At 35.1% G+C, this 57,671-nt stretch carries 54 protein-coding genes, 2 tRNA genes and 2 pseudogenes (1 of these 58 running past the window's edge); 48 read left to right on the forward strand and 10 right to left on the reverse strand.

Features of this window, described 5'->3' with window-relative positions:
* Positions 1 to 238: 238 nt before the first annotated feature.
* Complete coding sequence (locus J6L95_RS07910) at positions 239 to 1,870, reverse strand: putative polysaccharide biosynthesis protein (protein WP_287458729.1); 1,632 nt, start codon at positions 1,868 to 1,870, stop codon at positions 239 to 241.
* Positions 1,871 to 2,068: 198 nt separating this feature from the next.
* Between J6L95_RS07910 and pyrF the strand changes: the two genes are divergently transcribed.
* The 11 genes from pyrF (at position 2,069) to J6L95_RS07965 (ending at position 12,697) form a co-directional block, all read left to right on the forward strand.
* Entirely contained in the window at positions 2,069 to 2,782 is a 714-nt protein-coding gene (gene pyrF / locus J6L95_RS07915) for an orotidine-5'-phosphate decarboxylase (RefSeq protein ID WP_287458731.1), read from the forward strand.
* 1 nt (position 2,783) lies between these two features.
* Positions 2,784 to 3,422, forward strand: a complete 639-nt coding sequence (pyrE, locus tag J6L95_RS07920; RefSeq protein WP_029073226.1) for an orotate phosphoribosyltransferase — start codon at positions 2,784 to 2,786, stop codon at positions 3,420 to 3,422.
* 42 nt (positions 3,423 to 3,464) lie between these two features.
* Positions 3,465 to 4,268, forward strand: coding sequence for an ABC transporter permease (locus J6L95_RS07925; protein ID WP_029070538.1), 804 nt, complete (start codon positions 3,465 to 3,467; stop codon positions 4,266 to 4,268).
* A gap of 10 nt (positions 4,269 to 4,278) precedes the next feature.
* Positions 4,279 to 5,100, forward strand: a complete 822-nt coding sequence (locus tag J6L95_RS07930) for an ABC transporter ATP-binding protein (protein ID WP_029070539.1) — start codon at positions 4,279 to 4,281, stop codon at positions 5,098 to 5,100.
* 12 nt (positions 5,101 to 5,112) lie between these two features.
* Positions 5,113 to 6,735 carry a CDP-glycerol glycerophosphotransferase family protein gene (locus J6L95_RS07935; RefSeq protein ID WP_287458732.1) on the forward strand — a complete coding sequence of 541 codons (1,623 nt, stop codon included), beginning with the start codon at positions 5,113 to 5,115 and terminating at the stop codon, positions 6,733 to 6,735.
* A gap of 49 nt (positions 6,736 to 6,784) precedes the next feature.
* A complete protein-coding gene (locus J6L95_RS07940) occupies positions 6,785 to 7,774 on the forward strand; it encodes a glycerophosphodiester phosphodiesterase (RefSeq protein ID WP_287458733.1) in 990 nt (329 codons plus the stop codon).
* 57 nt (positions 7,775 to 7,831) lie between these two features.
* Positions 7,832 to 8,542: an IspD/TarI family cytidylyltransferase gene (locus J6L95_RS07945; RefSeq protein WP_287458734.1), complete on the forward strand. Its 711-nt coding sequence runs from the start codon at positions 7,832 to 7,834 to the stop codon at positions 8,540 to 8,542.
* Positions 8,543 to 9,559 carry a zinc-binding dehydrogenase gene (locus tag J6L95_RS07950; protein ID WP_029070542.1) on the forward strand — a complete coding sequence of 339 codons (1,017 nt, stop codon included), beginning with the start codon at positions 8,543 to 8,545 and terminating at the stop codon, positions 9,557 to 9,559.
* Between the two features lie 85 nt (positions 9,560 to 9,644).
* Positions 9,645 to 10,757, forward strand: coding sequence for a CDP-glycerol glycerophosphotransferase family protein (locus J6L95_RS07955; RefSeq protein ID WP_051550763.1), 1,113 nt, complete (start codon positions 9,645 to 9,647; stop codon positions 10,755 to 10,757).
* The gene (locus J6L95_RS07960) at positions 10,754 to 11,881 is read left to right on the forward strand and encodes a CDP-glycerol glycerophosphotransferase family protein (RefSeq protein WP_287458735.1); all 1,128 of its coding nucleotides are present in this window, start codon (positions 10,754 to 10,756) and stop codon (positions 11,879 to 11,881) included. Before J6L95_RS07955 ends, J6L95_RS07960 begins: the two co-directional genes overlap by 4 nt.
* A gap of 66 nt (positions 11,882 to 11,947) precedes the next feature.
* Positions 11,948 to 12,697: a CPBP family intramembrane glutamic endopeptidase gene (locus tag J6L95_RS07965; RefSeq protein ID WP_287458736.1), complete on the forward strand. Its 750-nt coding sequence runs from the start codon at positions 11,948 to 11,950 to the stop codon at positions 12,695 to 12,697.
* Positions 12,698 to 12,766: 69 nt separating this feature from the next.
* Here the strand turns inward: J6L95_RS07965 and J6L95_RS07970 are convergent.
* Positions 12,767 to 12,844 (reverse strand) — tRNA-Asp (locus J6L95_RS07970).
* A 214-nt stretch (positions 12,845 to 13,058) separates the two neighbouring features.
* On the opposite strand from J6L95_RS07970, the gene J6L95_RS07975 reads away from it, so the two are divergent.
* The 3 genes from J6L95_RS07975 to J6L95_RS07985 all read left to right on the forward strand — a co-directional run bounded on the left by J6L95_RS07975 (position 13,059) and on the right by J6L95_RS07985 (position 15,970).
* The gene (locus tag J6L95_RS07975) at positions 13,059 to 14,024 is read left to right on the forward strand and encodes a L,D-transpeptidase (RefSeq protein ID WP_287458737.1); all 966 of its coding nucleotides are present in this window, start codon (positions 13,059 to 13,061) and stop codon (positions 14,022 to 14,024) included.
* A gap of 76 nt (positions 14,025 to 14,100) precedes the next feature.
* Positions 14,101 to 14,778 (forward strand): response regulator transcription factor, encoded by a 678-nt coding sequence (locus J6L95_RS07980; RefSeq protein WP_029070546.1) that lies wholly within the window; start codon positions 14,101 to 14,103, stop codon positions 14,776 to 14,778.
* Complete coding sequence (locus J6L95_RS07985) at positions 14,771 to 15,970, forward strand: sensor histidine kinase (protein ID WP_029073221.1); 1,200 nt, start codon at positions 14,771 to 14,773, stop codon at positions 15,968 to 15,970. Before J6L95_RS07980 ends, J6L95_RS07985 begins: the two co-directional genes overlap by 8 nt.
* An 8-nt stretch (positions 15,971 to 15,978) precedes the next feature.
* On the opposite strand, the gene J6L95_RS07990 is transcribed toward J6L95_RS07985, so the two are convergent.
* On the reverse strand, positions 15,979 to 16,911 hold the full coding sequence (locus J6L95_RS07990; RefSeq protein WP_287458738.1) for a hypothetical protein: 933 nt from the start codon (positions 16,909 to 16,911) through the stop codon (positions 15,979 to 15,981).
* Positions 16,912 to 17,048: 137 nt separating this feature from the next.
* On the opposite strand from J6L95_RS07990, the gene J6L95_RS07995 reads away from it, so the two are divergent.
* The 13 genes and pseudogenes from J6L95_RS07995 (at position 17,049) to J6L95_RS08055 (ending at position 30,355) form a co-directional block, all read left to right on the forward strand.
* A complete protein-coding gene (locus J6L95_RS07995) occupies positions 17,049 to 18,392 on the forward strand; it encodes a GH25 family lysozyme (protein WP_287458739.1) in 1,344 nt (447 codons plus the stop codon).
* A 218-nt stretch (positions 18,393 to 18,610) separates the two neighbouring features.
* A complete protein-coding gene (locus J6L95_RS08000) occupies positions 18,611 to 19,987 on the forward strand; it encodes a GH25 family lysozyme (protein WP_287458740.1) in 1,377 nt (458 codons plus the stop codon).
* Positions 19,988 to 20,402: 415 nt separating this feature from the next.
* Positions 20,403 to 21,863 (forward strand): anthranilate synthase component I family protein, encoded by a 1,461-nt coding sequence (locus tag J6L95_RS08005; RefSeq protein ID WP_029070551.1) that lies wholly within the window; start codon positions 20,403 to 20,405, stop codon positions 21,861 to 21,863.
* On the forward strand, positions 21,863 to 22,429 hold the full coding sequence (locus J6L95_RS08010; protein WP_029070552.1) for an anthranilate synthase component II: 567 nt from the start codon (positions 21,863 to 21,865) through the stop codon (positions 22,427 to 22,429). The genes J6L95_RS08005 and J6L95_RS08010 overlap by 1 nt, the downstream gene beginning before the upstream one ends.
* The gene (trpD, locus tag J6L95_RS08015) at positions 22,426 to 23,460 is read left to right on the forward strand and encodes an anthranilate phosphoribosyltransferase (protein WP_173438710.1); all 1,035 of its coding nucleotides are present in this window, start codon (positions 22,426 to 22,428) and stop codon (positions 23,458 to 23,460) included. The genes J6L95_RS08010 and trpD overlap by 4 nt, the downstream gene beginning before the upstream one ends.
* Positions 23,457 to 24,236 (forward strand): indole-3-glycerol phosphate synthase TrpC, encoded by a 780-nt coding sequence (gene trpC, locus J6L95_RS08020; RefSeq protein WP_287458743.1) that lies wholly within the window; start codon positions 23,457 to 23,459, stop codon positions 24,234 to 24,236. The genes trpD and trpC overlap by 4 nt, the downstream gene beginning before the upstream one ends.
* On the forward strand, positions 24,226 to 24,798 hold the full coding sequence (locus J6L95_RS08025) for a phosphoribosylanthranilate isomerase (protein WP_074688546.1): 573 nt from the start codon (positions 24,226 to 24,228) through the stop codon (positions 24,796 to 24,798). Before trpC ends, J6L95_RS08025 begins: the two co-directional genes overlap by 11 nt.
* On the forward strand, positions 24,789 to 25,973 hold the full coding sequence (trpB, locus tag J6L95_RS08030) for a tryptophan synthase subunit beta (RefSeq protein WP_029070556.1): 1,185 nt from the start codon (positions 24,789 to 24,791) through the stop codon (positions 25,971 to 25,973). The genes J6L95_RS08025 and trpB overlap by 10 nt, the downstream gene beginning before the upstream one ends.
* Positions 25,966 to 26,715, forward strand: coding sequence for a tryptophan synthase subunit alpha (gene trpA / locus J6L95_RS08035; protein ID WP_035885308.1), 750 nt, complete (start codon positions 25,966 to 25,968; stop codon positions 26,713 to 26,715). Before trpB ends, trpA begins: the two co-directional genes overlap by 8 nt.
* Positions 26,716 to 26,748: 33 nt before the next feature.
* A pseudogene (locus J6L95_RS08040) lies at positions 26,749 to 28,062 on the forward strand (replication-associated recombination protein A).
* Between the two features lie 71 nt (positions 28,063 to 28,133).
* Complete coding sequence (locus tag J6L95_RS08045; RefSeq protein ID WP_287458745.1) at positions 28,134 to 28,922, forward strand: Cof-type HAD-IIB family hydrolase; 789 nt, start codon at positions 28,134 to 28,136, stop codon at positions 28,920 to 28,922.
* Positions 28,912 to 29,733, forward strand: a complete 822-nt coding sequence (locus J6L95_RS08050; protein WP_029070560.1) for a Cof-type HAD-IIB family hydrolase — start codon at positions 28,912 to 28,914, stop codon at positions 29,731 to 29,733. The genes J6L95_RS08045 and J6L95_RS08050 overlap by 11 nt, the downstream gene beginning before the upstream one ends.
* A gap of 337 nt (positions 29,734 to 30,070) precedes the next feature.
* Entirely contained in the window at positions 30,071 to 30,355 is a 285-nt protein-coding gene (locus J6L95_RS08055; RefSeq protein ID WP_287458746.1) for a DUF4256 domain-containing protein, read from the forward strand.
* 320 nt (positions 30,356 to 30,675) lie between these two features.
* Here J6L95_RS08055 and J6L95_RS08060 read toward each other — a convergent pair whose 3' ends face one another.
* Positions 30,676 to 31,185 (reverse strand): TetR/AcrR family transcriptional regulator, encoded by a 510-nt coding sequence (locus J6L95_RS08060; protein WP_051551186.1) that lies wholly within the window; start codon positions 31,183 to 31,185, stop codon positions 30,676 to 30,678.
* Between the two features lie 128 nt (positions 31,186 to 31,313).
* Between J6L95_RS08060 and glgB the strand changes: the two genes are divergently transcribed.
* Positions 31,314 to 33,077: a 1,4-alpha-glucan branching protein GlgB gene (gene glgB, locus J6L95_RS08065; RefSeq protein WP_287458747.1), complete on the forward strand. Its 1,764-nt coding sequence runs from the start codon at positions 31,314 to 31,316 to the stop codon at positions 33,075 to 33,077.
* Between the two features lie 68 nt (positions 33,078 to 33,145).
* Positions 33,146 to 33,652 (forward strand): hypothetical protein, encoded by a 507-nt coding sequence (locus tag J6L95_RS08070; RefSeq protein ID WP_287458749.1) that lies wholly within the window; start codon positions 33,146 to 33,148, stop codon positions 33,650 to 33,652.
* Positions 33,653 to 33,766: 114 nt separating this feature from the next.
* Here J6L95_RS08070 and J6L95_RS08075 read toward each other — a convergent pair whose 3' ends face one another.
* The gene (locus J6L95_RS08075) at positions 33,767 to 33,982 is read right to left on the reverse strand and encodes a DUF6465 family protein (protein WP_029071220.1); all 216 of its coding nucleotides are present in this window, start codon (positions 33,980 to 33,982) and stop codon (positions 33,767 to 33,769) included.
* Positions 33,983 to 34,122: 140 nt separating this feature from the next.
* Between J6L95_RS08075 and J6L95_RS08080 the strand changes: the two genes are divergently transcribed.
* From J6L95_RS08080 to J6L95_RS08100, 5 genes are all read left to right on the forward strand, one after another.
* A complete protein-coding gene (locus tag J6L95_RS08080; protein ID WP_287458751.1) occupies positions 34,123 to 34,527 on the forward strand; it encodes a C-GCAxxG-C-C family protein in 405 nt (134 codons plus the stop codon).
* Positions 34,527 to 35,078: an NUDIX hydrolase gene (locus J6L95_RS08085; RefSeq protein WP_029071222.1), complete on the forward strand. Its 552-nt coding sequence runs from the start codon at positions 34,527 to 34,529 to the stop codon at positions 35,076 to 35,078. The genes J6L95_RS08080 and J6L95_RS08085 overlap by 1 nt, the downstream gene beginning before the upstream one ends.
* A 71-nt stretch (positions 35,079 to 35,149) precedes the next feature.
* Entirely contained in the window at positions 35,150 to 37,939 is a 2,790-nt protein-coding gene (locus J6L95_RS08090) for a heavy metal translocating P-type ATPase (protein WP_287458753.1), read from the forward strand.
* An 8-nt stretch (positions 37,940 to 37,947) separates the two neighbouring features.
* Positions 37,948 to 38,211, forward strand: coding sequence for a metal-sensing transcriptional repressor (locus tag J6L95_RS08095; RefSeq protein ID WP_029073199.1), 264 nt, complete (start codon positions 37,948 to 37,950; stop codon positions 38,209 to 38,211).
* Between the two features lie 140 nt (positions 38,212 to 38,351).
* Positions 38,352 to 38,645 carry a MurR/RpiR family transcriptional regulator gene (locus J6L95_RS08100; protein WP_287458754.1) on the forward strand — a complete coding sequence of 98 codons (294 nt, stop codon included), beginning with the start codon at positions 38,352 to 38,354 and terminating at the stop codon, positions 38,643 to 38,645.
* 445 nt (positions 38,646 to 39,090) lie between these two features.
* Here J6L95_RS08100 and J6L95_RS08105 read toward each other — a convergent pair whose 3' ends face one another.
* Positions 39,091 to 39,981, reverse strand: a complete 891-nt coding sequence (locus tag J6L95_RS08105) for a hypothetical protein (protein WP_287458756.1) — start codon at positions 39,979 to 39,981, stop codon at positions 39,091 to 39,093.
* 172 nt (positions 39,982 to 40,153) lie between these two features.
* Between J6L95_RS08105 and J6L95_RS08110 the strand changes: the two genes are divergently transcribed.
* From J6L95_RS08110 to J6L95_RS08130, 5 genes are all read left to right on the forward strand, one after another.
* Positions 40,154 to 41,041 carry a PHP domain-containing protein gene (locus tag J6L95_RS08110; RefSeq protein WP_287458757.1) on the forward strand — a complete coding sequence of 296 codons (888 nt, stop codon included), beginning with the start codon at positions 40,154 to 40,156 and terminating at the stop codon, positions 41,039 to 41,041.
* On the forward strand, positions 41,031 to 41,606 hold the full coding sequence (locus tag J6L95_RS08115) for a sugar O-acetyltransferase (RefSeq protein ID WP_029071225.1): 576 nt from the start codon (positions 41,031 to 41,033) through the stop codon (positions 41,604 to 41,606). Before J6L95_RS08110 ends, J6L95_RS08115 begins: the two co-directional genes overlap by 11 nt.
* A 75-nt stretch (positions 41,607 to 41,681) precedes the next feature.
* Positions 41,682 to 43,160 (forward strand): glycoside hydrolase family 1 protein, encoded by a 1,479-nt coding sequence (locus tag J6L95_RS08120; protein ID WP_287458759.1) that lies wholly within the window; start codon positions 41,682 to 41,684, stop codon positions 43,158 to 43,160.
* Positions 43,144 to 43,779: a YczE/YyaS/YitT family protein gene (locus J6L95_RS08125; protein WP_287458761.1), complete on the forward strand. Its 636-nt coding sequence runs from the start codon at positions 43,144 to 43,146 to the stop codon at positions 43,777 to 43,779. The genes J6L95_RS08120 and J6L95_RS08125 overlap by 17 nt, the downstream gene beginning before the upstream one ends.
* A gap of 86 nt (positions 43,780 to 43,865) precedes the next feature.
* The gene (locus tag J6L95_RS08130; RefSeq protein WP_287458777.1) at positions 43,866 to 44,051 is read left to right on the forward strand and encodes an aldo/keto reductase; all 186 of its coding nucleotides are present in this window, start codon (positions 43,866 to 43,868) and stop codon (positions 44,049 to 44,051) included.
* 24 nt (positions 44,052 to 44,075) lie between these two features.
* Here the strand turns inward: J6L95_RS08130 and asnB are convergent, their stop codons facing one another.
* Complete coding sequence (gene asnB, locus J6L95_RS08135; RefSeq protein WP_287458762.1) at positions 44,076 to 45,659, reverse strand: asparagine synthase B; 1,584 nt, start codon at positions 45,657 to 45,659, stop codon at positions 44,076 to 44,078.
* A gap of 525 nt (positions 45,660 to 46,184) precedes the next feature.
* On the opposite strand from asnB, the gene J6L95_RS08140 reads away from it, so the two are divergent.
* The 6 genes and pseudogenes from J6L95_RS08140 to crcB all read left to right on the forward strand — a co-directional run bounded on the left by J6L95_RS08140 (position 46,185) and on the right by crcB (position 50,140).
* Entirely contained in the window at positions 46,185 to 47,147 is a 963-nt protein-coding gene (locus tag J6L95_RS08140; protein ID WP_287458763.1) for an asparaginase, read from the forward strand.
* 106 nt (positions 47,148 to 47,253) lie between these two features.
* Positions 47,254 to 48,156 (forward strand): FAD:protein FMN transferase, encoded by a 903-nt coding sequence (locus tag J6L95_RS08145; protein WP_287458764.1) that lies wholly within the window; start codon positions 47,254 to 47,256, stop codon positions 48,154 to 48,156.
* Complete coding sequence (locus J6L95_RS08150; RefSeq protein WP_287458766.1) at positions 48,153 to 48,785, forward strand: 4Fe-4S binding protein; 633 nt, start codon at positions 48,153 to 48,155, stop codon at positions 48,783 to 48,785. The genes J6L95_RS08145 and J6L95_RS08150 overlap by 4 nt, the downstream gene beginning before the upstream one ends.
* Positions 48,782 to 49,363 (forward strand): FMN-binding protein, encoded by a 582-nt coding sequence (locus tag J6L95_RS08155; protein WP_287458767.1) that lies wholly within the window; start codon positions 48,782 to 48,784, stop codon positions 49,361 to 49,363. The genes J6L95_RS08150 and J6L95_RS08155 overlap by 4 nt, the downstream gene beginning before the upstream one ends.
* Positions 49,364 to 49,375: 12 nt before the next feature.
* Positions 49,376 to 49,612 (forward strand): annotated as a pseudogene (locus J6L95_RS10905) (FMN-binding protein); the annotation flags it as partial.
* Positions 49,613 to 49,774: 162 nt separating this feature from the next.
* Positions 49,775 to 50,140, forward strand: coding sequence for a fluoride efflux transporter CrcB (gene crcB / locus J6L95_RS08160; protein ID WP_287458769.1), 366 nt, complete (start codon positions 49,775 to 49,777; stop codon positions 50,138 to 50,140).
* Between the two features lie 35 nt (positions 50,141 to 50,175).
* Here crcB and J6L95_RS08165 read toward each other — a convergent pair.
* Together J6L95_RS08165 and pepV are read right to left on the reverse strand one after the other, a co-directional pair.
* Positions 50,176 to 50,261 (reverse strand) — tRNA-Leu (locus J6L95_RS08165).
* Positions 50,262 to 50,309: 48 nt separating this feature from the next.
* Positions 50,310 to 51,677: a dipeptidase PepV gene (gene pepV, locus J6L95_RS08170; RefSeq protein ID WP_287458770.1), complete on the reverse strand. Its 1,368-nt coding sequence runs from the start codon at positions 51,675 to 51,677 to the stop codon at positions 50,310 to 50,312.
* A gap of 98 nt (positions 51,678 to 51,775) precedes the next feature.
* On the opposite strand from pepV, the gene J6L95_RS08175 reads away from it, so the two are divergent.
* On the forward strand, positions 51,776 to 52,210 hold the full coding sequence (locus J6L95_RS08175) for an NUDIX hydrolase (protein WP_029071281.1): 435 nt from the start codon (positions 51,776 to 51,778) through the stop codon (positions 52,208 to 52,210).
* A 24-nt stretch (positions 52,211 to 52,234) separates the two neighbouring features.
* Here the strand turns inward: J6L95_RS08175 and J6L95_RS08180 are convergent, their stop codons facing one another.
* Entirely contained in the window at positions 52,235 to 53,485 is a 1,251-nt protein-coding gene (locus J6L95_RS08180) for a 6-phosphofructokinase (RefSeq protein WP_287458772.1), read from the reverse strand.
* Positions 53,486 to 53,713: 228 nt separating this feature from the next.
* Between J6L95_RS08180 and nifJ the strand changes: the two genes are divergently transcribed.
* Together nifJ and J6L95_RS08190 are read left to right on the forward strand one after the other, a co-directional pair.
* Positions 53,714 to 57,250, forward strand: a complete 3,537-nt coding sequence (gene nifJ / locus J6L95_RS08185) for a pyruvate:ferredoxin (flavodoxin) oxidoreductase (RefSeq protein ID WP_287458774.1) — start codon at positions 53,714 to 53,716, stop codon at positions 57,248 to 57,250.
* 136 nt (positions 57,251 to 57,386) lie between these two features.
* A protein-coding gene (locus J6L95_RS08190) for a hypothetical protein (protein ID WP_287458775.1) crosses the window boundary here: on the forward strand, positions 57,387 to 57,671 show its beginning. 900 nt of this gene lie beyond the right edge of the window; 285 of the gene's 1,185 nt are visible here — the first part of the coding sequence; its start codon is at positions 57,387 to 57,389; its stop codon lies off the right edge, out of view.

The following is a 57,671-nucleotide window of genomic DNA, read 5'->3' on the forward strand; positions in this document are numbered from 1 at the left end:
CCTAACATATAAAAATACCGTAGGACATACGGAAATTTACGCTTGTGGACATTGTGTAAGACGAGCCGACAAGGTGACTTGTTAGGAACGCAGTAGTGGTTGAAGCAAGAATCCCACGAGTTTAGTCGTGTGGAGTGTCAAATCTGTAATGTGGAATCAGACACCATTAATGTGATGGAGGAGAATGAAAAAGATATTGTTTGTTAATACATAAAAAAAGTTCCTGGAATTCCAGGAACTATTTTTTATAGAATCGACTTGCGATTTTATCCATATAAGGAATATTGTAGATTGTATCGGGATGATCTTTATAAAGATAAAGAATCACTACAAAATAAACAATTATGGCAAGTCCAATTGCTGCCACCAATGGAATAAGTACACGATGTGTAAACATAAATAGCACAGTATAGCTTCCATATGCGACTACGCCCATGATGACTGCAGCAATAAGCGGTAAGATGAAGATACGTTTCCACTTATACTTGAAATGCACAAGCTTAACAAGTGCACGCTGGTTGGTAATACACATCTGCAATGCATAAAGTGCAGAACCGATAGCTAGCGAATATAATGAGAATTCATGTAAGTTTGCGCTAGGAATCAATAAAAGCAATGCAGCAAGAATAATTAAATGTGTTACTAAGGCAACAGCAGCATTCTTCAATGGAATGTTAGGATGGCTGATAGCCTGAAGAATACCATTGGAAATAGTTGATAGCCCATAGAAGATTGTAGCACATGATCCAATTGTCAGTGTTGTAGCTGCAAGTGAAAGTGTGGCCTTCTGAGGGAAGAGCACACCCATGATTGGATAAGATAATACGGCAAGTCCCACTGCACATGGAATAATGACAAGCATGGCAACAGAGATGCTGTTTTCAATATTGGCACGTACATCTTTCAAATTATCTAAGGCGTAACTTGAAGAGATGGCAGGAATGGATGCTGTTGACATTGCAGATGCAAGGGCAACAGGGACATTCATAAGGACAGTGTATTTACCAGCATAGACCCCATATAGAGAAGTAGCGGCATCATGTCCTAAGCCTCTGAAGTTCATGATCATGTAGTAAAGTGACATATCGATAATTGTAACAAGGTTATAGACACAAGTTGCAATAATGATTGGTGTCACAATTGTCAGAATTGACTTGAAAATTTCTTTTGTAGTTGCAATTCTCTCGTTTTTATTGACATTCTTTGATTCTTCAAAATCACCGTGATCCTTGAAATACTTGTAGACAAGATAAATCAAGGCAATAAGAACGCCGGCTCCAGTACCAAGGGCACTTCCGGCAGAGCCAAGGCTTGCTTTTGCGACATGTGAGCTGTTGGCTCCTAATCCTTTAATAAAGAGGTAGGCTGCACCAACAGAAACAATGGCGTTAAGAAGCTGTTCAACAATCTGTGAGATTGAAGTGTACTTTGTTGTATTATGTGCCTGGAAGTATCCTCTCATGACACCGACTAATCCGGAGAAGAAGATAGTTGGACAAAGTACCTGCAATGTCATTGCAGCGCCTTTTGCGCTAAGGGCGAAAGGTGCAGCGATGAATGTGATGATTGCGACCACAGAACCAATGATTGAAATATAGATCAATGCACATTTAAAGATCTTGCGTGCATTACCATATTCTTCAAGAGCAATCTTTTCGCTGATCAGCTTAGAGATTGCGGTTGGAATACTGTAAGAAGAAAGCAGAAGAATCATGGCATAGACATTATAGGCTGTGGAATAGTAGCCATTTCCTAAATCGCCAATCATACGTGTCAGTGGGCTTCGATAAAGAACCCCGATAATACGGACAATGATACCTGCTAAAGCCAGGATTCCGGCTTGTTTAACGACAGTCTTTGATTTATTCATTTTTTCACTCCTATTTAATTGTCATATCATCTCGAATGTACACCAAATTGAAGATGAATGCAAATCAGAATAAGAAAATTATACAATAAAAAACAAAATATTAACTTATATAGAAGGGTTTTCTTTGTTTTGTGAAGTTGTGTACGAAAACGGTATGAAGTATGCTATAATGGTACAAATGAATATGTGGAGGAATATATGAAAAACAATAAAGTCATTATTGCTTTAGATTTTAAGGACAAAGAACATGTTTCGATGTTTTTAGGCCAATTTAAAGAAGAAACTCTCTATGTCAAAGTAGGGATGGAACTTTTTTATGGAGAAGGTCCTGATATTATTAGGATGATAAAAGAAAAGGGACATAAGATCTTCTTGGATCTTAAATTGCATGATATCCCACATACTGTTCATCAGGCGATGAAACAGTTGGCAAGATTGGATGTGGATATTGTCAATGTACATGCTTCTGGCAGCAAGAAGATGATGGAAGAAGCTATTTCTGGTTTAGAGGAAGGCAAGACTGGGGAAAAGAGACCGTTATGTATTGCGGTTACTTGCTTGACATCTTTAGATCAGGATGTTCTTGATCAGGAGTTATTGATTCATGATTCATTAGAAGATGTTGTTGTCCATTGGGCAAGCAATGCCAAAGCGGCTGGTCTTGATGGTGTAGTCTGTTCACCATTGGAATCAAAGCCAATTCATGAAAAGCTTGGTACATCATTCTTGACAGTAACACCAGGTATCCGCTTAGCTACTGATAGCGTTAATGATCAAAAGCGTGTTACGACACCAGCAATGGCTAGAGAATTAACATCAAGCTACATCGTTGTAGGACGATCAATTACTGCAGCAGCTGATCCAGTTGCAGCATATAAAGAAGTTGTAAGACAGTTTCAGGGGGAAGAGTAATATGGAAACAGCTAAGAAAATTGCAAAGGATTTATTAGATATCAAGGCGGTGTTTTTAAAGCCAGATCAGCCTTTTACTTGGGCATCAGGTATTAAGTCACCAATCTATTGTGATAATAGATTAACTTTATCTTATCCAGAAGTTAGAAAAGATGTAGAAGAAGGGTTAGCAGAACTTATCAGAACAAACTTCCCAGATGTAGAATGTCTTGAAGGGACTTCAACAGCTGGTATTGCACATGCCGCATTAACTGCTGATATTTTAGGGTTACCTATGGGGTATGTAAGAGGCTCTAACAAGACTCACGGTCGTCAGAATAAGATTGAAGGTGTAGTTAAGAAGGGTATGAAGGTTGTTGTAGTAGAAGATTTAATTTCTACTGGTGGATCTTCATTAGAAGTTGTTCAGGCTTTAAGAGATGCAGGATGTGAAGTACTTGGTTTGGTTGCAATCTTTACTTATGGTTTACCAGCTGCTACAAAGAACTTTGAAGAAATGAATTGTAAGTATGTAACACTTTCATCTTATGATGCATTATTGCCTGTAGCGATGGAAAATCATTATATTGAAGAAGCGGCTTTAGAAAAATTAAAAGCTTGGAAACAAGATCCTCAGGATGAATCTTGGATGGAAAAATAAGTCGTTCTGAGGTCCTTGTATACGATTTAAAGGAGGTACTGTATGATCGAAGCTGTTAAATATGTTCTAAAAGAGAACTTCTCAAATGTCTTTCGTATCTATTCAATAGCGAAATACCAGGTTCTTGCAGATATGAGAGATTCTAAGCTGGGACTGTTTTGGAACTTTGCAAATCCGGTTATTCAGTGTTTAACTTACTGGTTTGTATTTGGACTTGTATTTGACCGTAAGGCCGTTGATGGCATTACCTACATCTGGTGGATGCTAGGTGGAATGGTCTGCTGGTTCTTTATTTCGCCTTGTATCACTGATGGATGTAATGCGATCTTTAAGAGAATCAATATCATCACAAAAATGAAATTCCCGGTAAGTGTCTTGCCGGCAACAGTTATTTTCTCTAAGCTGTTTGATCATTTCTGTCTGATGATCATATTAACAATTCTGCTTGCATTAGGAGGCTATTATCCATCATTGCATTGGTTTGGATTAGCTTACTATTGTTTTTGTGCGATTGTTTTTACAATCTCTTTATCTATGACCACTTCAGTATTGAATATGCTTGCTAGAGACGTACGTAAGCTTATTCTTGCGTTGATGAGATTGTTATTGTATATGACACCAATCTTATGGGATATTAAGAGATTGCCTGCGATTCTTCAAAGAATCATGTTGACAAATCCTGTTTATTATATTGTAGAAGGATATCGTGATTGTTTCTTCTATCATAAAGGATTTATGTATTATAAATATTCAATGACAACGTTTTGGATTATTACCATTGTATTATTTGTTTTTGGTAGTACAATGATGTATAAATTCAAGGCAAAATTCGTAGACTTTATTTAGGAGGTATGTTATGGATTCTAATATTGCAATAGAAGCAAGACATGCTTCTAAAATCTATGAATTAAGAGGAAAACAAAAAGGGGAACAGGGTCAGAAATTCTATGCGTTAAAGGATTTGAACTTTTCTGTTCAGAAAGGGGAAGTTGTTGGTGTTCTAGGAACAAACGGTTCTGGGAAATCAACGATTTCCATTATTCTTGCAGGAATCTGTGATCCTGATGAAGGGGAAATCAAGGTCAATGGTTCTCAGGCGCTGATTGCGATTAACACTGGTTTAAATCAGCAGTTGACTGGTATGGAAAATATCGAACTTAAGGGTGCTTTGCTTGGTCTTACTAGAAGCAAGATAGAAAAGATTAAGGCAGGGGTTATTGAGTTTGCGGAAATCGGAGATTTCCTTTATCAGCCAGTTAAGACTTATTCAAGTGGTATGAAATCCCGATTAGGGTTCTCTATTAACTTATGTCTAGATCCTGAAATCATGATTGTCGATGAAGCGTTGAGTGTCGGTGATAAAGGCTTTGCTCAGAAATGTATCAATAAGATGAAAGAATTACGTGATGAAGGTAAGACAATCATCTTTATTTCACATAACTTAAAGCAAGTGCGAGACTTCTGTGATACTGCCATGTGGATTGAAGGCGGAATGCTAAGAGAATATGGTGATATCGATGAAGTGTGTGATCGCTATGCACAATATGTGGATTATTATAATAATCTATCTGGTAAAGATAAAAAGAAAGAGCGTGATCGCAAGTTTGCGAAACGTATCATCAAAAACTCTAAGCAGTCGTTCTTTGATAAGCTCTTTGCTGCCTTGAAGACAAGGTAACCTGGAGGATTTATGAGAAATACACAAAATATTATTATCAAAGATTTATCAATCAATCGTATTGTTGTAAGAATTGATGGTGAATCTTTGATTCCTTTAAAGAAGCTTGTATTAAAAGATTCTATTACTAATACGGTATTGGATCTTCATTCAGTCAAATGGGAAGGGTCAGCTTTTCATCTCTCATTTAATCTGATGTCTTTAAATCATGAGCATCCGATTGAATCTGGAGATTGGTATCTCATTGGTATTGATAAAAATAATAAGAACCATGAATGCTATCCTGTTGAAGAATTGATTAAGGGAATGAAAGAAAGAACGTTTAACATTTCCAATAAGTACAATGCTTATTTTGATAAGAGTCAAAAGAATTATTACTATGCTGAAAGCAAGATTGATGAAGATAATCAGTCTTTCTTCTTAAAGATAGAATATGCTGTTCCTAGTGAACCTTTGACTTTTATGCAAAAAAGAAAGAAAGCTTATAAAAAGCATATGCATAATCTTTCTGTGTGGGGCTTTGTTAAAGCTTTTAACTTTTTTAAGAAGTTCAATAAGCCAAATGGCAACAGATTGTTATTTACATCTTCTTCAAGAAGTGAGATTGGCGGCAATCAATTGTATGTCTACAATCGCATGAAGGAAAGAGGCGTAGATCAGCAGTTTAAGATTGATTTTTCTTATAAGGCTAATATCAAAGATCGAAGAGGATTATTGAATAAGTTCTCTTTTACAAGAAAGCTTGCTATGGCTAATATCATCATCTGTGATGATTATCAGCCTGAACTCTATCATGTAGAATATGCTGATGGGGTAGAAATCATTCAATTATGGCATGCCTGTGGTGCATTCAAGACAGTTGGTCTTGAACGTATGGGAAAACCAGGAGCACCAGCATTTGATACTAATGTTCATAAGTGCTATACCGCAATGACTGTATCTTCACCATTGGCTGCAGCACATTATGCTGAAGCATTTGGTATCGATGAATCAAAGATTGTATCTTTAGGAGTACCTCGTACTGATATCTTCTTTGATGAAGAATACAAGAAAGAGATTATTCCTAAGGTTAAAGCAGCATTCCCACAAATTGAGAATGCTGATGAGGTTATTATGTATGCACCAACATTTAGAGGAATCAATGCGCGTTATGCCTATTTCCCAATGGATATGATTGATTTTGATGGCTTTGGTGAATATTTAGAAAAACATAATAGCGTCATGCTTATTAAGATGCATCCATTTGTAAGAGAACCACTTCCTATTCCAGAAAAATACAAAGATCGCATCATTGATGCATCTTCTTATAGAGAAATCAATAACATGCTCTTTGTAACTGATTTATTGATTACTGACTATTCATCAGTTATCTATGAGTTCTCACTCTTTAATAAGCCAATGCTCTTCTATGCATTTGATCGTATGAAATACGAAGCAGATCGTGGGTTCTATGAACCATATGCTAAAATGGTGCCTGGTAAGATTGTCAGAACGTCAGAAGATCTTATCGCTTCATTAGAAGCACGTGATTTTGAATATGAAAAGGTGGCACCTTTTGTAAAGAAGAACTTCAGCTATACAGATGGAAAATCAACTGATCGTATTATCGATCAATTGATTTTAAAGAATAAGTAAAAAGAGTGGATATATTATATCCACTTTCTTTGTCAAGGAGGCAAAATATATGAAGAAAGTATTTCCTCATCCTACCTTCAAGAATATTAAGATTAAATCTTTAGGGGTAGGAGAAACTATTAATATCAAGCCCTTGATCAGGGGACCTGAAGGTGAGATGGAAGCAGACATTCATTATAAAAGTGATATGAGTGATATTCTTTCAGTTGATCAGGAAGGAAATGTAACAGGATTAAAAGAAGGATATGGTGAAATTCTCGCATTTGCCTGTGGCAAATTAGCAAGATTGCCTCTCCATGTCGCCAATGTACCTTCTGGTATAAAGCAGGTGACAGGACATCGTGGCTTAAGAGGATTAGCAGTTGAAAATACAATGCCTTCCTTTAAGCTTGCTGCAAAGCATCATGTAGACTTTATTGAAACTGATATTGCAATCACAAAAGATCATCAGCTGGTTCTTTTCCATGATGTCAAATCAATGAAAAGACTGACTGAAGAAGAAAGACCAGTCAATGATTTAACTTTAGAAGAAGTCAAGAAGGTAAAGTTTACAGCTGGTAATCATCTAGAAGATTATCCTGATGTCAGTGTTCCAACTCTAGATGAATATCTTGATTTTATGGAAACAACATCTTCTTATCCAATGATTGAGCTTAAGGATCCTCAACTTAAAGATCATGAAGAACTACTGATTCAGATTAGAGATAAAGTAGATGCACATGGCTTTAGTGATCATGTAAGAATTACTTCTGCTAGTATGGATAACCTGTTTGCTTATGAGAAGATCAATAAGAATCATGAACTATGGATCATTGTGGAAGAACCACTTGATGATATTGAACTATTAAAAGCACATCAGTGGAATTATTCAGTTAAAAAGAATGCCTGCAAAAAAGATTTTGTTAAGCAGGTACATGATGCTGGATTAAAGACTGATGTATGGATTATCAATGATAAAAAGGAAGCAAAAGACTTTCTTGATTGGCCAATTACATCTATGACAAGCGATGTTGTGATTATGGATGAAGCAGTCAAATAGGTAGATATTTAATGTTAAGTGTGATATTATACGCTTATCAAACGGAGGTTATATAAAATGATCTATGCGGAAATTTTGGCAGGCGGTAAAGGTACAAGAATGGGTAATACTGCTATGCCTAAACAATTCTTGATGTTAGGAGGAAAACCAATCTTTGTTCATACTGTAGAACAGTTCTTAATGAACACAAGAATTGATGAAATTATTATCTGTACTCCTGAAGTCTGGATTGCACATACTAGAGATACTTTAAAGAAATATATTAAAGATTTATCAAAAATTCAGATTGTAGCAGGTGGTGCTACAAGAAATGATACTATCATGAATGGTATTAAGTTTATTGAAGAAACATATGGTTTAAATGATGATGATGTCATCTTGACACATGATGCAGTAAGACCATTCTTAACTCAGAGAATCATTGATGACAATATTGAAGGTGCTATTAAATATGGTGCAACTGATACTGTTGTAGAAGCATTTGATACAATTGTACATTCAGTAGATGGAAAGATTATTACTGATATTCCAGTAAGAAGTGAAATGTTTCAGGGGCAGACACCTCAGTCTTTCAATATTAAGCTTTTAAAAGAATTCTTTGAAAACTTGACTGATGATGAAAAAGAAATTCTTACTGATGCATGTAAAGCACTTGTCATTAAGGGACATGATGTACATCTTGTAAGAGGCGAAAGCTATAATATGAAGATTACAACTCAGTACGATCTTAAGGTTGCTAATGGTCTGGTAGAAGGGCAGAAAATCTAAATGATCAATACTGTCTATAGATTAATTGCACCTAAATCAATTCGTGCTGATTTCGTTGATCTTAAGCTAGATGAAGAAAGAATTATTATCAGACCAACATATCTTTCTATCTGTGCTGCTGATCAGAGATATTATACGGGATCAAGAGGAAGAGTTGTCATGAAGCAGAAGCTTCCAATGGCACTTATTCATGAAGCAGTTGGTGAAGTTGTCTATGATCCAAAAGGTGAACTTCCTGTAGGAACTCATGTTGTTATGATTCCTAACACACCAAATGAAAAAGATGATATTATCAAAGAAAACTATTTAAGATCGTCTCAGTTTAGAGCATCAGGTTTTGATGGCTTTATGCAGAATGTTGTTTCTATGAGAAGAGATCTCGTTATTCCATTTGATTATGAACCAGAAGTAGGTGTTCTTCTTGAATTAATGAGCGTTGGTATGAATGCGGTTAGTACATTCAAGAAACATGCTCATGATCGTAAGGATGCTATTGGAATCTGGGGAAATGGAAATGTCGGTTTCGTAACAGCATTGATCTTAAGAAAAGAATTTCCAGATGCAAAGATCTATGTGTTCGGTGTTGAAGAACACAAGAACAGATATTTCTCATTTGCGGATGATACATTCATCATCAATGATATTCCAGAAGATCTTCAGTTAGATCACGCTTTTGAATGTGTAGGTGGAAGAGGTTCGGAAGCTGCTATTTCTCAGATTATTGATTATATTAAACCACAGGGAACAATCAACCTTATGGGTGTATCTGAGAATCCTGTGCCAATCAATACAAGAATGGTATTGGAAAAAGGTTTACAGCTTTTAGGAAACTCTCGCTCTAACTATGATGATTTCAAGAAATCAGTAGATATGATGGCTAATAATAAAGATGTCAGAGAATATCTTTCTACAATTGTTTCAGAGATGGTTGTTGTTAACACTATTGATGATATGATTAGAGCATTTGAAGATGATACATACAATGACTTCAAAACAGTCATGAAATGGGAAATCTAATAACCAGTCCTATAACGGACTGGTTTTATTGCGTTTTTCATATGTTTGTTATAAAATGAGATATATTTAAGAAAAGGAATAGATTATGGCCAGCTTTATAAAAATGATCTTACAGATCGCTAGACAATTGGATCTTATTGTCTATTACATCTTCTATAGATGGAAATATAATATTATCAATAATCAAGTGCTTTTTCTTTCTCAGACAAGAAATGAATTAACAGGTAACTTCGAGTTTATCTATAATGAAATAAAAGCTGATTATCTCGTAAAGACAGCCTTGGGAGATCATATAGGAGAACGTAAAGAACTCGCAAAGACATTTGCGATGTCTCATTATATTCTAGTTGATGACTTTACACCAATTATTTATCCTATTCCCCTTAGAAAGGGAACACACCTTATTCAGGTATGGCATGCCTTAGGGGCTTTCAAGACAATTGGTTTTGCAAGATCACGCAATCATGATCGTTTTTCAATGACACATAGAAACTATGATGATACGATCGTTTCAAGTGCATCCATTGTTAAAGATTATGCGAAAGCATTTCGGATGAATGAAAAAGATGTACATCCTATCGGTATTCCTAGAACTGATATTTTCTTTAATGAAAGAAAAAAAGCAAGCATTCGCTTTTCTCTTTATCGAGAATACCCTTGGCTAAAGGGGAAGAAGGTCATTCTGTTTGCTCCTACATTCAGAGGTGGCAATATTCATAATGCCTACTATGATTATTCAAAGATCAACTTTAAAAAACTGCAGATGGCATTAGGTGATGAATATGCCTGTATTGTTAAGATGCATCCATTTATTTCACAGGGTGTACCTGAAGATCTTGATCCATCTTTCTATATTGACTTATCAAGTCAAAGAGATATTAATGATCTATTGATGATTACAGATATTCTTATTACTGATTATTCATCAGTCATCTTTGAAGCCGCATTGCTGCCAATTAAGACAATATTCTTTATTTATGATCTAGAGAACTATATTGCAGATAGAGATTTCTTCTATCCGTTTGAAAAGTATACCTATGGTCCTGTCGCATTTACACAAGAAGAAATGATAGATGCGATCTTATATGGAGCAGTGAATGAAGAAAAGAAAAAAGAATTTGTAGACTATTTTATTAACGCGTGTGATGGATATTCATCTAAACGCTTTGTAGAAACATTAATGAGGATTGATATATGAGCATAATCATAAAATTAGCAATCGCAATATTAAATGGTATCTTCTTTTTTATGAAGCTGCTTCCAGTACAAAAGAAAATCACTTATATATCAAGACAAAGCAATAAGACACCGATTGACTTTGAACTTGTAAAAGAAGATATAAAAAAACAAGCGCCAGAGTATAAGCATGTGATTCTTGCTAAAAGAATCCCCAATCATATGATGGGGAAAATAAAATATGCGTTTCATGTTTTTGTACAGATGTATCATATTGCCACAAGTGAAGCAGTACTGCTTGATACATACTGTATTCCTATCAGTATTCTTAAACAAAGACAGTCCCTGGTGGTTATTCAGATGTGGCATGCATTAGGCGCTTTTAAGAAGTTTGCGTATTCCATTCTTGATCAAAAGGAAGGCTCTTCTAGTCGCATAGCGCAGCTGATGAAGATGCATTATCATTATAGCTACGTATTAACTTCAAGTCACAAGGCATTGCCTTTTTTTGCGGAAGCTTTCAATGTAGAAAAAGAAAAGATGGTTGTCTTGCCACTTCCTCGTACTGATCTTCTTATAGAAGAAGGAGAAGGTGTTATCGAGAGAATTGAAGAGGCTTATCCTCAATTACAAGATCATGACAAGAAAGTTATTGTATATGCACCGACATTTAGAAAAAGTGATGATCATTTAAGAGACGCTATTTTATCATTGATCAATGAAATTGATCATTCTAAATATCATCTTGTTTTAAAGCTTCATCCCCTTATTGAACGTACATTTGATGATCAGCGTATCATAGTAGATCATAAGTTCAGCACACAGGAATTCTTCCATAGAGCTGATATTATTGTCACAGATTATTCAGCAGCATTATTTGAAGCCTGTATGATGAATAAGCCTATCTATTTTTATGATTTTGATTATGATACATATATGCGAAATCGTTCTTTCTATCTTGACTACAAGACAGATATGCCTGGTCCTTTATGTGAAACAAGTGAGTCATTGATGAATGCGATTGAGATGAATACATGTGATCTAAAGAGGGTAGAGGCTTTTCGAGAAGAAATGGTAGCACCTTGCAAGGAAAGCTATACGAGAGATTTTACTTCTTTCTTATTAAAGCAGTTAAGCAGAGACTAGGTCTCTGCTTTTTCTTATTTGAACTTAAAGGAAATGCATGGTATCATATTACGTAAAGGAGTTATTATGGAAAGAATACATATTGTAAAAGAGTATAGAAATACATTTACACGTAGGCTTACAGGAGATCAGGGCGCATTGGGATTCCTTGTTATGATGCCGGCATCCTTGATCTGTAATTCTGTTATAGTAAGTGCTCTTATTAAATCAGTGCTGCTTATTGGCAATATGAGTATCAGCTACTCTCGCTTGAATCTTATGTTGAATGTGATGACAGATTTATTGATGATTCTCATTTCAGTTTTCTGTCTTAAAGATTTTATTGTCAGACAGATTAATGATTTTATGAAGAGAAAAAAGAAAATTATCATTAATGGGGTAGTCATAGGTTATCTGCTTTGTTTTGTGATGAGCATGATCACAGCTCTTCTTGTAAGAATGTTGACGGCGAAATCTACAAGTGCTAATCAGGAAGCTGTTGTCTCACTTGCCAAATACAATCCTGTCATCATGTTGCTTATGACAGTGGTCTTTGCACCATTAGCAGAAGAATTGCTTTTTAGAGGATTCTTGTTCACATTCTTTAGAAAATATAATCGTATCTTAGCATATGTGATCTCAGCCTTCATGTTTGGCTTTGTCCACGTCATGTCTGCTGTAATGGGAGGGAATCTTTCAGAATTCATTCAGATGATTCCTTATGTAGGAATGGGGCTAGTCTTTGCGTATATCTATGAATCAAACGATAATATCGTTGCTTCTATTCTTACCCATGCTACATCAAATTTTATTGCAATGCTATTAATTCTATTTTAAATGAAAACATCCGAAAGGATGTTTTTTTATAAATAAAAAACCTCTCAATTGAGAGGTTAGCTATCAAAATGGCGGTCTGGACGGGGCTCGAACCCGCGACCTCCGCCGTGACAGGGCGGCATTCTAAACCAACTGAACTACCAGACCATTTCGACTGCATGAATAATTTATCATATTATTAAGAACAGGTCAACAACTTTTTTGAAAAAATCTAACAAAATTGTCGTATAAATGAAATTATATTGATAAATAGATGATATTTTCATGAGATGGAATTTATTTATTTTGGAAGCTTATTGCATATCTTGTAGAATGTATTATAATATGCGTATTAAAGAGTGTGTCTCTTTAGGAGGAAAATATGAAACAAGTAAAGAAGTTTATGCTTGTTTTTGGTCTTTCTTTATGTATGATTATGCCAGTGATGGCAGATGTTCACGCAGAAGGTACTACTTCATCTAATGATACTCAGAATACAACTGAGACTACAGGGAATAATGGAAGTACTACTCAGGGTGAAAATGGTAATCAGACAGGGAATACGGAAGAACCAAAAACAACTCCCGAAACGCCAAAGGAAGAATCAAAGCCTGCTGCTAAGCCAGCTGCTAAGCCTGTTGTAAAGAATGGTTTTATTAATGAAGGTGGAAAGATCTATTTCTATAAGAACAACAAGCGTCTTAACTATAAAGGGTGGAAAAAGATCAATAAGAAGATCTACTACTTCAATAAAAAACATGCTGTTGTAACAGGACAGAAGAAAATCAAGAAATCTTATTTCCTTTTTAATAGTAAAGGGAAATTAATGACTGGATGGCAGAATGTAGGTAATAAGAGATATCTATTTAAGACAACTGGTAAATTAGGTGTTATTGGTAAACGTCTTAAAGAAGATAAAAGCAAAAATGTTCAGGGATATAAGAGTGCTACTAAATGGTTGATTCTTGTAGACCGTTCTGCTCATAAGGTTTATGTATACCATGGCAAAAAAGGAAGCTGGAAATTAAAGAAGAGTTTCTTATGTGGTAATGGTAAAGCATCGACACCTACTGTAACTGGTACTTTCAAGATGGGTACTACAAAAGGACGTTACTTCAAGGCTAGATATTTTGATTCAGCACCTGCTAGATGCTGGTGGCCAACACGTATTACAGGCGGATATTTATTCCATTCTGTATTATATTATCCATCATCAACACCTGCTCGTGTTATGGATGGCAGAGTTGGTGTAGGTGTATCACATGGTTGTGTACGTTTGAAATTAAACAATGCAAAATGGATTCATGACCATATCACTAAGAAGACAACTTGTGTTATTTACAATTAATAGATTGTGCATCTCTTGAGATGCACTTTTCTTTTTTTGTAAAATTGTTATACTTATATTAACAGGGAGGTTTCTTATGCGACTGTTATTAGTAGAAGATGAAAAATCACTTTCAAGAGCGTTATGCAGTATTCTTGAAGACAATGGATACAGTGTTGATCCAGTCTATGATGGAGAAGATGCCATTGCTTTTGCAAATAGTGAAATATATGATGGGATTATCTTGGATGTCATGATTCCTAAGAAGGATGGATTTGAAGTATTAGAAAGCATTAGAAAATCAGGAAACATGATACCAGTTCTTATTTTAAGTGCACGTTCAAGGGTGGATGATCGTGTAAAAGGATTAGATCTTGGTGCCAATGATTATCTTACAAAACCATTTTCACCAAAGGAACTGCTTGCCCGTATTCGTGCTATGTCACGAGTCAAGCTTGCAGAACCTGATACAACACTAAGAGTGGGAAATATAATTCTTGATAAGTCCACTCATGAGTTGTCTTCAACAGCAGGTAATTTCCATTTGGCCAATAAAGAATTCCAGATGATGGAACAGTTTATGTCACATCCTAAACGTGTCTATTCCATTGATTTCTTTATTGAAAAAATATGGGGATATGAAAGTGATGCAGAACAGAATCTTGTATGGACTTATGTTTCTTATTTAAGAAAGAAACTAAAAGTGCTACATGCGGATGTGAAGATTAAGGCCTATCGTAATACAGGCTATTCTTTGGAGCCTTGCGATGATTAACAGATTAAGAAGAAAGTTTATTTTGAGTGCCATCAGTGCACTCCTTCTTATTGTTATCTTGTTTGTTGGTATTCTGGATGGATTAAATTATCTTCAAATGGATAGAAAACAAGTGAGAACATTGAACATTCTTGAAAAGTATTACAAGGATGAAATGTCTGCTGTAGATAATAGTGAAATTCCTTATGCATCACGATATTTTGTTGTTGTCTATGATAATGAAGGTCAACTTGTAGAAATCAATACCGCAAGAGTAAGAACAATTGTTAACAATAAAGCCGAACAATATGGATTAAAGGCTTATCATAGTAAAAAGAAGAGAGATTTTATTAGTCATTATCGTTATACAAAATCAAAGAGAGGGGATTCTACTTATATTATTTTCTTGGATATAGAGAATTCACTTGAAGATTTCTTTGACATTGTCAATTTATCAATAATCTTTGTAGTATTAGGGGTCGTTCTCTTTATTTTCCTTATTGTGATCTTATCAGGAAAAGTGATTAAGCCTTTTGTAGACAACTATGAAAATCAGCGTAACTTTATTGCGGATGCTGGTCATGATTTAAAGACACCTATTACCGTTATTGAAGCAGATGCGGAAGTCTTAAAGATGAAGTTTGGAGATGATAATGAATTCTTGAATGATATCTTCCTTCAGTCTTCAAGATTAAAGCAATTGACAGAAGATCTTATCTACTTATCTAAGCTAGATGAAAATCCTGATTATGAAATGATTGAGTTCCCGTTATCAGATGTTATTACTGAAATATGTCAATCATTTGAAAGTGTAGCTAAAACACAGAAGAAAGAAATGACAATTACCATTGAGCCACATCTCAGTTTTAAAGGTAATCAGAAGAACATGGAAAGATTGGTTAATATTCTATTGGATAATGCGGTCAAGTATTCTTCTGATCATGGAAAAATCGATGTCTCTTTAGAAAGACAAAAGAAGTTTATCGTGTTGACTGTTTATAATACAGTCGATCATATCAGCAAAGAAGAATTGCCTAAGCTCTTTGATCGTTTCTATCGTTCTGATCAATCAAGAAACTCTGAAACAGGAGGGTATGGTATTGGGCTTTCTGTTGCTAAAAGTGTAGTTGAAGCACATAAAGGAAAAATCAATGCGACTACATCAGATGAGAAATCATTGGTTATGATTGTTATCTTGCCAAATAGAATTTAAAAAGCAGCCTAGGCTGCTTTTTTATTTGTAGTAGTAATATTAGAATGTGAAATCATCAAGAATAAAACTATGAACAATAGATATTTTCTAATTGTTGAGTAGAATGTAACTTTCTTTGAAGAGTCAGCTCTTAGCTTACTGAGTTGAGTGCTAGAAAAGATTTCTGACTTGTTATTGACGTAGGCAAAATGTTCATTGGAAGGGAAATCCTTTGGGCATTTTATTGTTTTAGGTGCATAGAAGTAACGATGATTGTTCTGTAGAAATGTAACTGAATAGTAATGATCTAAATTTGACTTATAGGACAAATCTATAATATTTAACTTTTCATCTAATCCAACATATAAATTCTTGTTAATATCAAGCTTATATTTTGCGATAAGCTCATCAGGTATTTGTCTAGGCTCTACTCCTATCTTGAAGTATTCCTTGAACATATAGCCATTGAATACACGATAAATATGATATTTATCATGAGCTTTTAAATGAGATGTAGAAATCATGACTAATGATTGTGATCCAATTAAGAGCAGTATGGTCATAATGAGAACTATTCCATAAGCAGATAATCTCTTCTTGTGAGGTTTAGCTTGTGGTTTTTTTATTTGTCTGATATCTTCCTTGATTCGATAATAGAGTTTTTCTCTTTCATGATTATCTGTTTCTTTTGAGGGAGTGTATATTTCATCAAAAGAATAATCATTGAAAGATGAATCGTTATTAAAAGAATAGTCAGCAGCATTTGCACTGTAGAAAGATGAAACGACACTTCCAGTATAATCTACATAATGCATGTAATGATAATCAGGAAATAGTCTTTGCATTTCTTGTTGAATAGAAGAATAATCTGTTAATAGACAATTGATGATAATGGTATCATCATCAAGATATAAATCAAATATTTTATGATTTGTTTTAGCATATATGATAATTTTATTCATGATAATCTCCTTTTGTGATTCATTATAACATAGATTTAAAAAAGAAAGCTTGTCTAAATATAAAAATCTATTCATGATAATATTTTAAGTTCATTTAAGTCACTAAGAGTAAGATACTAGTAAAAGGGGATGATGTGATGAAATTATTAGGGAAATTATGCATTTCATTATTAAGTGTATTTATGGTCGTAGGATTTATTCCTGTAAATGATGTCAATGCGGCAGTGAAATTAAGTGCAACTTCTAAGACAATTTATGTAGGCAGCGGATATACATTAAAACTAAAAGGGACAAGCAAGAAAGGTCATGCTAAAAGTTCTTCTGGTGCTGTCAAAGTGTCCGCAGTTAAAAAGACGAAAAAGGTCAAAGTGAGAAAACGTGTTACTGTTAAAGTGAAAGTACGCGGTAAATGGAAAAAGAAAAAAGTTTGGCGCAAGGTTACAGTGAAGAAAAAAGTAATTGTAAAGAACAGCTTCTACTTAGCAGGAAAAAGAGCAGGAAGTGCTGATGTAAGTGTAACATATGGAAAGAATAAGATTGTTTGTCATGTTGCAGTTTATCAGCCACAGTTAAATACTGTTGTGGGATATACTTATAATTTGGCATCTAGACTATCTCATACATCTGATTCTAGATATTGGACAAGCAATCAGGCTGTTGCTTTAGTAGATGAGTATAGCGGTCTACTTATGCCAATTCATTCTGGATCTTGTATTATTTATCGTAAAGTTAATAATAAGGTAAAGAGCCAGATTAAAATTAATGTAAAATCAAGTGGTGATGTAAAGGTTGGCGTAGATGTTTCAAGACATAACGGGATTGTCAATTTCAAGACATTAAAGAAGAATAATATTAATTTTGCGATTATCAGAGGTGGCAATGGCTGTCGTAAATACGGTACAACTGATAAAAGTTCTATTGATTTAAATTTAAAGAAAAATATTGAAGGTGCCAAAGCTGCGGGCATGGAAATTGGATTATATTGGTATTTAAACAGCAGTACCAATGGATTGATGTCTAGCGGTGATGCAAAGCTACAAGGAGAACGATTTGCTGGCAGACTATTGAGTCTTGATATTGAAAAGAATACACCAATCTATATTGATTTAGAAGAGCATTCAGCATTATTAAAGTCTGGTTCAAAAAACACAAAAGCAGAATTCCAGAAAGAGATGTGTCAGATCTTTGAAGCAAAACTAAGAGAAAAAGGATTTACGAATATTGGAATCTACGCCTCTACTAGCTGGTATAAGGATTATTTAAAAAATGATTATTTCATGAACAAAGTGGACGTAGGAGAAGAAGGAATCACAAGTCATTGGCTTGCACATTATAACTATGCTTCAAAAGAAGGAGCACAAACACCACAGTTCTACTATAATGGTAGACTAATTACACCAGATATCTGGCAGACAGGAAGTCGTTTCCGTATCTCTGGTACAGGTTCTACTTATGTAGATATGAACTATCTTTATCAATAAAAAGAAGATACACGAAAGTGTATCTTTTCTTTTATCCTTAATATTAATTTGCATAAAAGCAAATTAACTTAAGTGAACCTCAATAAAAGTAATAAAATTGTCGTATATATAGACTTTTTATTTTAAAAAAATCGACTTTATGATTTAATAAGGGTAATAGAGGGGTGATAGCCGTGAATAGTTTTAAACGATGTCTAAGTGTATGTCTGAGCCTTTTGATGGCACTTACTATCGTAGGTGTACAAAATGTACAAGCTGCCGGAATCTCATTAAGTGTTACTAAGAAGACAATGAAGGTGGGTCAATCTTTTACTTTTAAGATTAATCATTCTGCTTCTCATGTTGCAAGATCCACTAACACTAAAATAGTATCTGTTACACAGAAAACAAAAACAAAGTATGTAAAAAAGAAAAAGAAAGTGACTATCTATAAGAAGGTCAAAAAGAAATATGTAAAAAAGAAAGTTTGGCGTACTTATACAGTCAAAAAAGTAAGTAAAGTAAAAAATACGTTTTCTATTAAAGCAAAGAAGAACGGAAAAGCATCCGTACGTGTTGTCTATCGGAACAAGAATTATGATTGCAAGGTTGTCGTTGGAAGTACTTCAACGACAAGCAAGACAACTTCTTCAAGTAATTTAATAACTTCAAAGCCAAAGACTAGCTATACGGCGAAACGTTCCACTACTAGTATCATGTATGTTGGACAGACAGTCAAACTAGGTAAAGAACTTGGTGGAAATGGGGCCTATGTATCAAGTAAGCCAAGCGTAGCGTTGGTTGATACATCTACAGGTCTAGTCATGCCAATTGGTGAAGGGAAAGCTACAATTAAGAATACTGAGTCTAATAAGAGTAAGGACATTATTGTTAAAGATTCTAAAAATGTAGAGGTAGGTATTGATGTTTCACATCATAATAAGACAGTCGATTATAAATCTGCAAAAAGAAATGGGATTGATTTCGTTGTGATTCGTGGAGGAAATGGCTACAAGAAACGTACGACTACGAATGCTAAAGGTGTTGATCTTAACTTAAAGAAGAATATTGATGGCTGTGAAGCAGCTGGACTTAAATATGGTTTCTATTGGTATCTTCAATCAAATAGTGGAAGTGGAAAGATGACTGAAAAACATGCTGAGATGCAGGCTACAGCGATGGCTGATGCACTTGATAGCTACAAGTCTTCTATGAAGCTCTTTAAGCTTCCAATCTATTTGGATCTTGAACAGCATTCTGCTTTACTTGTAAGTGAAGGCAATGACTCAAAGGCAATGAAAGAGAATGCTGCTTTCCAGAAGAAAATCTGTCAGGCTTTTATTAATGTATTATTAAAACGAGGCTACAATAACATTGGTATTTATGCATCACGTTCTTGGTATAATGACTATCTTCAGGATGAATATTTCGTTAATCAGTTTGCTTCTAGATGGTTAGCTAATTATCAATTTGATTCTGCCAATAATTCTACGATGATTCCTACATTTAAATATAATAATAAAACATATTATCCAGATATTTGGCAGACAGGGGAAAACTTTAAGGTATCATTTAATGGCAGCAAAGCTATAGACATGAATTATCGCTATTTATAACAACCGTCACATGACGGTTGTTATTTTTGTTATAGAAATTAGGATAAATACAAATAATATTATTTTGTTTTGGGAACGACTATTTTTTTACTGTTTTTTCTTGACGCCTTACAGTTCTTATATTATTATGTTTACAACAAAACCGATGACGTGGAGATAAAAATAGAAAAGACGCGCACAGAGAGTCTCGCATGGTGGAAGCAGATCGTAGTCATCTATTAAATGGACCACAGAGGGCAAAGTGAAAGGGTTGACCGAGTATTCTTTGACGTGATTCTCGCGTAAAGAGAAAGTGGTTTGATGGAACCACATAAGCGCACTGTTTAGTGAATCAAGGTGGCACCGCGGTTTGAGAGTAACCGTCCTTGAAAGAGTATTCTTTCAGGACGGTTTTTTGTATAAGAAGGAGGAAGTTATGTTTACACCCACACTAGAAGAAATGAAGGCATTGCCAATAACAGATGAAAATTACATCCCTATTAAGAAAGAAATCTACGCTGATCTTTTCTCACCAATTAGCGTATTAAAAAAGTTAAAATCTGTTTCAGATCACTGCTTTATTCTAGAAAGTCATGAGGATCAGAATAAATGGGGAAGATATTCATTTATTGGATGCAATCCTAAACATGAAATCACATGTAATAACAGTCGTCTATTTGTAGATGGAAAAGATAAGGGAAGACAAAATCCCAATGAAGCAATAAGAAAGATTCTTAAAGAAAATAAATCTTATAAGCTTGAAGGATTTCCTACTTTAACTGGAGGACTTGTAGGATTCTTTGCTTTTGATTATATGAAATATCAGGAACCTTCTATTGAATGGCCTAAGAAGCAAGCTTCACATTTCAAGGATGTGGACTTGATGCTATTCTCGGATATTATCTGTTTTGATCATTATCGTCAGACATTGATGATCATCACACAGATTGATGCCCATAACATCGATGAAGATTACGACAAGGCTTGTCGTCATATTGAAGAAATTGAACATTTGATCAAGAAGGAATATATAGACTTTGAAGAGCCATTAAGATTAAAGAGTGAATTTACTTCAATGTTCACTAAAGAAGAATATTGTCAATGTGTAGAAAAGTGTAAACAGTACATAAGAGATGGAGACATCTTCCAGGTTGTATTAGCAAACAGATTAGAAGCAACATGTTCAGGAAGTCTTCTTGATACATATCGTGTCTTAAGAACGACTAATCCTTCTCCTTATATGTTCTACTTCTATTCAGATTCTATGGAAGTGGCTGGTTCATCACCAGAAACATTAGTAAAGTTAACTGAAGATGAGCTTTATACATTCCCAATTGCTGGTACAAGAAAAAGAGGAAAAGATGCCAAGGAAGATAAAGTGTTAAGTGAAGATCTTCTTCATGATGAAAAAGAACTATCTGAACATAATATGCTCGTCGATTTAGGAAGAAATGATTTAGGAAGAGTGGCCAAGATGGGCAGTGTTAAAGTCATTGATTACAAGAAAATCCTGAAGTTCTCAAAGGTCATTCATATGGCCTCAGTTGTAGAAGGAAAACTTAAAGAAGGCAATGATGCTATTGATGTTATTGGTGCATTGTTGCCGGCTGGCACATTATCAGGAGCCCCAAAGATTAGAGCCTGTGAGATTATTAATGAATTAGAAACAGTGAAACGTGGAATCTACGGTGGTGCTATTGGATATCTTGATTTTAATGGCAATATGGATACATGCATCGGTATTCGATTAGCTTACAAGAAATCAAATAAGGTGTATGTATGCTCAGGTGCAGGTATTGTCTATGATAGTGTACCTGAAAATGAATATCGTGAATGTCAGCAAAAGGCATCAGCGATTGTGGAAGCTTTACAAATTGCGAGTGGAGGAATCGACTAATGATACTACTGATCGATAATTACGATAGCTTTGTTTATAATCTTTACCACCTTATTGGTGTATATTACGATGACATTAAAGTCATCAGAAATAATGAAATGAGCGTAGAAGACATCAAGAAACTTAATCCCAAAGCCATTGTCCTTTCACCAGGACCAGGCAGGCCACATGATGCAGGAGTAATTGAAGATGTCATTGAAGAATTCCATGATAAAGTGCCAATGCTGGGAATCTGTTTAGGACATCAGGCTATCATTGAAACTTTTGGTGGGAAGATTGTTCATGCATTAAAGTGCATGCATGGCAAGACTTCAACTATTATTCTTCATGAAAATCCACTATTTGAAGGACTTCCTTCAACATTGAATGTAGCCCGTTATCACAGTCTAGTAGGAAAAGATATTCCAGAAACATTGGATGTGATCGCATTAAGCGAAGAGGGTGAAGTTATGGCTGTAAAGCATAAAAAATATCCAGTCTATGGTTTACAGTTCCATCCTGAATCTATTATGAGTGAGGGTGGAAAGGTAATTATACAAAACTTCTTAAAGGAGATATCAAAATGATCAAAGAAGCGATTATTAAGATTGTAAATAAAGAAGATTTAACTTACGAAGAAGCCTATGGCGTTATGAATGAAATCATGAACGGTGATACAACGCCTACACAAAATGCGGCATTCTTAGCCGCATTGTCTACTAAATCTGCAAGAGCAGAAACAATTGAAGAAATTTCTGGTTGTGCTATGGCTATGAGAGAACATGCGACAGCCCTCAATCATAATTTTGATAATGTTCTTGAAATTGTCGGAACTGGTGGAGACCAGTCGATGAGTATCAATATTTCCACTACAAGTGCACTTGTGGCAGCAGCAGCTGGCATCAAGGTTGCTAAACACGGCAATCGTGCTGCCTCTTCATTATCTGGTACTGCAGATTGTCAGGAAGCATTAGGTGTCAATATTGAACAGTCCCCAGAATTAGCAGTGAAACTGTTAGATCAGGCCAATATGTGTTTCTTATTTGCACAATGCTATCACAGTGCTATGAAATATGTAGGAGCAATCAGAAAAGAACTAGGATTTAGAACTGTCTTTAATATTTTAGGGCCACTTACTAATCCTGCTAAGCCTGATTACTATGTATTAGGTGTCTATGATCAATACTTGGTAGAACCAATTGCTGCAGTATTAAAACAGCTAGGCGCAAAAAGAGCGTTGGTTGTCTATGGTCAAGATAAACTTGATGAAATCTCAATTGCGGCACCAACGAGTGTCTGTGAACTTAAAGATGGCACATTAAATTCTTATACAATCACTCCAGAACAGTTCGGCTTATCTCGTGGCAATAAAGAAGATCTAAAAGGTGGCGACGCCAAGGTCAATGCACAATATACAAGAGATATCCTTAATGGAACAATGCAAGGTCCAAAAAGAGATGCAGTCTTAATGAATGCCGGAGCTGCTATTTACGTAGGTGGAAAAGCCGATAGTCTAGAAGAAGGTATCAAGATGGCTGCAGAAATGATTGATACTGGAAAAGCCACAGCTGAATTGGAAAGATATATCACATTATCCAATGAGAAGGTGGATGCATGATCTTAGATGATATTGTAGAAAAAACAAAAGTAAGATTAGAAAAGAGTAAATCTCATATTGATGAAGAGACAATGAGAAAGAACGCATTATCTTCACCTTTGCCAAAAGCATCATTCAAGGATGCTCTTGCTAAAGAAGAGTTATCCTTCATTTTAGAAGTGAAGAAAGCCTCACCAAGCACAGGACTCATTGCCCCAGATTTTCCTTACAAGGCTATTGCCAAGGAGTATGAAGCCATTGGTGCAGATGCTATTTCAGTATTAACTGAACCGGATTTCTTTTTAGGCGACATCAACTATCTTAAAGATATCTCTGAGGAAGTGTATATTCCTTTATTAAGAAAGGATTTCATTATTGATCCTTATATGATTGATGAAGCAAGAGCTAATGGTGCAAGTGCGATCCTGCTTATTGTGGCGATTCTTTCAAATAAACAGTTAAAGGATTATATAAAATATGCCCATGATTTATCACTTGATGTTCTCGTAGAAGCTCATGACGAAGAGGAAATCAAGATTGCGGTTGAAGCAGGAGCAGATATTATTGGCATCAATAACAGAAACCTCAAGGACTTTACGGTAGATCAGCGCTTTATGACAATGTCTTCATTAATTCCTGATGATAAGATCATTGTGAGTGAAAGCGGCATATCAACTCGTGAACAGGTTCTTCAATATGAAAGAGCGAATGCTTTATTGATTGGAGAAACAATGATGAGATCGTCTGATAAACAAAAGACATTAAATATGCTAAAGGGTAAAGAAAATGAAAATTAAGATATGTGGCTTATCAAGAGAAGAAGATATCGCTTATGTCAATGAAGCCAAACCTGACCTAATCGGATTTGTTTTTGCAAAAAGCAGAAGACAAGTTTCTGATAAACAGGCAAAAAAGCTTAAATCACTACTTGATACGCATATTAAAAGTGTTGGGGTCTTTGTAGATGAGCCAAGAGAACATATTGTCAACCTTGTAAAAGAAGGCATTATCGATATCATTCAGCTTCATGGACATGAGAGCCAGGATGATATTGAGTATTATAAAAAGACATGTCGCGTGCCCATTATAAAAGCAAGACATGTGGATGATTCAACACACTATGATTGTGATTTTGATCTTATTGATAACATCAATCCAGGTAGCGGACAGAAGTTCGATTGGTCATTGATAAAAGTCAATAAACCCACATTTCTTGCGGGTGGGATAGGCATTGACGATATTGAAGAACTATCACATTTACCAATTGTAGGAATAGATCTTTCATCATCAGTAGAAACAGATGGAAAAAAAGATAGAGAAAAAATTATAGATATTGTAAGGAGAGTAAGATGCAAGTAGGAAGATATGGACGTTTTGGGGGACAGTATATTCCTGAAACATTAATGCATGAAATACATAAAATAGAAGAAGCGTATGAGTTCTATAAGAACGATAAGGCATTCAATGATGAATTAAACACACTTCTTAAAGAATATGCCGGAAGACCTTCGCTATTATATTATGCCAAGAAGATGACAGAAAATCTTGGTGGAGCTAAGGTCTATCTTAAAAGAGAAGACTTAAACCACACTGGGTCACATAAAATCAACAATGTTCTTGGTCAGTGTCTGATGGCCAAGAAAATGGGCAAGACAAGAGTCATTGCGGAGACTGGAGCCGGGCAGCACGGTGTTGCGACCGCAACAGCGGCTGCTTTGCTTGGATTAGAGTGTGAAATCTATATGGGTAAGGAAGATACTGATCGTCAGGCTCTTAATGTATATCGTATGGAACTGTTGGGAGCTAAGGTTCATCCGGTTACAACTGGGACAATGACTTTAAAGGATGCGGTCAATGAAGCGATGAGACAGTGGACGAAGAGAGTGGATGATACACTTTATGTTCTTGGTTCAGTTATGGGTCCTCATCCTTTCCCTATGATGGTCGGTGATTTCCAAAGTATCATTTCTAAAGAAGCAAAAGAACAGATCCTAGAAAAAGAAGGACGCTTGCCAACAGCTGTTATGGCCTGTGTTGGTGGTGGATCTAACGCAATGGGAATGTTCAGAAACTTTATTGATGAACCCTCTGTCCAGCTTATTGGCTGTGAAGCTGCTGGTAAAGGTGTTGAAACAGCGCTGCATGCAGCTACGATTGCGAAAGGGGAAGTTGGTATTTTCCATGGCATGAAATCATTGTTCTGTCAGGATGAAGATGGACAGATTGCTCCAGTGTATTCTATTTCTGCTGGTTTGGATTATCCTGGCATTGGTCCTGAACATGCGAACCTATATGAAACAGGGCGTGCAAGTTATGTACCAGTTACTGATGATGAAGCCGTTGGTGCTTTTGAATACCTTGCTAAAGAAGAAGGAATCATCTGTGCTATCGAAAGTGCTCATGCTGTGGCACATGCATTAAAGATTGTACCTCATATGAATAAAGATGATATTGTCATTATCTGTCTTTCTGGTAGAGGAGATAAGGATGTAGCCGCAATTGCTAGATATAAGGGGGTAGATCTTCATGATTAAAGACGCATTTCAGGATAAGGCACTTATTGCCTTTGTAACTGCAGGAGATCCTACATTAGAAAAGACTAAAGAGAATATTAAAGAAATTGTGGATGCAGGTGCTACACTTGTAGAAATTGGTATTCCTTTTAGTGATCCTATAGCTGAAGGACCAATTATCCAGGAAGCAAGCTTAAGAGCTTTGACTCATGGTGTTAAGGTGAATGAAATCTTTGAAATGGTTAAAGAACTAAGAGAAGACGTTTCTGTTCCTCTATGTTTTATGACATATGCGAACGTATTGTTCCATTATGGCTATGATGCCTTCTTAAAAAGATGTGATGAAGTAGGCATTAATGGATTAATCATTCCTGATATGCCATTTGAAGAAAAAGAATTAAAAGAAGCAGCACGTGATTATGATGTGAATATCATTTCAATGATTGCGCCAACATCTAGAGATAGAGTCAAGATGATCGCTAAAGAAGCCGAAGGCTTCATCTATCTCGTCTCTTCATTAGGCGTAACTGGTGAAAGAGATCAGTTCTCTGATAACTTGAAAGACATCATCGGTGATATCAGAAGTGTAACTGATGTACCAGTCGCTATTGGTTTTGGTATACATGAACCATCACAGGCTAAAGCAATGGCTGCTATTTCTGATGGCATTATCGTAGGAAGTGCTATTGTTAAGCGAATTGGTAAACATGAACCACTTTATGATTATGTGAAATCATTAAAGGACGCGATTAAAACTGTATAATAAAAAGTATTCTATGTTAAAATAGAAGTGGTGATGAAAATGAATGAACACTTTGATATGATGCAGCCTCTTGCAGAAAGGTTGCGTCCATTAACATTGGATGACTTTGTTGGACAGAAGCATCTTATTGGCAAAAATAAGGTGCTTTCTTCTTTGATAGAGAATGACCGTATAACATCTATGATCTTCTGGGGACCACCAGGGGTGGGCAAGACGACTTTGGCAAGAATAATTGCTAACCAGACACATTCTGAATTTATTACTTTTTCAGCGGTCACAAGTGGTATCAAGGATATTCGTAAAGTCATGAAGGAAGCAGATGAAAATTGTAAATATGGTGTACGTACCATTGTCTTTGTAGATGAAATTCATCGTTTCAATAAAGCACAGCAGGATGCCTTTTTGCCTTTTGTTGAAAAAGGCAGCATTGTTCTAATCGGGGCAACGACAGAAAATCCTTCATTTGAAGTGAACGGAGCGTTATTATCTCGCTGCAAGGTTTTTGTTCTACATCCTTTATCTAATGAAGATATTGTGACACTATTAAAGAATGCCTTGCATTCACCTAAGGGATTCAATAATCAAAAGATTGAGCTCGATGAGAAGCACCTTTATGCGATTGCGACTTTTTCTAATGGAGATGCAAGAAGTGCCTTATCTTCATTAGAAATGTGTATTCTTAACAGTGAAGAAAAGGATGGTGTACTTGTCATCTCTGATGAGATTGTTGAACAGGTTACAAATAAAAAAGCTTTGCTTTAAGATAAGAAAGGTGAAGAACACTACAATCTGATTTCTGCTTTGCATAAGTCAATGAGGAACTCTGATCCTGATGCGGCCATATACTGGCTGGCCCGTATGCTTGAAGCTGGAGAAGATCCGCTCTATATCGCTAGAAGAGTGACACGCTTTGCGAGTGAAGATATTGGAATGGCTGATCCTAAGGCATTAGAAATATGCGTAGCCGCTTATCAGGCGTGTCATTTTATAGGCATGCCAGAATGTTCAGTTCACTTAAGTGAAGCTGTTGTTTATTGTTCACTAACGCCAAAAAGCAATGCTTTATATAAAGCTTATGAAAAAGCCAAGAAGGATGCCTTAAAGACGGTCGCAGAACCAGTGCCGCTTACTATTCGTAATGCTCCTACAAAACTGATGAAAGAACTTCATTATGGAGAAGGCTACCAGTATGCACATGATTATGAAGAAAAGATGACCGCTATGCAGTGTCTTCCCGACAGCTTAAAAGATCGTGTCTACTATGAACCTACCAAGCAGGGATTTGAAAGTCAGTACGGTGAACGACTTAAGCGTATTAAGGAATGGAAGAAAGCTCATCGTAAATAGCTTTCTTTATTTGAAAAGACACCACAGTTTTAGAAATGTTGAGGTATGATAGTTTTTGAAGGAGTGAGGCAATGATGAAAAGAAAATACTTTTTCTTTGATATTGATGGGACATTGGCAGTAGGGCAACCAGGAAGACAATATATTCCTGAATCTACTAAATATACATTAGAGAAATTAAAAGAAGCAGGACATTTTGTGGCTATTGCAACAGGAAGAAGCTATGCGATGGCTAAAGAGATGATGGAAAATATGCATTTCCATAACATGGTCAGTGATGGGGGTAATGGTATTACCATTGAAGATCAGCTGATAGGCATTGAACCATTAAACTTTGAAGACTGTGTAGCCTTAATTGAAGAATGTCAGGAAAAGAATATTCCCTGGGCTTTTTCTCCAGATAATAAAGTCAGACGATTAGCACCTGATGATCGTTTTTATGAAGCAACTCATGATTTTTATATGAAAACGAAACGTGTAGAACATCTTAATCCCCGTGATTATGATCAAATCTATAAGGTCTATATTGCTATTGAGAAGGAAGATGAGAATAAGCTGAAGACTTTGAATCTTGTACCGTGGGTCAGGTTCCACAAAGAATATATCTTTGTTGAACCTAGCGATAAAGCAAAAGGAATAAGAAAGATGGTTGAACACCTTCATGGCAACATTGAAGATGTTGTTGTCTTTGGTGATGAAAAGAATGACTTATCAATGTTTAAGAAGGAATGGACTTCTATTGCAATGGGAAATGCGATTGATGAACTAAAGGAAAGGGCAAGCTATGTCACAACATCATGTGATCATGATGGAATCTACAATGCTTGTGTACATTTTGGGTGGATTAAGGATGAATTATAAACTTATTGCAATGGATATGGATGGTACATTGCTTGACTCTCATAAAGATATTCTGCCTTCTTCTTATAAGGCAATGAAGAAAGCTGATGAACAAGGCGTCTATGTTTGTCTTTCTACTGGAAGAGGTCTTAAGGAATTGAATGATTATCAGGAAGAACTTGAGACATTGAGCTATGGCATACTCTTAAGTGGGGGATGTCTTTATGATTTCAAGAAGAATGATTATATTTATTTAAGAAGCATGGAAGATGAACTTGTAAATGAAATCATCTCTATGGCTACTAAGAAGGATGTATTGATACAGCTTCTTACTAAAGATGATACTTTTGTTTATGGTTCTCATCTTAAAGATATTTCATATTATCGTATGGGTGCTTATCAGGATCTATTTGATCGTGTATCTGTCCCTGTTGAAGATATGAAAGAATGTATTAGATATCATCAAGGGGAAGTCATGAAGATTTGTATTTATCATATTAACGATAAAGAAAGAGAAATGACTTATAATCAGTTAAAAGATTATCCACTTACTTTAGCTTATTCAGATGAAACATCAATTGAAATATCACCGTTGGATACTGATAAAGGAAATGGATTACTGAAGCTTTGTGAGCTCATTGATCTGCCTATTGAAGAAACTATTGCGATTGGTGATTCTTACAATGATGAAGGCATACTCAAAAAAGCAGGGTTATCTGTCGCTATGGAGAATGCCTGTACAGAGATCAAAGAGATTTCTGATATTATTACAAGAGATAATGATCATGATGGAATCAAGGATATCTTTGATTTATACTTGAAAAGACCGTGAGTTTCACGGCCTTTTTTGATTCTAGGTATAATTGTTGATAATGGAATAGAATCGTTATATAGTAGAATTATGAAAGAGTTCGTTAAAGACAAGAAGAAATAAGACAGGCTATTCATGAAGTGATTGAAGCAGCTGGCAGATGCCTATATTTTGGAAAGGAGGAAATATTATTCATTTTATGGCTGAAAAAAAGCATATTGGCATTTATTCTGGTGAACATTTTTCTAATAGACTGTCTTAATATGAGACAGCTAAGGGGATAATCAGAATCTATCATGATGAAGAACTTCCTCATAAACGCATTTAAGATATAGTAAAATGGGAAAGAAGAATAATTATGATAGATATATTGAAAAAAAGATTTACTGAAAACAAGGAAAGACATTTAGGCATTTCATTTGAAGAAGCGGAAAAGATGGGGGTTCGTCTTATGAACGAAGAAGAATATCGTTATCTTCAGACATTTGGTGAGTTTGATCTTAAGACATCTAGCTGGGTTGTGACACCTGAAAGAATTCGATGTCTTGGTGGTGCTATTTTTTGTGAACGTAGGTACAATGAAGTTTTTACATTTCATAATGGAGCGATAGCCAATATAGTTCACGTGGCTTTCGCTGCATAGCTGAACTTTAAGGAGGATATATGGTTATAGTATCTGAGTTGTTTATTATTTACCTTTTGTTAATAAGTGCTGCTTATTCCTTTTTGATGATGCTATTGACTGATTATTTCATAAAAAATAACAGCTATAGAAAAGCAGTCTTACTGATTGTTCTTGCTTTTCTGTTAGCTGTTGCTTATGCCGGTTATCTTCTTGTAATTACACTAAGTACATCTTATATGACGAATTTATCTATCTTAATGTTTATTTTGATCTTCTTGATTTTATGCCTTCCTCCTTTTTTATCGTTAGTGGTTTTAATAACCAGGAAGAAACACTGATTATATCTTTGTTAATGCACTAATCACTGAAATGACATATTGGGAATTATAGTCTGCATTTTCCATGTAGGCATAATAGCTGCCATAGATCATGTAGGAAAACATGATATGTTTTTCAGGATTATTCTGATATTCTGGTCTTAGTGAGAAAAAGAGTTCTGTCAATGATTGATGAATCTTATCAGGAAGAGCACTACGACGACTTCCGGAGAAGAGGGTATGAATCAATTCATTGTATTCCTGATAGGATTTGAAAACTTCTTCTGTAAATATATCAGTGTGATCGATAGCTAATTCAGGATGTCGAATAGATTTGGTGATCTTTTCGACAATGATGTCTTCTACCTGTTCACAAAGATCAAAGATGTCCTGATAGTAGACATAGAAAGTTGATTTATTGATATTTGCGTTTTTGCATAAAGAAACCACTGTCATTTTTTCAATGGGAGTGGTTTTTCTCATGTCGATATAGGTATCAATAATGGCCTGCTTACTTTTGGGATTTTTCATATAAATCCGACACATTTCTATTTTTGTCTATTTTTAGACGTTTAAAAATAATTGGTGGTGTCGCTTTCATCTCCTTTTGTATATAGTATAAAATGAAAATAGACAGTTGTCTATAATAGGAGGTTATTATGGATTTTAATGCATTTTATAATGGTCAGGAATTTGAAGCTTATCGCTATCTTGGGGCACATACTCAAGATCGTGGTGTTATCTTTAGAACCTATGCACCTTCAGCACATCGTGTAAGTGTCATCGGTGAATTTACAGATTGGCGTGAAATTCCAATGGAAAGAGTCGGCAATGGACAATTCTGGGAAGTATATGTCAAAGATGCGGCAGTAGGACATATGTATAAGTATCGTGTTCATCATGGAGGATCTTTTGTGGATCATTGTGATCCTTATGGTTACTTAGCAGAAGTAAGACCAGCCAACGCCTCTATTGTTTATAATAATAACAACTATGTTTTTCATGATAATGAATGGTGTGCATCACGTCATGATCTACAGAATGAAAAGTTGAATATCTATGAACTTCATTTTGGATCTTGGAAAAAGAAGGGGCCTGAAGAAACAGATTGGTACTCTTATAGAGAAATGGCTGATCTCTTGATTCCTTATGTTAAGGAGATGGGTTATAACTATATTGAGATTATGCCACTTAATGAATATCCTAATGATTTATCATGGGGATATCAGCCAACAGGCTTTTTTGCACCTACATCACGTTATGGCAAGCCTGATGATCTACGTTATTTTATTGAACAGTGTCATTTAAATCATGTCGGAGTCATTCTTGATTTTGTACCAGTACATTTCGCTATTGATGGTTTTGCATTAAATAACTTTGATGGAACACCTCTTTATAATTATCCAAATGATGCAGTAGGAAAAAGTGAATGGGGGACATGTAACTTCCAGCATTCACGTGGTGATGTGTGTTCATTCTTAAATTCTTCTGCTTATTACTGGCTGAATGAATTCCATTTTGATGGATTAAGATTGGATGCAGTTGGTAATCTTATCTACTGGCAGGGTAATTCTCAAAGAGGAGAGAACAGAGAAGCGATGAAATTCCTTCAGACATTAAATAGGGGACTTAAAGAACGTATTCCTCATTGCTTGTTGTTTGCGGAAGATTCTTCAAGCTATCAGGGTGTTACTGCACCTATTGAACAGGGTGGATTAGGCTTTGATTATAAATGGGATCTAGGCTGGATGAATGATACTTTGGATTTCTTCAAGAAGACTCCTGAAGAAAGAAAGGAACATTATCATAAGCTTACTTTCTCGATGATGTATTTCTACAATGAACATTTTATCTTGCCATTTTCTCATGATGAAGTTGTTCATGGAAAAAAGACCATCGTAGATAAGATGTATGGTTCCTATGAAGAAAAGTTTGCACAGGCAAGAGCTCTATATCTTTATATGTATGCTCATCCTGGGAAGAAACTTAACTTTATGGGAAATGAATTTGGACAGTTAAGAGAATGGCATGAATATCGTGAACAGGATTGGACATTGTTGCATTATCCAATGCATCAGTCATTCCATCAGTTCCATAAAGATCTTATTCGCTTGTATAATGAACATGATGCATTCTATCAGAATGACTTTAATGAAAAAGGTTTTGCCTGGATAGATTGTCAAAAAGAAGAACAGAGTCTTTATGTCTTTAAAAGATGCAGTGAGGAAACATTGGTCTTCTTCTTCAATTTTTCTGATGCACCTCAAGATTATCTTTATGAAGAAAAAGGAAAGCTCACTTGCTTGTTGAATACAAATGATCACATCTATAGTGGACAAGGAGATCGTATTGATCATATTGAAACAGGCGATAATATCACTATTCCAGCATATACAGGAATGGTCTATCAATTACAAGATTAACAAAATCAATCACATTTTTATTCGATAATTCTTCACTATTCTAGATAATAGAAAGTGAGATGAATAATATGAGACAAAACAAATTAATGCACATTCTTATCGCAATCATGATTGTAGGAGGGACCGGCAGCGTATTAACAACAGCCATTATGCCATCTGGCAATAAGACAGTTGAACATATGCATATGAATGGCGGCAATATGCCAAACACGTTGCCAGGCAATGGAGACAATCAGAATAACAGCAATTCTAACAATTCTAATGATAATTCTTCAAACAATTCTTCAGGTAACACAACCACTACTGTAACTGCTGAAACTACTGAAACTACGACAGTTTCCACAGCTGTTGGTGGAGGCAGTGTAGGAACACGCTTTGTGGAATTATTAAGAGATTTATGCATCACATTCTTTACTGGATCTACATTAATGTATCTATATCTTAAATTTAAAAATGATCCTCAAAAAGAAAACTATCAGTTTGTAAATACTGATGCAAATTATTATCAGCCATACCATGAAAACAATGTGCAAATGAACAATGAAAACAATATGAATGAAGAAAAGCAGGATTAGTTTCCTGCTTTTTATATGGACATTATTATACTAAGAACTATAAGCTATAGATTAATAAATAAAAAAGAAGAATTAACAAAGTCCTGTAGACCTTCTTAATTCTTCTTTTTACTTTTATACAAATAAAGGCTGTTCATTTTTGAAAATTCTATGATCGGTGGTAGTTGCTACATAGTAAAGTGAACCATCTTCCGGTAAGATGTAAATTTCTAATGAATCAATAGATTTTAATGTAATATCTGAGGCTTTTAAATGTAATTTAATAATTTTTTTAATGTCTTGCACATTGGCAATAAATGAATTTGTTTGTATCTGAATGTTTGGTACCATAGCAATTCCCCCTTATTATTAATAATAGCAAAAATAATACTTTTTGCAATGGGTTTTCATAATAATAATAAAATGAATCAGCAACGAAATTGAAAATTGAGTATTCTTAGTATAAAATAGTAAAAAATAAGGAGTGTATTATGAGTAAGTATTTAGAACATGCAAAAACTTTAAGAGCAATTGTAGAACCACATTACAATTGTGCACAGGCTGTCCTTGTTCCTTTTGCTAAGGATGCAGGATTAACTGAAGAAGCAGCTTATGATTTTTCAAGAAACTTTGGTGGTGGAATGAAAATGGGGAGCATCTGTGGTGCTATCACAGGTGGATTAATGGTTTTAGGATTATTTGGTGTAGATGATCCAAGAACTATTGGTGCTTATTATCGTCATTTTAAAGAAGAACATAACAACTGTTTAAATTGTGTAGATCTATTAAAAGCAAGCAGAGAACGTGGTGAAGAAAAGAAACCACATTGTGATGGAATGGTTTATGAAGCTATTGAAGTGGTAGAAGCTATTCTTAAAGAAAAAGGCAAACTGTAATGATTGAAAAGTTAAGAAAGTATAAGCCATATAATGAACAGGAAGAAAAAGATGTAAAAGAGATGATCAGACGTTTAGAGAATGGGGAAGAACTATTTCTTCGTGATAATGCGTCTGCTCATTTTACTGCTTCTGCCTGGGTTGTTTCACCTGATCGTAAAAAGGTATTGATGGCTTATCATAACATCTATGATTCATGGGCTTGGCTTGGTGGTCATGCGGATGGTGAACATGATCTTCTGAAAGTGGCTATCAAGGAAGTTAAAGAAGAAAGCGGACTGGATGTCAAACCAGTAAGCGAAGATATTTATTCAGTAGAGATTCTTTGTGTTGATGGACATATTAAAAATGGACAATATGTGTCTTCACATTTACATTTTAATGTCACTTATCTTCTAGAAGGTGATGATAAGCTTCCAATTAGAAATAAACCAGATGAAAACAAGGCAGTAGCCTGGTTTGATCGGGAAGAAGCTATTGAAAAATCACGTGAAGAATGGTTTAAGAAAAATATTTATAGAAAACTTAATGATCAATTAAAAGGTGCATAAGCGCCTTTTTCTTTACTTTTAAAGTTCATTTGTTATAATGAAGATACCCATAGGGGGTGTAGGAGGTAAAGATGAAAAAGAAATTCGATGTTATGGGAATGACCTGCGCTGCCTGTGAAGCACATGTCACAAAGAGCGTAAAGAACGTTGATGGAGTTCTTGATTGTCAGGTTAATCTTCTATCAGAAAATATGGAAGTCAATTATGATGAATTAAAGATTTCTTCTGAAGATATTATTCAAGCTGTAAGAAAAGGTGGGTATGATGCCCGTTTACAAGATGAAGAGATTCATCAGGATATGAGAACTTCTATTGAAAAAAGAAATGCGAAAAAGGATGAAGAGTTGCGTAAGCAATTTAAAGATCTGATTTTATCATTTTTATTTATGATTCCACTGTTTTATCTTTCAATGGGATCAATGATGCATTGGCCTGGTATTCCTTCGATATTCTTAGGTCATGAGAATATGATGATCTTCGCATTAACTGAAATCCTACTGCTTATTCCGATTGTATTTATTCATAGAAAAAGATTTATAGGAGGATTTCAATCACTTCTTCATGGAGCACCTAATATGGATTCCTTGATAGCGATTGGCTCTTCTGCTTCAATTGTTTATTCATTATATTCAGTTTACATGATGGCATATCATATGGGACGATTTAATTTAGAAGCAGCTCATGATTATCATATGAATCTCTATTTTGAATCAGCCGCAATGATTCTTACTCTTATTGGGCTAGGCAAATATTTCGAAGCCAGAAGTAAAAAGAGGACAAGTGATGCAATCAATGCCTTGATGGATCTTGCACCAGAAAATGCGGTGGTACTAAGAAATGGAGAAGAAACAGTTGTTTCTATTGAAGATATCAATATCAATGATCATATCGTTGTAAAGAGTGGAGAAAGCATCGCAGTAGATGGCAGAATCATTGAAGGTCATGCAAGCGTTGATGAATCTATGATTACTGGTGAATCAATTCCCGTTGATAAAAAAGAAGGAGATCTTGTTATTGGGTCTACTATCAATAAGAGTGGACGTATTGTTGTTGAAACATTAAAAACAAATGATCAGTCAACCTTGTCACAGATTATTGCCTTGGTAGAAGAAGCAGGAAACTCTAAAGCACCTATTGCCAGAATGGCTGATGTTATTTCAGGATACTTTGTTCCAGTCGTTATCGCTATAGCAATAGTGACATGCATTACTTGGATGATGCTAGGAGAAAGTTTCCATTTCGCATTAACAATGGCTATCTCTGTCCTTGTGATCTCTTGTCCTTGTGCATTAGGGTTAGCTACACCAACAGCCATTATGGTGGGAACAGGTAGAGCAGCTAAGCTTGGCTTGCTTGTAAAAGATGCAGTTGCATTAGAAACTTTAAGCAAGATTGATACCATTGTCTTTGATAAGACTGGTACATTGACAAGAGGAACACCTCATGTCTCTGATGTAGAAATCTACGATGAACGTTTTTTATCTTATGCTTATTCTCTTGAATCTCATTCATCCCATCCATTGGCAGAAGCTATTGTTCATTATCATGATGAAGAACTCTTTAATGTTAATGAGTATGCAGAAGTACCTGGTGGGGGTATTACAGGAATAATCAATGATGTAATGGTCATTGGTGGCAATAAGAAAATGATGGAATCCCATGGTATACTTGTTCATGAAGAAAAAGATTATTCTAGTGAAGGTAAGACTGTCATTTATTTTGGTATTGATGGAAAGTATGCTGGACTATTTGCCTTACAGGATGAATTAAAAGAAGAAGTCAGCGATGTGATCGTTGAACTTAAGAATAGACATATTCAATCCTTGATGTTAACAGGGGATAATGATCGAACAGCTAAAGCTTTAGCTTCTAAGCTTAATATTGATTACAAGGCAGAAGTATTGCCTGCTGATAAAGAGAAAGTCATTTCTTCTCTTCAAGATGAAGGCCGCATTGTCGCAATGGTCGGTGATGGCATCAATGATGCACCAGCCTTGATGAAAGCACATGTTGGTGTATCTTTCACTAGTGGATTAGATATTGCGATTGAATCTGCAGATCTTGTACTCATGAAAAATGATATGATTGATTTAGTTAATGCCCTTGATCTTTCACATGCGACAATGACGAATATTAAAGAGAACCTTTTCTGGGCTTTATTTTATAATGCAATCTGTATACCTGTCGCATGCGGTGTGTTCTATCCTTTATGGGGATGGAAACTTTCACCAATGCTTGGAGCACTAGCTATGAGTTTCTCTTCAGTTTTTGTGGTGTCGAATGCATTAAGACTAAGATGGTTCAAGGTGAAAAAGGAAAGTGTAAAAAGAAATGAACATGTTATAAATACAGATGTTTCTGTAATTGATAAGAAATCTCTAGGAAAGAAGGATAAGACAATGAATAAAGAAAACTGTGATAAGATCGTTAAGATCGAAGGTATGATGTGTGAAAAATGTGTTGAGCATGTATCTAATGCATTGAATGCTATTGAACATGTAGAAGCACATGTTTCACTAGAAAACAATGAAGCATATCTTCAAGTCTTTAATCATGCTGTAACTGATGAAATGATCAAGAATGCGATTGAAGAAGCAGGATATGAATTTAAGGGTATTCGCATCAATCATAAATATGATCAGAGTGATTATGATAAAGTCATTACAGTTGAAGGCATGATGTGCAAGATGTGTGAAAAGCATGTCAATAAAGCCTTGAATAAACTTGATGGTGTAAAAGCAGATGTTTCATTATTTGAAGGCAAGGCTTATGTTAAGCTTCAAAGTGATGTAGATGATGAAGTATTAAAGAAAGCTATTGAAGATGAAGACTATAAAGTCTTATCAATTGAGAAAGCATAGGTGATTGTATGCAGGCAGATGCAAAGAAAGTATTGCGTTATCTAAAGACCGCAAGAGGACAGATTGATGGCATCATGAAAATGATTGAAGATGATCGCTATTGTATTGATATTTCTACACAGCTTATGGCGACACAGGGATTATTGAATAGAGCCAATAAGGAAATACTGTCTGAACATATGCGTCATTGTGTCAATGAAGCAACACAGGAAGAAGTGCGTGAAGAGAAAATTGAAGAGATGATCAAGATTATTGATAAGCTTGTAAAGTAAGAGACTGCAATTATTGCAGTCTCTTTTTTGGTATATAGAAATTATAGTTTGTACTATATAGATGGGATTTTCAATAATAGGAAGAGAATTGAATGTTTATAAAAGGTGTGTTATTAAAGTATGTAATAAGGAGAGAAGAGATGGAGGATTATAGTCTATTAAGTGATAAAGAGAGAGAGGCTCTTGATTTTATATTAAAGCATAAAAAAGAGGTAGCTTACATGTCCATGCGTGAAGTGGCAGGTCAAAGTCATGTTTCAACTGCGACAATCAATAGAATGGCACATAAGCTTGGCTATATGAATTATGTTGAGTTTAAGCGTTCACTTGACAGTCTTGAAATTATTTCCTGTCTTAATGGATTGGAAGAGGATTATTATGGAGATAGTTATATGAGATGGCTTCTCTTTTATATGAAGCTGATTAAATTTTAATTTATGGAGTAGAATATTGCGGCTATGTCGCAGAATATACAGCGTGAAGATTTATTTTTCATGGGTTACCAATGATCTGTTTTATTATAATCATTTTTTTAAAGAATCTCTTGTCAATCCATTTGTTTCTATTTCAGGAGAAACAATTGAACTCGTTGAAATCCTGAATACCTGCAAGAGTGAATCACCTGATTCAGTAAACAAATCAGGTGATGACATTTTTAAAACAGCAGGGTGTAAACTAACGTCAATACTTCTTTATTGCCAGGCTTGCAGATATTTCTATCTGTTATTACATTCCAAATTATCGTTGAGATGATCATATCTCCACTGCAACGCAAGTTTTGTTATTTATATTATTGAATCAATTGCCAATGAATTAAAAAAACTTTGGCGTTATTTAATCAAAAAAGTGCTGTAAATAAATGCAGCACTTTTTAGTATGTTATTCATCGAAAGATCCTTTGCATGTTTTCTGTTCTAAATTAATGACATAATGGTTGAATCCATTTTCATCTTTTTTAGTAAGTGTGTATTCATACGAAGTAGTTTTATAATTCTTTACATCAGATTCAAAGTAATCCTGTGTATAATATGATGTAGATGAAACTGATTTGTTTGGATTTAAAAGTGAGTCATTGAAACGTGAGTCATCATCGATAATGTTTTTATCTTTATCTTGATAAACTACATTATAGGATAATTCTTTAATAGGGTTTGAACCGGTATTTTTAATAGTGTAATCAACATGAATTCCATCATTTGTTTTAGGTGTTGTGCTAAACGATAAGACATTCTTTTCATTAAAGTTTGCGTTGTTATAGTCTTCTCTTTTAATTACTTCTACAGTCTTATTCTGTAAATCTACAGTGTATTGTTTATCGGCTGTATAGTATTCATAACTCTTAATTTCAATTGTTTTAATTTTCTTTACTTTATCCATTTCATTGTCATCAAAACTAGAATACGTTTGAATACATGCAGATTTGTTGGAATCTACTTCGAATTCTCTAAATCTTGAATCATCACAAAGTTGATTTCCATCTTTATCTAAGAAATTAAATGTAGGTGAAAAATAATAAATCGGATTTTTTCCCTTATTTGTAATTTTGAACCAAGCAACTAGTCCTAATGTTGAATCAGCATATTTTTTAATTTCATTGAATTGAAGAATGTTTGCATCTTCAAATGAAGGCTTATTTTCAGCCTTTATTTCACCTGATGCAGATTCAGTTGATCCAGAATTATTTGTTTTAGATGTATCTTTTGAAGATGCACATCCAAATAGCATTGTAGCAGCTAAAGCTACACTTAAAAATTTAGTAGTTTTTCTCATATATTTCCCTCCAATACAAGTCTGTATTATATCATAAAAAAAGGAATAAATGTAACCAAATGGTTGCATTTGACATTTGTATTACCAAGATAACTTTTTTTCATGAATAGAAAGACAATTGAGAAAATTGTGTGTCTATGTTTCTATAAGAATAGAGAAAAGGAGGCTTACAATGAGAACTAATATTGATTTACATATGCATTCACTTTATTCAGATGATGGAGAATTTACACCTGCTGAATTAGTAGAACAATGTCACAATGCCAATATAGAAGTGATGGCCATAGCAGATCATAACTTTGTAAAAGCTATTGATGAAGCAAAAGAAGCAGCTAAAAAATATGCGATAAGTGTCATTCCTGCTATTGAGATTGATTGTGTTTATAAAGGAATCAATCTTCATGTATTAGGATATGGGATTGATTATCATCATCCATCATTTAATAAGTTAGGAGAAGATATCTTAAAACAGGAACTTCTTCTATCTGATATAAAACTAGAAAAAACTAATGCCTTGTTTCACACTCAATTAACAAGAGAACAGCTTCTTTCCATTATGCCAAATGGTGTTTTTACAGGGGAAGCATTTGCCCAAGCTTTACTTGAGGATGAAAGATATCTTCAACTAGAAGCATTAAAGCCCTATAGAGAAAAAGGAGAGAGAAGTGATAATCCGTATGTGAATTTCTATTGGGATTACTATTCTCAAGGAAAAGCTATTTATACAAAAGTAAACTATCCTTCATTAGAAGAAATCATTAAACTTATTAAATCTCATGGTGGTATTTCTATATTGGCTCATCCAGGCAATAATCTAAAAAATCAATTGGAATTATTTGATGAAATGGTTCAATTAGGACTTGATGGAGTAGAAGCTTTCTCAAGTTATCATGATCAAAAAACATGCGAGTATTTCTATAATAAAGCAAAAGAGCTTAATGTTTATTATACTTGCGGTAGTGATTTTCATGGAAAAACAAAACCTTCTATTCATTTAGGAGATTGTCATTGCAATGTGGAAATAAATATTGATTTGAAAGGATTAGCACATGATGAGTGAGAAAGAAAAGATGGAAAAAGGCATGTGGTATGATGCCAATTATGATCCAGAATTATTTGCATTAAGAAAAAGAGCACAAGCAAAAGCATTAAAACTAAGTGCTATACCACATGATCAATTTGAAGAAAGAAATAAAGCTATTAAAGAACTGCTTGGCTATATGCCAGAAGAGTTTGATCTTGTCACACCTTTTATGGTTGATTATGGTGTCAATATTCATATCGGAAAATCAGTCTTCATTAATGCCAACTGTTATTTTATGGACTGTGCCAACATTACTATTGGTGAGCATACTTTCATTGGACCCTATTGTGGACTCTATACGGCAACGCATCCTTTAAGCTATAAACAAAGAAATAAAGGATTAGAAAAAGCATTGCCCATCACTATTGGTAAGAACTGCTGGCTAGGAGGCAATGTATCAATTATGCCAGGTGTCACTATCGGTGATGGTTGTGTTATTGCAGCAGGAGCAGTTGTTAATAGGGATGTAGAGGAAAACTGTCTTGTAGCAGGTGTTCCTGCAAAAGTCATCAGAAAGATTGATCAGGATGAATTATTATAAATTTCTATATATGTAATTTATGTGAAAGTGCTTTCTGATTTTTGTATAGTAAGAATATAAAGGAGGAGTAATGGAATGAGTTTTCCAAAAGATTTTTTATGGGGTGGCGCAACAGCAGCCAACCAGGTTGAAGGTGGCTGGAATCTTGGAGGAAGAGGTCCAGCACTTACTGACTTTACAACTGGAGGATCTGTAAAAGAACCTCGTTATGAAACATTTATTGATAAAGATGGCAATCCAGGCAAGAAATTACAGAAAACACCACTTCCTGAAGGTGCACATTATGCTGTGATTGATGGCTGTCATTATCCTAATCAGCAAGCAGTTGACTTTTATCATCATTATAAAGAAGATATCGCATTATTTGCAGAAATGGGATTCAAGACATTTAGAATGTCTATTTCCTGGTCAAGACTTTATCCTAAAGGAATTGAAAAAGAACCTAACAAAGAAGGAATTGAATTCTATAGAAATGTATTTGAAGAACTTAGAAAATATAATATTGAACCATTGGTTACAATCTGGCACTTTGATACACCAGCTTATATTGAAGAACATGGCGGATGGTTAAAAAGACAAACTATTGAAGATTATGTTCGCTTTGCGACAACATGTTTTACAGAATATAAAGGATTAGTAAAGTACTGGTTGACATTCAATGAAATCAATAATACTGTGATGTTCTTGAACATGTTTGGAAAAACAGCTACAGATAAAGAATATCAGGATGCTTATCAGATCTTACATTATCAGCTTGTGGCAAGTGCCAAAGCTGTACAAATTGGACATGCAATTGATCAAGAGAATATGATTGGATGCATGATCTGTGGTATCACGCGTTACCCTGCAACATGTGATCCTGAAGATATTCTAAAGAACAGATATGAGTGGGAAAAAGGCATCTTCTATTGTGGAGATGTTCAATGCAAAGGACGTTATGGCACATATGTAAAACGTTTATGGGATGAACATCATGTTCATTTAGATATCACTGAAGAAGATCTTCTTGATTTAGAAGCAGGTACTGTTGATATGTATACATTCTCTTACTACATGTCATCACTTGAAACAACACATCAATTAAAAGATAAAGTGTCAGGAAACTTTGTTTCTGGAGCAAGAAATGAATATCTCACATATTCAGATTGGGGATGGGCATTTGATCCAAAAGGATTAAGATACTATCTAGAAATGATCTATGATCGTTATGAACTGCCATTGATGATCGTAGAAAATGGATTAGGTGCTTACGATACAGTAGAAGAAGATGGTTCTATTCATGATCAATATCGTATTGATTACTATAGAGAACACATTAAAGAAATGAACATTGCGATTGAACATGGTGTAGACCTTATTGGTTATACAACATGGGGATGTATTGATCTTGTTTCAGCAGGTACTGGTGAAATGAGAAAAAGATATGGCTTTATTTATGTGGATATGGATGATGAAGGAAAAGGTTCAATGAAACGTTCTCAAAAAGATTCTTTCTATTGGTATAAACAAGTGATTGCAAGCAATGGAGATAAGTTAAATGATTTCACAGAATAAGAAGTTAACGTTTTATTCTATTATCGGGAATATTATTATTGGAATAGGGGTAGCGACTATACACTTAGCAGGATTTGGCATTGATCCTTTTACATCTATGACAATGGGGACTTCCCATTTATTAGGAGTAGGATTAGGTCTCTTTCAGATGTGTATTAATATTCTTATTTATATTCCAGTATTACTGATGAACAAAAAAGCCTTTGGTATTGGGGCTTGCTTTAATCTTCTATGCATTGGTTATATTGTAGAATATGTGGGCAAGTTTTATCAGATGATAGGATTAGATAGCTTATTATCTCACGTCATCATCCGATTCATGATCTTGCTTATAGGTGTCATAGTTGTATGTTTTGGATGTGCCTTATATATGGACTGTCAATCAGGTGTTGCACCTTATGATGCGATTGCCCCTCTTATTGAAGAAAAAACTGATGGTAAAATCAAATTCAAATATGCCCGCATAATGACAGATGTACTTGTTGCTACAATTGGACTTGTGACCGGTTTTCTTGGCAATATTACAACAATTGGTATCGCAACAGTGATTGTCGCTGCAGGAACAGGACCTATTGTTTCATTTTTTAGACAACGTGTTGTGTCAAAGATGATTGCTTAAAACTAATAAAAAGTCGTCGTAAGACGGCTTTTTGTTAGTTTTACTTATTTATTGCCTGTACACCATTTTCTCCATTAGCTGTTTCTATTAGTACACTGGAGTTAGCCTGGGTTTTAAATAAGTCTTATATTACATCACCGCTTGTAGGTGCATCAAAGATTGACTATGTTAAAGATGCTATTGCAGCATTGAATTTGACGTTTACTGATGAAGAAATGAAATATCTAGAAGAACCTTATGTTGCACATAATCAATATGGTTTCAGAAAATAAAAAAAGATGCGATTGCATCTTTTTTTATTTTCCAGAATCTCCATAGTTGTCAAGAAATCTTGCAGAAGGATCATTGACATCACAATGTTCCCAAGTCTTGTTTGGCATCCAGAAGTCCTTGATCCATTTTGAAGAATCAGGATAGAATTCTTCAAAGATATCTCTGTATAATAATGATTCCTTAGTAAATGGTGTACCATAAGGATATTTTTCTTTAGCTTTTAAGACATCTTCATCAGTATATTGTTCTTCAGCATATTCTTTAAGATAATCGACCATTGAATGTCCAACAGCATCACTGAAGGCTGCTTTTTCTCTAAATAAGATATCATCTGGAAGATAATCTAATCCTTCAAAAGCATGACGTAATAAGTATTTACCTTTGTTATAATGGTTCATCTTTTTATCTGGGTTAATGCTCATGGCATAATCCACAAATCTTAAATCAGCGAAAGGAACACGTCCTTCAAGGGCATTAGCTGAAATACAGCGGTCCGCACGAAGTACATCATACATGTAAAGTTCCTTGATACGCTTCTTTGATTCTTCCTGGAAAGCTTCAGGAGTAGGAGCAAAGTCAGTGTATTTATAACCAAATAATTCATCAGATACTTCACCAGTCATGATAACTTTGATATCTGTGTTCTTATGAATATAGTGACATAAGATATACATACCAATAGAAGCACGGATAGTAGTGATATCCCATGTTTCAAGATGATAGATGACTTCTCTTAATGCATTTAATACATCTTCTTTTGTCATGATGACTTCTGTATGTTCAGTTCCTAAATAATCAGCAACCTGTTTTGCATACTTTAAATCAATTGGATCAGTTTCCATCCCAATCGCAAATGTACGAATAGGGTGGTCAGTAATCTTTTGCCCAATGGAACATACTAGAGATGAATCCAATCCACCTGATAATAAGTATCCAACAGGAGCATCAGCCTGTAATCTTTTCTTAACACCAGCTACTAGACGTTCTCTTAGTTCAGTCGCAATTGTTTCAATTGAATCATCGTTCATTAGTTTGACATCACTTAAATCATTGTAGCAGACAAACTTTTCTCCATCATAGTAATGTCCTGGTGGGAAAGGAAGGATGTCATCACATAAATCAAACAATGCTTTCGCTTCACTTGCGACCGCAAATTTATGTTCACCCTTAGTATACCCATAAAATAAAGGACGAATACCCATAGGATCTCTTGCTGCCATAAATTTCTTTGTTTTAGTATCATATAATGCAAATGCAAATTCTGCATCTAAATATTTACACATCACATCAAGACCAAACTTCTGATAGAGGGGAATAAGTACTTCACAGTCGCTTCCACTCTTATAAGGAAAATCACTAACAATTTTCTTTAATGCTCTGAAGTTATAGATTTCACCATTACATACAAGCATAACCCCAGCATTTTCAAAAGGCTGCATTCCTTTAGGTGACAAGTCCATAATTGCTAAACGATCAAAACCAAATGTTCTTTGATGATAATAGACTGATCTTGTCATATCAGGACCACGATCACTGATTTTCCATAAAGATTTGTTAAAAGTATCTAATGTAAATTCATCTGAGTCTAATGCTAAAATACCACACATAATAATTTCCTCCTTCATTAACAAAAAAACTCGCTATATGCGAGTATCAGCCCATGCGCTCCAATATCAAAAAAGGAGGGTCATCACATGGTACGGAAATACTTCAAAGAGTACTCGATACCCGCCAGTCGTATCATGACTGAAAACGGTCTAGCCTACTTGTTGCCGTTCGGTAGACAGCTCCGAGGTGTTATTCATTAATAACTTGGATACAGGACTTTCACCATACTCCTGCTCGCTAAAACCGCTGTTAAAAATTACTTCTCCTCATCAACGCCTTATTTAGTTTACAAGTGATAGAATAGTCGCATTTCTTTCAAATGTCAATAATTTTTTTGTAAGATAATAAATATTTTTGTTTTAAGAACTTAAATTCCATATGTCGTATTTATCTAAAAAGATGTGATGCATTGTAGGTTTTACCATATTATCAACGCGAAAAAAATAACGCTAAAAAAGAGTCGTTGCTTTTGTTTATTATTAACGTTATGATGAATAAGCTCAAAAAAATAAGAAGGTGATTTTATGAAAAAAATAGCGATCATTGCGACCGGTGGCACTATTGCAGGAAGCGGTCATATGGGAAAAACAACAAACTATAAGGCAGGAACCTTATCAGTCGAAAATATTCTTGCATCTATTCCTGATATCAAAAGTGAATTTGATATTTCACTGTTTCCATTACTTTCAGTTGATTCCAATGAAATGAACATAACGCATTGGATTGCCTTAAAAAAGAAGATCGATGAAATATCTTCTGAATTTGATGGTATAGTTATCACTCATGGAACGGATACAATAGAAGAGACAGCTTATTTTTTAACACTTACAATCAATACAGATAAGCCAGTTGTTCTTACAGGGGCAATGCGTCCAGCAACAGCTACAAGTGCAGATGGACCTTTTAATCTTTGGCAAGCTATTCATTTGGCAGGTTCTTCTCTGTCCTATGGACAAGGGGTACTGGCACTATTTTCTAGTACAATCTATTCTGCACGTGATATTCAAAAGATCAGCAACTATAAGATTGATGCTTTTGAAAAAGCTAATACAGCGCTTGGTTTCATGAAAGATGATGAAATATTCTTTTCATCTAGACAGATGAAAAAACATACTACATCAAGTATTTTCTCTTCTATGGATCTATCACATCTTCCTGAAGTGGATATTGTTCCATATTATGCAGGAGCAGATTCATATCTTCTACATACTGGTGCTAAGGGCATTGTCGTCATGGGTACAGGTAGTGGAAACTTTTCTATGAAATGGAAGAAAGAAATTGAGACTCTTCAAAAAGAAGGAAAGTTCTTTGTACGTTCTTCTCGTGTCATTGATGGCATTGTCTTTGGAGATGAAGTCTTTGATCCTCATCACATTATGATTCCTTCATTGACGCTTTCACCATATAAGGCAAGAATACTATTGATGTTAGGACTAGCTTATACAAATGATTTAGATAAGCTCAAAGAAATATTTGTTCAATACTAGACTTTTAGCAATGCTAAAAGTTTTTTTCTTACATTTTTTCACATGTTTATTTGATATTTAGAATATTCTTTTTTTTGATACGATTACCTCGAAAGAGAGGTGTGTTATGAAGAAAGAGGTTTATGTTAATGCGTTAGGAACACTGAATATTATTTCTGTAGAAATAGAGGAAGAAGATTTTTTGATTCATATCGTAGAAGATATCAAACATCTAGATGATCTGTTTTCTATTTTTAAAGAAGAAAGTGAAATATCTCAAATTAACAGGAATGCCGGTTTAAAAAGTGTAAAGGTCTCTAAGGATACCTTTGAAATTATCCAAATAGCAAAATTCTATGGTGAAAAGACGAATGGTGCTTTTGATATCACAAGTGCACCGTTGAGTGAGCTATGGGGAATCCATAAAGGAAGTGAAGAAGTACCTTCTTTTTATAAAATCTATAAAGCGAGAAAGCTTGTTAATTATCAAGATATTATCTTAGATCAAGATGAATGCTCTGTCTTTTTAAAAAGAAAGAACATGAAGATTGATCTGGGCTCTATCGCCAAAGGATACTGTGTTGATCGTGTAAAAAAGAAGCTTCATGAAGCAGGTGTCAATAAAGGCTTTATTAACTTTGGTGGAAGTGTCTATACCTTCGATAAAGAAAGAGTAGGCATTCAGGATCCTTTTAAGAAAAGAGGGGAATCTTTCATGTCCATTGATGTTGATGATGCGTGTTGTGTAACATCTGGAAGCTATGAACATTCTTTTAAAAAGAATGGGAAGATCTATCATCATATCATTGACCCATTTACCGATTATCCAAGTGATAAGTCTCTTTCTTCTGTAACTTTGGTTGGATCATCAGCCATGTTAGCAGATATTTATACGACAGCTTTTTATGTATTAGGCATTGAAGAAGGAATGAAGATTTTGAAGGACGATTATCAGTCAATTTTTGTATTGGACAATAAGGATATCTTCCTAAGCAAAGATATAAAGAAACAGGTGGAGGCTTACTCATGAAAAAGAAAATACCCTATTTACAGATGACAAGGCATGTCATACAGCTGATTTCATTTTTACTGTTCCCAGGTCTTTTTATTGCGACTCTTGCTGCAATAAAAAGTATCATAGTATTGTTTATAGAGATGAAGTTTGACCTTTCTTCCTATCTTGCACCCATGCTTACATTAGCAGTGACCATTATTCCAACAATCATTTTCGGACGATTCTTCTGTGGCTTTCTATGCAGCTTTGGTGCCATGCAGGATCTCATCTATAAAACAAGCGGGCTTGTCATAAAAGATAGAATAACTTTTTCTAAAAAGACAGATCAAATACTTAAGTACCTTAAGTATTTGATACTCATTGTGTTAATTTTTGTCTGGGCATTTGGGATTGAAACAACAAGTGTAAGTTCATGGCATGTCTTTGGAACTTATATTTCATTAAGTGGATGGTCTGATCTTTCTACATTTATAACTATTGGAGGATGGCTCCTTCTTCTTATCATCATAGCCTCTCTATTTATAGAGCGATTCTTCTGTCGCTATCTTTGTCCGCTAGGAGGCATTTATACAGTGCTATCAAGATTCAAAAGCCAACAAGACAATGCGGAAAATGTCATTACTGTGAAACAAAGTGTGCTATGAATATCGATATGTCAGCACATGATGTCATTACTGATGGAGAATGTATTGACTGCTTTATGTGCAAGGACGTATGTCCAAGGGATAATATCACCACAAATCCTAAGCCTGCACTTGCGACTGGTGTTTCTGTATTGGCTCTAGGTGGTTTATATTATGGTGGAAATCTTGCATCATCTTCACTTGGCAATACGACAACAGTGACTCAAGGACAATTCAGCAATGGGACATACACAGGTAGTGCTCAAGGGTTTAGAGGAGAGACAAGTGTAAAGGTCGTTGTAAAAAATAATTCTATTTCTTCTATTGAAGTTACAAGCTATCAGGATGATGAACAGTTCTTTAATCAAGCTAAGAATACAATCATCAGCAATATCATCTCTTCACAGTCAACGGATGTAGATACAGTTTCTGGTGTAACATATTCTTCTAATGGATTAATCAATGCGGTAAAGAATGCATTATCTTCAAAGAGTGGAGAAACAAGCAATAATGAATCTGAAAATAATTCTGAAGAAAACAGTACTTTAAAAGATGGTACATACACAGGCAGTGGAAATGGATTTAGAGGAGAAACATAGGTAAAGGTTGTTGTTAAGAATAAGAAAATCTCTTCTATTGAAATTACGAGCTATCAGGATGATGAACAGTTCTTTGGAAGAGCTAAAGAAACTGTTATTGCTAATATTATTAAGAGCAGCATTGATGTAGATACTGTATCAGGAGCAACTTTTAGTTCTAATGGTATCAAGGAAGCTGTAGCTAATGCATTAAATATTGATTTTACTAATCCAAATAGTTCTTCACCATATCAAGGACATTATCATTAATAAAAAATCCTCCTTCTTATGTTATAATGCAAAAAAGAAGGGGGATTTTATTATGGATATATTAGAAAGAATGGTAGGATATCATCATATGTTGAATCAAATTGATGACATCCTTATTGAACAGAAGATAAAATCAACAAGTGAAATTTGGGAGAGTAGACTATGAATTATATTGCAGTAGGAGCAGGGGGATTTCTTGGAGCACTGCTACGTTATGTGTTGGGAATGATTTCATTAAATGAGAATACTGTATTTCCAATAAAGACATTTCTTATTAATGTGGTAGGCTGTCTTTTTATTGGACTGATCACTGTGGCTGCAGGAAGAAATACAGCTATTGATGAAAAGTGGATCCTATTTTTAAAAGTTGGTTTTTGTGGCGGTTTTACAACATTTTCTACATTTGCATTAGAAACAACAGAACTGATGAAAAATGGACATTTAGGTATTGCTTTTCTTTATGTGTTTTCGAGTATTCTAGTAGGATGTTTAGTCATTATTGGAGTAGAGTATTTATTGATGAAATAAAAAAGAGACGATTGCTCGTCTCTTGTTTTTATAAATGGTGCGGTGAACGGGATTTGAACCCACACAGCCGTACGGCCACAAGTCCCTCAAACTTGCGTGTCTACCATTCCACCACCACCGCATGTGCACCTATTATACCATAGGTGCTTTATTGTTTGCAACTGAATTATTACTTTTTAAGAATGTTATAGAGAGCCTGTGCATAGACTGCTGCTGACTGTAATAATTCTTCAAATACGATTGTTTCATCATCTTCGTGCATCTTATTATCACGACCAGGGAATTCTGCACCAAAGGCAACACAGTTTGGCATAGCTTTCGCATATGTTCCTCCACCCATGGCCTGAGGTCCATGTTCATGATCATTTGTGACATCTACATAAGCAGCATGTAATTTCTTGATCAGTTCACTTTCTGGATCTACATATAAAGATGGAGTGGCATTATAATCAACTGCAAGATCATAAGCAGAAGCTTTCTTTGTCACTACATCTACGACATCCTTGATTGGATCTACTTCATTAGAGAAACGTACATCTAATACCATGTTGATATGACCATCTTCATAGTTAAGAATACCTAAATTGTTAGTTAATGCACCTAGAGCACCACTGTGTGCGATGCCAAGTTTCTTTCCGGCTGTATCTTCATAGAAGTAATCATCAATGAAAGCAACAAGCTTGTTGTCAGTTATTGTATGAAGATAATGACAAAGAAGAACAATAGCATTAGTTCCTCTTTCAGGAACAGAACCATGAGCAGAACGTCCATCTACTTTTAATACAACGTGATTGTTCATAGTGATTGTACCAGTTGCCTTATTTTCTTTTAAGAAAGCATTGAAGCTTTCTTCATAGTCTTCTAAAGAACCTTCAAGACATGCGCAAGCATTGTTAGGAACAATGTTGCTTCTAGTTCCACCGCTAATAGAGATGATCTTTTCATCATCAATCTTACCAGTAAGGTTGAATCCAACCATTGCTTTTTCACCAAATACAACTGGGAAATCAGCATCTGGAGTAAATCCCATAGCAGGGTATGGACGATGTTTAAAATAATATTTTACACATGAAGAACCATTTTCTTCATCACATCCAAAGATAACACGGATCTTATATTTCTTTTCAAAGTCCATTTCATTGACGATTTTAGCAGCATAATAAGCAGCTAATAATGGACCTTTATCATCAGCAACACCACGTCCATATAGACGATCGCCATCCAATGTGGCATCGAACTGAGGATAGTGCCATCCTGTTTCGTTAACAGGGACAACATCAAGATGTCCTAGGATACCAAAGACTTCTTCTCCTTCACCGATGTCAATAGAGCCAGCATAGCCATCACAGTCATCTGTGATAAATCCATCTCTTTTACCAAAAGCAAGCATCTGATCTAATGCTTTTCTATTTGCTTCACCAAAAGGCTGATTATCTTTTGCTGTAGATGGATCAAATACAGAAGGAATCTGACATAATGTTCTTAAATCTTCTAATAATTCATCTTTTCTTTTATATACTTCATTATAAAAGTTCATTTTATATTCACCTCCGAGACATTATATCATTAAACTGCTTCTTTTGATAATAAAAATGCATCATACATGTTATGATAGTAAAAAAGGAGAGAATAAAAATGGGGAAAGTGAATTTTCATATAACAGTAAAAGCAATTGTCATTCATGAAGGAAAGATCCTCATCATGAAAAGAGTACGCCCATCATCTGATGGACTAGGGTGGTGGGAGCTGCCAGGAGGGGGATTAGAGTACGGAGAAACACCTCATGAAGCACTGATCCGTGAATTGAAAGAGGAGACAGGTCTAGATATTAAAATCTTAAAGCCTGTCTATACTTTTACTGCAATAAGAGAAAACTATCAGACTGTAGGGATTGGTTTCTTGACTATTCCTACCAATGATCATGTCATCTTGTCTGATGAACATACAGACTATCGTTTTGTAAGTCAGGATGAATTAAAGGATAGTCTAGATGTACATATCTATAAAGATATAGAAAAAGCACTTGATGAATACAATCAGCTAATTGAATATCATAAATTAAAAAAATAACGGGTGTTGCAAAGCAACGCCCGTTTATTCTTTTACGATATTGTTTTTAAGATGTGTGATATCAAGATAAGTTGGAATACCATTTGTATACTTGATGGCCATTTCTCCTTGAATTAATGGATAAAGATAATCATGTAAAGCAGGAGTGATATCATTGTGTGCATCATTGATCCATTCTACTGGAATCTTATGTTCAAGGTTTGCAACCTTCAATACGTCCATTGTTTCATAATGAACCTTGTATGGCATATCTGATTCTCTTTTTGAAACAATCATGATGCCTGTTTCATTGTTTAATGCAGAAGTAACAGCGAACTGTCCGATTTCAAATGATTCTTCGATATCAGTTTTTGAAGCAATATGCATTGCACAACGCTGAAGAACGTTTAATTCGATAGAACGTACTTTGCATCTGAATTCTTTATAGACAATAGTTTCCAATACTTTTCCAGTACCTGAATGAAGAACATGTCCAAAGGCATCTTTCTTTGTATATTTTGAATCCTGATCTAAATATTGACCATCGGCATCCTTGATACCTTCTGATACGGCAATAATGATTGAAGATTTTTCTTTGAATTTTTCACGAATATCTTCAAGGAATTTCTCTGTATCAAACGGAACTTCAGGAAGATAGATAAGATCAGGTACTGTAGCACCATTTTCTCTTGCCAAGGCACTAGCGGCTGTCAACCATCCAGCATTTCTTCCCATGATTTCTACGATTGTTACAGCGTTAAGCTTGTAGATAGCACTATCATAAAAGATTTCTAGCATACTGCTAGCAACATATTTAGCGGCTGAACCAAAGCCAGGTGTATGATCTGTTCCCATTAAATCGTTATCGATAGTTTTTGGAATTCCAATAAAACGAATTGATGAATTGACAGTCTTAGCATATGTAGAAAGCTTTGCGACTGTATCCATTGAATCGTTTCCACCGATATAGAAGACATCTGTAATATGCATATCTTCAAATTTCTTGAATAGCTTTTCATATGTGCCTTCTGCAAGATTGATGGTAGGGAGCTTAAAACGACAGCTTCCAAGGTACATGGCAGGTGTTGCTTTAAGATTCTCGATGCTCTCTTCATCCTTGAAAAGTTCTCCTAGATCGATATAGTGATCTTCAAGCAAACCTTTGATTCCGTTGATCATACCATAAATGTGTTCATATCCTTCTTTTTTGCACTGAGCTACAACTCCAGCTAAAGAAGCATTAATCGCTACGGTAGGACCTCCGGACTGACCAATAAAACAATTTTTCTGACTCATTTAGTAAACCTCACTTTTATTTTTCACACACATTCTATCATTTCAATTATCTCTTGAAAAGAGAAATTGAATAAGGAAGAAATACCATTGCATATCTCAATAGAAACTGTTTCTTTTAATCCTAAAAATAATTGAAAATTTGGGTCATATTAGTAAAAACACGTTAAAAAAGGAATGGTAATTTGTAATACGTGGTGTTATTATTAGATAAGGAGGTTATTAAAGAATATGTCTAAACAATATTTATCAATGGATGGTAATACTGCTGCAGCACACGTAGCGTATGCGTTTTCAGAAGTAGCAAGTATCTATCCAATTACCCCATCTTCACCAATGGCTGAACACGCTGAAGAATGGGCAGCTACAGGAAGAAAGAATATTTTTGGCTCATCAGTAAATGTGATTGAAATGCAGTCTGAAGCTGGTGCTGCAGGTGCAGTTCATGGTGCGTTACAGGGTGGCGCATTAGCAACTACATTCACGGCTTCACAGGGCTTATTGCTAATGATTCCTAATCTTTATAAGATTCAGGGTGAATTGTTGCCAGGTGTATTCCATGTTGCAGCAAGAGCATTAGCCACTTCATCATTAAATATCTTTGGTGATCACCAGGATGTTTATGCTTGTCGTCAGACAGGTGTTGTTATGCTTTGTTCACACTCAGTTCAGGAAGTTATGGACTTGGGTGGAATTGCTCACTTAGTAGCAATCAAGGCTTCTGTACCAGTAATGCATTTCTTCGATGGATTTAGAACATCTCATGAAATCCAGAAAGTTGAAGTTATGCCTTATGAAACATTAGAAAGCCTATTAGATAAGGAAGCATTAAAGAAATTTAAAGATCGTGCATTAAATCCACATCTTAATCCAGTCACTCGTGGTTCAGCAACGAATGATGATATTTACTTCCAGTCAAGAGAAGCTCAGAACGCTCATTATGATAAAGTTGCAGATATCGCAGCTGATTACATGAAAAAGATTTCTGAAATTACAGGAAGAAACTATGCTCCATTTACTTACTATGGTGCTAAAGATGCTGATCGTGTCATCATCGCAATGGGTTCTGTTACACAGGCTGTTGAAGAAGTTGTTGATACATTAGCAGAAAAAGGAGAAAAAGTTGGTTTAATTAAAGTACATCTTTATAGACCTTTCTCAGCAAAATACTTATTGGATGTTCTTCCTGATTCAGTTAAGAAAATTGCTGTACTTGATCGTACAAAAGAAATGGGCGCTACAGGTGAACCACTTTATCTTGATGTATGTGAAGTACTTAAAGATAAAGACATCGTCATCACTGGTGGACGCTATGGTATGGGTTCAAAGGATACAACAGCAAGAGCTGTTAAATCTGTATACGATAATTTAGCAAAAGAAAATCCACAGCATCCATTTACAATTGGAATCGTTGATGATGTTACTCATCTTTCATTAGAATTAGATCCAACATTTAGCGTTAAGACTGATGCAACTCAGTGTTTATTCTACGGTTTAGGATCTGACGGTACAGTTTCTGCTAATAAGTCATCAATCAAGATTATCGGTGACAATACTGATTTATATTGTCAGGCTTACTTTGCTTATGATAGTAAAAAAGCTGGTGGCGCTACTCGTTCAAACTTACGTTTTGGTGAAACTCCAATCCGTTCAACTTACTATGTCAACAATGCAGATTTCATTTCTTGCTCACTTGACAACTATGTCTTCAAATATGACATGTTACGTAACTTAAAAGAAGGTGGACGTTTCTTATTAAATACTGAATTTGATAAAGATGAAATCGTTAACTATCTTCCAAATAGAGTTAAGAAACAGTTAGCTGATAAGCATGCTAAATTCTATATTATCAATGCCAACAAGTTAGCTGCAGAATGTCATATGGGACGTCATACAAACACAATTCTTCAGTCAGCATTCTTTGCTCTTAATACACAGATTCTTCCATTAGAAGAAGCTATTGAAAAGATGAAAGAAATGGCTAAGAAGTCTTATGGTTCAAAAGGTGATGCTATCGTAGAAGCTAACTATAAGGCAATCGATGCTGGTAAAGATCAGGTTGTAGAAGTGGCTGTTGATCCTGAATGGTCTAACTTAACAGTTAATGAAGTACGCCATACTACAGGTGATGAATACTTCGATACATTCGTAGCTCCAATCGATGCTCTTGAAGGTGATGATCTTCCAACATCAGCATTCTTAGATAAACTTGATGGAACTATGCAGAATGGTAAAGCTATCAAAGAAAAGAGAGCTATCGCTGTTAATGTACCAAAATGGAATAAAGATAACTGTATCCAGTGTAACAACTGTGTTATGGTCTGTCCTCATGCAACAATTCGTGCATTCTTAATGACTGATGAAGAAATTGCTAATGCACCAGAAGATATCAAGAATGATGTATTAAAACCAATGGGCAAGAACGTGGATGGCTTATCATTCCGTATCCAGGTATCTCCAGATAACTGTGTTGGATGTACACTTTGTGTATCTGCATGTCCAGGTAAGAAGGGTGAAAAAGCTCTTTCTATGGTTCCAGTTAAGGATGAATTACCTCATTCTGAATTATCTGAATATATCTACAGCAATGTAGAATACAGAGATGATCGTTATCCAACTACAACTGTTAAGGGTGTAGGTTTCAAGAAACCTTACTTCGAAGCATCAGGTGCATGTGCCGGATGTGGTGAAACACCATACTATAGATTAGCAACTCAGTTATTTGGTAGCGATATGCGTATTGCCAATGCAACAGGATGTTCATCAATCTATACAGGTTCATGTCCATCTACACCAATGACATTCGATAAGAATGGACATGGTCCAGCTTGGGCAAACTCATTATTCGAAGACAATGCTGAATTCGGATTTGGTATGAAGTTAGCTGAAAACTATAAAGCTAAACATATTTTAGAAACAATTGCTGCTAACATCGATAATGCAGAAGCAGAAACTAAGGATGTCTTAGATCGCTATGTAGCTATCAAGGGTGATAGAGCAAAAGAAAAAGAAATCTATGATGAAGTTGTTAAAGCATTAGAATCAACTAGCGTTGGCGCTTTAAAAGCTTTATTAGATCATAAAGAAGACTTAGTGACTAAGTCACAGTGGATCGTCGGTGGAGACGGATGGGCTTATGATATCGGTTATGGTGGATTAGACCACGTTATCGCTAATGATCAGAATGTAAACATTCTTGTACTTGATACAGAAGTTTACTCAAATACAGGTGGACAGTCATCTAAATCATCACAGGCAGGATCAATCGCTAAGTTTACTGCTAGCGGTAAGACAGTTGCTAAGAAAGACTTAGCACAGATCGCTATGGCATATGGTCATGTCTATGTAGCTCAGATTGCTATGGGAGCTAACCCAATGCAGTCAATCAAGGCATTAAGAGAAGCTGAATCATATGATGGACCATCATTGATCATTGCTTATTCTCCATGTAATGAACACCATATCAAAGGTGGAGGATTAGCTAACTCTCAAAGACAGGAAAAACTTGCAGTTGAATGTGGTTACTTCAACTTGTTAAGATACGATCCTCGTCTAGCTGAACAGGGCAAGAACCCATTACAGATTGATTCTAAGGCACCAGATTTCAGCAAGTTCAAAGACTTCCTGATGACAGAAAACAGATTCTCACAGTTGACAAAAGTCAATGCTGAAAATGCTGATGCGTTAATGGATAAATGCTTGAACGATGCTAAACGTCGTAGAGCACGTGCTGAAGCACTCGCTAAAGAATTTGAAGTAATGGAATAGCTTACATTAAAAGAAGCAAGATAATCTTGCTTCTTTTTTTGTTTTTTACTTGAATTTTATAAAATTTTTACTTATCATAACTATGCGCACTTCTGCGCCGTTTTTATTTTTTTTAAAGGGAAAAGGGGTACAATAGATGAACTATAATGAAGTTAATATAGTTAATACAGAAACGATTATGAAACAGTTCGATGTTAATGCATTAGTTGCAAAGGTGATTGATGCAAAGGGGTTAACTGAAGAAAAGTTTCATGCTTTGAATGAAGATTATGAATATCATCTTGGTGATTATTCAGGGGCAGAAGACATTAAAAATATCATTAAAGAAAGTTATGATAACGATGAAAAATTTCTTATCGTATCAGATCCAAAGTTAGATAACTTATTTGCATCTATCATTGTCATTCGTTCATTGGCAAAG

Origin of the sequence: Kandleria sp. (assembly GCF_017934775.1) — a bacterium.
Lineage (GTDB): Bacteria > Bacillota_I > Bacilli_A > Erysipelotrichales > Coprobacillaceae > Kandleria > Kandleria vitulina.

Coding starts and splice junctions, on each gene's coding strand:
- J6L95_RS07910 (WP_287458729.1), bottom strand. CDS start 1,870: ATGAATAAATCAAAGACTGTCGTTAAACAAGCCGGAATCCTGGCTTTA.
- pyrF (WP_287458731.1), top strand. CDS start 2,069: ATGAAAAACAATAAAGTCATTATTGCTTTAGATTTTAAGGACAAAGAA.
- pyrE (WP_029073226.1), top strand. CDS start 2,784: ATGGAAACAGCTAAGAAAATTGCAAAGGATTTATTAGATATCAAGGCG.
- J6L95_RS07925 (WP_029070538.1), top strand. CDS start 3,465: ATGATCGAAGCTGTTAAATATGTTCTAAAAGAGAACTTCTCAAATGTC.
- J6L95_RS07930 (WP_029070539.1), top strand. CDS start 4,279: ATGGATTCTAATATTGCAATAGAAGCAAGACATGCTTCTAAAATCTAT.
- J6L95_RS07935 (WP_287458732.1), top strand. CDS start 5,113: ATGAGAAATACACAAAATATTATTATCAAAGATTTATCAATCAATCGT.
- J6L95_RS07940 (WP_287458733.1), top strand. CDS start 6,785: ATGAAGAAAGTATTTCCTCATCCTACCTTCAAGAATATTAAGATTAAA.
- J6L95_RS07945 (WP_287458734.1), top strand. CDS start 7,832: ATGATCTATGCGGAAATTTTGGCAGGCGGTAAAGGTACAAGAATGGGT.
- J6L95_RS07950 (WP_029070542.1), top strand. CDS start 8,543: ATGATCAATACTGTCTATAGATTAATTGCACCTAAATCAATTCGTGCT.
- J6L95_RS07955 (WP_051550763.1), top strand. CDS start 9,645: ATGGCCAGCTTTATAAAAATGATCTTACAGATCGCTAGACAATTGGAT.
- J6L95_RS07960 (WP_287458735.1), top strand. CDS start 10,754: ATGAGCATAATCATAAAATTAGCAATCGCAATATTAAATGGTATCTTC.
- J6L95_RS07965 (WP_287458736.1), top strand. CDS start 11,948: ATGGAAAGAATACATATTGTAAAAGAGTATAGAAATACATTTACACGT.
- J6L95_RS07975 (WP_287458737.1), top strand. CDS start 13,059: ATGAAACAAGTAAAGAAGTTTATGCTTGTTTTTGGTCTTTCTTTATGT.
- J6L95_RS07980 (WP_029070546.1), top strand. CDS start 14,101: ATGCGACTGTTATTAGTAGAAGATGAAAAATCACTTTCAAGAGCGTTA.
- J6L95_RS07985 (WP_029073221.1), top strand. CDS start 14,771: ATGATTAACAGATTAAGAAGAAAGTTTATTTTGAGTGCCATCAGTGCA.
- J6L95_RS07990 (WP_287458738.1), bottom strand. CDS start 16,911: ATGAATAAAATTATCATATATGCTAAAACAAATCATAAAATATTTGAT.
- J6L95_RS07995 (WP_287458739.1), top strand. CDS start 17,049: ATGAAATTATTAGGGAAATTATGCATTTCATTATTAAGTGTATTTATG.
- J6L95_RS08000 (WP_287458740.1), top strand. CDS start 18,611: ATGGCACTTACTATCGTAGGTGTACAAAATGTACAAGCTGCCGGAATC.
- J6L95_RS08005 (WP_029070551.1), top strand. CDS start 20,403: ATGTTTACACCCACACTAGAAGAAATGAAGGCATTGCCAATAACAGAT.
- J6L95_RS08010 (WP_029070552.1), top strand. CDS start 21,863: ATGATACTACTGATCGATAATTACGATAGCTTTGTTTATAATCTTTAC.
- trpD (WP_173438710.1), top strand. CDS start 22,426: ATGATCAAAGAAGCGATTATTAAGATTGTAAATAAAGAAGATTTAACT.
- trpC (WP_287458743.1), top strand. CDS start 23,457: ATGATCTTAGATGATATTGTAGAAAAAACAAAAGTAAGATTAGAAAAG.
- J6L95_RS08025 (WP_074688546.1), top strand. CDS start 24,226: ATGAAAATTAAGATATGTGGCTTATCAAGAGAAGAAGATATCGCTTAT.
- trpB (WP_029070556.1), top strand. CDS start 24,789: ATGCAAGTAGGAAGATATGGACGTTTTGGGGGACAGTATATTCCTGAA.
- trpA (WP_035885308.1), top strand. CDS start 25,966: ATGATTAAAGACGCATTTCAGGATAAGGCACTTATTGCCTTTGTAACT.
- J6L95_RS08045 (WP_287458745.1), top strand. CDS start 28,134: ATGATGAAAAGAAAATACTTTTTCTTTGATATTGATGGGACATTGGCA.
- J6L95_RS08050 (WP_029070560.1), top strand. CDS start 28,912: ATGAATTATAAACTTATTGCAATGGATATGGATGGTACATTGCTTGAC.
- J6L95_RS08055 (WP_287458746.1), top strand. CDS start 30,071: ATGATAGATATATTGAAAAAAAGATTTACTGAAAACAAGGAAAGACAT.
- J6L95_RS08060 (WP_051551186.1), bottom strand. CDS start 31,185: ATGAAAAATCCCAAAAGTAAGCAGGCCATTATTGATACCTATATCGAC.
- glgB (WP_287458747.1), top strand. CDS start 31,314: ATGGATTTTAATGCATTTTATAATGGTCAGGAATTTGAAGCTTATCGC.
- J6L95_RS08070 (WP_287458749.1), top strand. CDS start 33,146: ATGAGACAAAACAAATTAATGCACATTCTTATCGCAATCATGATTGTA.
- J6L95_RS08075 (WP_029071220.1), bottom strand. CDS start 33,982: ATGGTACCAAACATTCAGATACAAACAAATTCATTTATTGCCAATGTG.
- J6L95_RS08080 (WP_287458751.1), top strand. CDS start 34,123: ATGAGTAAGTATTTAGAACATGCAAAAACTTTAAGAGCAATTGTAGAA.
- J6L95_RS08085 (WP_029071222.1), top strand. CDS start 34,527: ATGATTGAAAAGTTAAGAAAGTATAAGCCATATAATGAACAGGAAGAA.
- J6L95_RS08090 (WP_287458753.1), top strand. CDS start 35,150: ATGAAAAAGAAATTCGATGTTATGGGAATGACCTGCGCTGCCTGTGAA.
- J6L95_RS08095 (WP_029073199.1), top strand. CDS start 37,948: ATGCAGGCAGATGCAAAGAAAGTATTGCGTTATCTAAAGACCGCAAGA.
- J6L95_RS08100 (WP_287458754.1), top strand. CDS start 38,352: ATGGAGGATTATAGTCTATTAAGTGATAAAGAGAGAGAGGCTCTTGAT.
- J6L95_RS08105 (WP_287458756.1), bottom strand. CDS start 39,981: ATGAGAAAAACTACTAAATTTTTAAGTGTAGCTTTAGCTGCTACAATG.
- J6L95_RS08110 (WP_287458757.1), top strand. CDS start 40,154: ATGAGAACTAATATTGATTTACATATGCATTCACTTTATTCAGATGAT.
- J6L95_RS08115 (WP_029071225.1), top strand. CDS start 41,031: ATGATGAGTGAGAAAGAAAAGATGGAAAAAGGCATGTGGTATGATGCC.
- J6L95_RS08120 (WP_287458759.1), top strand. CDS start 41,682: ATGAGTTTTCCAAAAGATTTTTTATGGGGTGGCGCAACAGCAGCCAAC.
- J6L95_RS08125 (WP_287458761.1), top strand. CDS start 43,144: ATGATTTCACAGAATAAGAAGTTAACGTTTTATTCTATTATCGGGAAT.
- asnB (WP_287458762.1), bottom strand. CDS start 45,659: ATGTGTGGTATTTTAGCATTAGACTCAGATGAATTTACATTAGATACT.
- J6L95_RS08140 (WP_287458763.1), top strand. CDS start 46,185: ATGAAAAAAATAGCGATCATTGCGACCGGTGGCACTATTGCAGGAAGC.
- J6L95_RS08145 (WP_287458764.1), top strand. CDS start 47,254: ATGAAGAAAGAGGTTTATGTTAATGCGTTAGGAACACTGAATATTATT.
- J6L95_RS08150 (WP_287458766.1), top strand. CDS start 48,153: ATGAAAAAGAAAATACCCTATTTACAGATGACAAGGCATGTCATACAG.
- J6L95_RS08155 (WP_287458767.1), top strand. CDS start 48,782: ATGAATATCGATATGTCAGCACATGATGTCATTACTGATGGAGAATGT.
- crcB (WP_287458769.1), top strand. CDS start 49,775: ATGAATTATATTGCAGTAGGAGCAGGGGGATTTCTTGGAGCACTGCTA.
- pepV (WP_287458770.1), bottom strand. CDS start 51,677: ATGAACTTTTATAATGAAGTATATAAAAGAAAAGATGAATTATTAGAA.
- J6L95_RS08175 (WP_029071281.1), top strand. CDS start 51,776: ATGGGGAAAGTGAATTTTCATATAACAGTAAAAGCAATTGTCATTCAT.
- J6L95_RS08180 (WP_287458772.1), bottom strand. CDS start 53,485: ATGAGTCAGAAAAATTGTTTTATTGGTCAGTCCGGAGGTCCTACCGTA.
- nifJ (WP_287458774.1), top strand. CDS start 53,714: ATGTCTAAACAATATTTATCAATGGATGGTAATACTGCTGCAGCACAC.